The sequence below is a fragment of the Desulfoscipio geothermicus DSM 3669 genome (genome assembly GCF_900115975.1).
GTDB classification, from domain to species: domain Bacteria; phylum Bacillota; class Desulfotomaculia; order Desulfotomaculales; family Desulfallaceae; genus Desulfoscipio; species Desulfoscipio geothermicus.
In genome coordinates this window covers 1-56,966 of sequence record NZ_FOYM01000015.1, presented here as the reverse complement: position 1 = coordinate 56,966, position 56,966 = coordinate 1, and the positions used below count along the sequence as shown (strand labels likewise).

Annotated in this window: 61 protein-coding genes, 3 tRNA genes, 1 pseudogene and 2 riboswitches (1 of these 67 running past the window's edge); of the genes and pseudogenes, 41 read left to right on the top strand and 24 right to left on the bottom strand. The window is 48.8% G+C overall.

Features of this window, described 5'->3' with window-relative positions; genetic code table 11:
- The 9 genes from BM299_RS10400 to BM299_RS10360 form a co-directional block, all read left to right on the top strand.
- Positions 1-312: the 3' portion of a hydroxymethylglutaryl-CoA lyase-like TIM-barrel protein gene (locus BM299_RS10400; RefSeq protein ID WP_092483710.1), read on the top strand. The gene continues 705 nt to the left of window position 1, outside the view; the window shows 312 of its 1,017 coding nt (coding positions 706-1,017); its start codon lies beyond the left edge, outside the window; its stop codon occupies positions 310-312.
- 83 nt (positions 313-395) lie between these two features.
- On the top strand, positions 396-1,286 hold the full coding sequence (locus BM299_RS10395) for a hydroxymethylglutaryl-CoA lyase (protein ID WP_092483708.1): 891 nt from the start codon (positions 396-398) through the stop codon (positions 1,284-1,286).
- A gap of 117 nt (positions 1,287-1,403) precedes the next feature.
- Positions 1,404-1,571: an alpha/beta-type small acid-soluble spore protein gene (locus tag BM299_RS10390; protein WP_092483706.1), complete on the top strand. Its 168-nt coding sequence runs from the start codon at positions 1,404-1,406 to the stop codon at positions 1,569-1,571.
- A 175-nt stretch (positions 1,572-1,746) separates the two neighbouring features.
- Positions 1,747-1,935, top strand: coding sequence for a ferredoxin family protein (locus tag BM299_RS10385; protein WP_092483704.1), 189 nt, complete (start codon positions 1,747-1,749; stop codon positions 1,933-1,935).
- 192 nt (positions 1,936-2,127) lie between these two features.
- Positions 2,128-2,808, top strand: coding sequence for a hypothetical protein (locus BM299_RS10380; RefSeq protein WP_092483702.1), 681 nt, complete (start codon positions 2,128-2,130; stop codon positions 2,806-2,808).
- Positions 2,809-2,884: 76 nt separating this feature from the next.
- A complete protein-coding gene (locus tag BM299_RS10375; RefSeq protein WP_092483700.1) occupies positions 2,885-3,373 on the top strand; it encodes an HIT family protein in 489 nt (162 codons plus the stop codon).
- Positions 3,374-3,492: 119 nt separating this feature from the next.
- Positions 3,493-3,569 (top strand) — tRNA-His (locus BM299_RS10370).
- A gap of 7 nt (positions 3,570-3,576) precedes the next feature.
- Positions 3,577-3,651 (top strand) — tRNA-Gln (locus BM299_RS10365).
- Positions 3,652-3,690: 39 nt separating this feature from the next.
- Positions 3,691-3,766 (top strand) — tRNA-Lys (locus tag BM299_RS10360).
- Positions 3,767-3,935: 169 nt separating this feature from the next.
- Here BM299_RS10360 and BM299_RS19325 read toward each other — a convergent pair.
- From BM299_RS19325 to BM299_RS10345, 4 genes are all read right to left on the bottom strand, one after another.
- Complete coding sequence (locus tag BM299_RS19325; protein ID WP_165608265.1) at positions 3,936-4,112, bottom strand: hypothetical protein; 177 nt, start codon at positions 4,110-4,112, stop codon at positions 3,936-3,938.
- An 87-nt stretch (positions 4,113-4,199) separates the two neighbouring features.
- Positions 4,200-5,294: a nickel pincer cofactor biosynthesis protein LarC gene (larC, locus tag BM299_RS10355; RefSeq protein ID WP_245779727.1), complete on the bottom strand. Its 1,095-nt coding sequence runs from the start codon at positions 5,292-5,294 to the stop codon at positions 4,200-4,202.
- The gene (gene larB / locus BM299_RS10350) at positions 5,291-6,055 is read right to left on the bottom strand and encodes a nickel pincer cofactor biosynthesis protein LarB (protein ID WP_092483698.1); all 765 of its coding nucleotides are present in this window, start codon (positions 6,053-6,055) and stop codon (positions 5,291-5,293) included. Before larB ends, larC begins: the two co-directional genes overlap by 4 nt.
- A 24-nt stretch (positions 6,056-6,079) precedes the next feature.
- A complete protein-coding gene (locus BM299_RS10345; RefSeq protein WP_092483696.1) occupies positions 6,080-6,970 on the bottom strand; it encodes a molybdopterin-binding protein in 891 nt (296 codons plus the stop codon).
- Between the two features lie 677 nt (positions 6,971-7,647).
- Here BM299_RS10345 and BM299_RS20460 point away from each other — a divergent pair.
- From BM299_RS20460 to BM299_RS10255, 17 genes are all read left to right on the top strand, one after another.
- On the top strand, positions 7,648-8,463 hold the full coding sequence (locus tag BM299_RS20460; protein WP_092483692.1) for an IclR family transcriptional regulator: 816 nt from the start codon (positions 7,648-7,650) through the stop codon (positions 8,461-8,463).
- A gap of 244 nt (positions 8,464-8,707) precedes the next feature.
- Positions 8,708-9,322: a 4Fe-4S binding protein gene (locus BM299_RS10330; RefSeq protein ID WP_092483690.1), complete on the top strand. Its 615-nt coding sequence runs from the start codon at positions 8,708-8,710 to the stop codon at positions 9,320-9,322.
- On the top strand, positions 9,322-10,761 hold the full coding sequence (locus BM299_RS10325; RefSeq protein ID WP_092483688.1) for a hypothetical protein: 1,440 nt from the start codon (positions 9,322-9,324) through the stop codon (positions 10,759-10,761). The genes BM299_RS10330 and BM299_RS10325 overlap by 1 nt, the downstream gene beginning before the upstream one ends.
- Before the next feature lie 30 nt (positions 10,762-10,791).
- Positions 10,792-11,613 carry a beta/alpha barrel domain-containing protein gene (locus tag BM299_RS10320; protein ID WP_092483686.1) on the top strand — a complete coding sequence of 274 codons (822 nt, stop codon included), beginning with the start codon at positions 10,792-10,794 and terminating at the stop codon, positions 11,611-11,613.
- 74 nt (positions 11,614-11,687) lie between these two features.
- Positions 11,688-12,470, top strand: coding sequence for a 2-keto-4-pentenoate hydratase (locus BM299_RS10315; protein ID WP_092483782.1), 783 nt, complete (start codon positions 11,688-11,690; stop codon positions 12,468-12,470).
- A 31-nt stretch (positions 12,471-12,501) separates the two neighbouring features.
- The gene (locus BM299_RS10310; RefSeq protein WP_092483684.1) at positions 12,502-13,404 is read left to right on the top strand and encodes an acetaldehyde dehydrogenase (acetylating); all 903 of its coding nucleotides are present in this window, start codon (positions 12,502-12,504) and stop codon (positions 13,402-13,404) included.
- On the top strand, positions 13,382-14,404 hold the full coding sequence (gene dmpG, locus BM299_RS10305; protein ID WP_245779726.1) for a 4-hydroxy-2-oxovalerate aldolase: 1,023 nt from the start codon (positions 13,382-13,384) through the stop codon (positions 14,402-14,404). Before BM299_RS10310 ends, dmpG begins: the two co-directional genes overlap by 23 nt.
- Before the next feature lie 461 nt (positions 14,405-14,865).
- On the top strand, positions 14,866-16,068 hold the full coding sequence (locus BM299_RS10300; protein WP_092483680.1) for an iron-containing alcohol dehydrogenase: 1,203 nt from the start codon (positions 14,866-14,868) through the stop codon (positions 16,066-16,068).
- A 100-nt stretch (positions 16,069-16,168) separates the two neighbouring features.
- Positions 16,169-16,630 carry a 4Fe-4S dicluster domain-containing protein gene (locus BM299_RS10295; RefSeq protein WP_092483678.1) on the top strand — a complete coding sequence of 154 codons (462 nt, stop codon included), beginning with the start codon at positions 16,169-16,171 and terminating at the stop codon, positions 16,628-16,630.
- A 20-nt stretch (positions 16,631-16,650) separates the two neighbouring features.
- On the top strand, positions 16,651-18,531 hold the full coding sequence (locus BM299_RS10290) for an aldehyde ferredoxin oxidoreductase family protein (protein WP_092483676.1): 1,881 nt from the start codon (positions 16,651-16,653) through the stop codon (positions 18,529-18,531).
- 204 nt (positions 18,532-18,735) lie between these two features.
- Positions 18,736-19,923 carry an iron-containing alcohol dehydrogenase gene (locus BM299_RS10285; protein ID WP_092483674.1) on the top strand — a complete coding sequence of 396 codons (1,188 nt, stop codon included), beginning with the start codon at positions 18,736-18,738 and terminating at the stop codon, positions 19,921-19,923.
- 75 nt (positions 19,924-19,998) lie between these two features.
- Positions 19,999-20,859: a DUF7973 family transport facilitator gene (locus tag BM299_RS10280; protein ID WP_092483672.1), complete on the top strand. Its 861-nt coding sequence runs from the start codon at positions 19,999-20,001 to the stop codon at positions 20,857-20,859.
- Between the two features lie 195 nt (positions 20,860-21,054).
- Positions 21,055-21,312, top strand: a complete 258-nt coding sequence (locus tag BM299_RS10275) for a hypothetical protein (protein ID WP_092483670.1) — start codon at positions 21,055-21,057, stop codon at positions 21,310-21,312.
- Between the two features lie 15 nt (positions 21,313-21,327).
- Positions 21,328-23,190, top strand: a complete 1,863-nt coding sequence (locus tag BM299_RS10270) for an aldehyde ferredoxin oxidoreductase family protein (protein WP_342741332.1) — start codon at positions 21,328-21,330, stop codon at positions 23,188-23,190.
- A 29-nt stretch (positions 23,191-23,219) separates the two neighbouring features.
- Positions 23,220-24,383 (top strand): iron-containing alcohol dehydrogenase, encoded by a 1,164-nt coding sequence (locus BM299_RS10265; protein ID WP_092483668.1) that lies wholly within the window; start codon positions 23,220-23,222, stop codon positions 24,381-24,383.
- Positions 24,384-24,406: 23 nt separating this feature from the next.
- Complete coding sequence (locus BM299_RS10260; RefSeq protein ID WP_092483666.1) at positions 24,407-25,753, top strand: UbiD family decarboxylase; 1,347 nt, start codon at positions 24,407-24,409, stop codon at positions 25,751-25,753.
- Positions 25,754-25,824: 71 nt separating this feature from the next.
- Positions 25,825-26,052, top strand: coding sequence for a MoaD/ThiS family protein (locus BM299_RS10255; protein ID WP_245779729.1), 228 nt, complete (start codon positions 25,825-25,827; stop codon positions 26,050-26,052).
- Positions 26,053-26,414: 362 nt separating this feature from the next.
- Here the strand turns inward: BM299_RS10255 and BM299_RS10250 are convergent, their stop codons facing one another.
- Entirely contained in the window at positions 26,415-27,722 is a 1,308-nt protein-coding gene (locus tag BM299_RS10250; RefSeq protein ID WP_092483662.1) for a stalk domain-containing protein, read from the bottom strand.
- Positions 27,723-28,161: 439 nt separating this feature from the next.
- Here BM299_RS10250 and BM299_RS10245 point away from each other — a divergent pair, with 439 nt between their 5' ends.
- The 5 genes from BM299_RS10245 (at position 28,162) to pyrE (ending at position 31,236) form a co-directional block, all read left to right on the top strand.
- The gene (locus BM299_RS10245; protein ID WP_092483660.1) at positions 28,162-28,416 is read left to right on the top strand and encodes an alpha/beta-type small acid-soluble spore protein; all 255 of its coding nucleotides are present in this window, start codon (positions 28,162-28,164) and stop codon (positions 28,414-28,416) included.
- A gap of 156 nt (positions 28,417-28,572) precedes the next feature.
- The gene (locus BM299_RS10240; protein ID WP_092483658.1) at positions 28,573-28,722 is read left to right on the top strand and encodes a DUF1540 domain-containing protein; all 150 of its coding nucleotides are present in this window, start codon (positions 28,573-28,575) and stop codon (positions 28,720-28,722) included.
- Positions 28,723-29,192: 470 nt separating this feature from the next.
- The gene (locus tag BM299_RS10235; RefSeq protein ID WP_092483656.1) at positions 29,193-29,504 is read left to right on the top strand and encodes a hypothetical protein; all 312 of its coding nucleotides are present in this window, start codon (positions 29,193-29,195) and stop codon (positions 29,502-29,504) included.
- 93 nt (positions 29,505-29,597) lie between these two features.
- On the top strand, positions 29,598-30,701 hold the full coding sequence (locus tag BM299_RS10230; RefSeq protein ID WP_425429485.1) for a DUF763 domain-containing protein: 1,104 nt from the start codon (positions 29,598-29,600) through the stop codon (positions 30,699-30,701).
- Positions 30,688-31,236, top strand: coding sequence for an orotate phosphoribosyltransferase (gene pyrE, locus BM299_RS10225; RefSeq protein WP_092483652.1), 549 nt, complete (start codon positions 30,688-30,690; stop codon positions 31,234-31,236). Before BM299_RS10230 ends, pyrE begins: the two co-directional genes overlap by 14 nt.
- Positions 31,237-31,464: 228 nt before the next feature.
- On the opposite strand, the gene BM299_RS10220 is transcribed toward pyrE, so the two are convergent.
- The gene (locus BM299_RS10220; protein WP_092483650.1) at positions 31,465-31,761 is read right to left on the bottom strand and encodes an AMP-binding enzyme; all 297 of its coding nucleotides are present in this window, start codon (positions 31,759-31,761) and stop codon (positions 31,465-31,467) included.
- A 277-nt stretch (positions 31,762-32,038) separates the two neighbouring features.
- Here BM299_RS10220 and BM299_RS10215 point away from each other — a divergent pair, with 277 nt between their 5' ends.
- On the top strand, positions 32,039-33,727 hold the full coding sequence (locus tag BM299_RS10215) for a nucleoside kinase (protein WP_092483778.1): 1,689 nt from the start codon (positions 32,039-32,041) through the stop codon (positions 33,725-33,727).
- Positions 33,728-33,791: 64 nt separating this feature from the next.
- Positions 33,792-34,145 (top strand): hypothetical protein, encoded by a 354-nt coding sequence (locus BM299_RS10210; protein ID WP_092483776.1) that lies wholly within the window; start codon positions 33,792-33,794, stop codon positions 34,143-34,145.
- Positions 34,146-34,199: 54 nt separating this feature from the next.
- Here BM299_RS10210 and BM299_RS10205 read toward each other — a convergent pair whose 3' ends face one another.
- Complete coding sequence (locus BM299_RS10205; RefSeq protein WP_092483648.1) at positions 34,200-34,502, bottom strand: hypothetical protein; 303 nt, start codon at positions 34,500-34,502, stop codon at positions 34,200-34,202.
- 146 nt (positions 34,503-34,648) lie between these two features.
- Positions 34,649-34,813: an FmdB family zinc ribbon protein gene (locus BM299_RS19320; protein WP_165608264.1), complete on the bottom strand. Its 165-nt coding sequence runs from the start codon at positions 34,811-34,813 to the stop codon at positions 34,649-34,651.
- A gap of 125 nt (positions 34,814-34,938) precedes the next feature.
- Here BM299_RS19320 and BM299_RS10200 point away from each other — a divergent pair, with 125 nt between their 5' ends.
- From BM299_RS10200 to BM299_RS10190, 3 genes are all read left to right on the top strand, one after another.
- Positions 34,939-35,175, top strand: a complete 237-nt coding sequence (locus BM299_RS10200; protein ID WP_342741331.1) for a GIY-YIG nuclease family protein — start codon at positions 34,939-34,941, stop codon at positions 35,173-35,175.
- Positions 35,175-35,660, top strand: a complete 486-nt coding sequence (locus tag BM299_RS10195; RefSeq protein WP_092483646.1) for a 2-thiouracil desulfurase family protein — start codon at positions 35,175-35,177, stop codon at positions 35,658-35,660. The genes BM299_RS10200 and BM299_RS10195 overlap by 1 nt, the downstream gene beginning before the upstream one ends.
- Before the next feature lie 142 nt (positions 35,661-35,802).
- Positions 35,803-36,006 carry a hypothetical protein gene (locus BM299_RS10190; protein ID WP_092483644.1) on the top strand — a complete coding sequence of 68 codons (204 nt, stop codon included), beginning with the start codon at positions 35,803-35,805 and terminating at the stop codon, positions 36,004-36,006.
- Here BM299_RS10190 and BM299_RS10185 read toward each other — a convergent pair.
- Positions 36,003-37,457 (bottom strand): amino acid permease, encoded by a 1,455-nt coding sequence (locus tag BM299_RS10185; protein ID WP_092483642.1) that lies wholly within the window; start codon positions 37,455-37,457, stop codon positions 36,003-36,005. The genes BM299_RS10190 and BM299_RS10185 overlap by 4 nt on opposite strands.
- 207 nt (positions 37,458-37,664) lie before the next feature.
- Here BM299_RS10185 and BM299_RS10180 point away from each other — a divergent pair, with 207 nt between their 5' ends.
- Complete coding sequence (locus tag BM299_RS10180) at positions 37,665-37,847, top strand: hypothetical protein (RefSeq protein ID WP_092483640.1); 183 nt, start codon at positions 37,665-37,667, stop codon at positions 37,845-37,847.
- Entirely contained in the window at positions 37,837-38,406 is a 570-nt protein-coding gene (locus BM299_RS10175) for a hypothetical protein (protein ID WP_092483639.1), read from the top strand. Before BM299_RS10180 ends, BM299_RS10175 begins: the two co-directional genes overlap by 11 nt.
- 16 nt (positions 38,407-38,422) lie before the next feature.
- Here the strand turns inward: BM299_RS10175 and BM299_RS10170 are convergent, their stop codons facing one another.
- From BM299_RS10170 to BM299_RS10155, 4 genes are all read right to left on the bottom strand, one after another.
- A complete protein-coding gene (locus BM299_RS10170) occupies positions 38,423-39,115 on the bottom strand; it encodes a superoxide dismutase (RefSeq protein ID WP_092483637.1) in 693 nt (230 codons plus the stop codon).
- A 159-nt stretch (positions 39,116-39,274) separates the two neighbouring features.
- A complete protein-coding gene (gene metA / locus BM299_RS10165; RefSeq protein ID WP_092483636.1) occupies positions 39,275-40,189 on the bottom strand; it encodes a homoserine O-acetyltransferase MetA in 915 nt (304 codons plus the stop codon).
- 71 nt (positions 40,190-40,260) lie between these two features.
- Positions 40,261-41,556 carry a homocysteine synthase gene (locus BM299_RS10160; RefSeq protein WP_207545167.1) on the bottom strand — a complete coding sequence of 432 codons (1,296 nt, stop codon included), beginning with the start codon at positions 41,554-41,556 and terminating at the stop codon, positions 40,261-40,263.
- Positions 41,557-41,637: 81 nt separating this feature from the next.
- A riboswitch (SAM riboswitch) is annotated at positions 41,638-41,750 on the bottom strand.
- A 235-nt stretch (positions 41,751-41,985) separates the two neighbouring features.
- Complete coding sequence (locus tag BM299_RS10155) at positions 41,986-42,405, bottom strand: MarR family winged helix-turn-helix transcriptional regulator (protein WP_092483632.1); 420 nt, start codon at positions 42,403-42,405, stop codon at positions 41,986-41,988.
- 343 nt (positions 42,406-42,748) lie between these two features.
- Between BM299_RS10155 and BM299_RS10150 the strand changes: the two genes are divergently transcribed.
- Together BM299_RS10150 and BM299_RS20215 are read left to right on the top strand one after the other, a co-directional pair.
- A complete protein-coding gene (locus BM299_RS10150; protein WP_092483630.1) occupies positions 42,749-43,096 on the top strand; it encodes an AMP-binding protein in 348 nt (115 codons plus the stop codon).
- Positions 43,092-43,328, top strand: a pseudogene (locus BM299_RS20215) (acyl-CoA dehydrogenase); the annotation flags it as partial. The gene BM299_RS10150 and the pseudogene BM299_RS20215, both read left to right, overlap by 5 nt.
- Positions 43,329-43,544: 216 nt before the next feature.
- On the opposite strand, the gene BM299_RS10140 reads toward BM299_RS20215, so the two are convergent.
- The 9 genes from BM299_RS10140 to BM299_RS10105 form a co-directional block, all read right to left on the bottom strand.
- Positions 43,545-45,647, bottom strand: a complete 2,103-nt coding sequence (locus BM299_RS10140) for a beta-propeller domain-containing protein (RefSeq protein WP_165608263.1) — start codon at positions 45,645-45,647, stop codon at positions 43,545-43,547.
- Between the two features lie 73 nt (positions 45,648-45,720).
- Positions 45,721-48,354: a GAF domain-containing protein gene (locus BM299_RS10135; RefSeq protein WP_092483626.1), complete on the bottom strand. Its 2,634-nt coding sequence runs from the start codon at positions 48,352-48,354 to the stop codon at positions 45,721-45,723.
- A 33-nt stretch (positions 48,355-48,387) separates the two neighbouring features.
- Positions 48,388-48,768 carry a FapA family protein gene (locus BM299_RS10130; RefSeq protein WP_131820634.1) on the bottom strand — a complete coding sequence of 127 codons (381 nt, stop codon included), beginning with the start codon at positions 48,766-48,768 and terminating at the stop codon, positions 48,388-48,390.
- A gap of 56 nt (positions 48,769-48,824) precedes the next feature.
- Positions 48,825-49,130 (bottom strand): hypothetical protein, encoded by a 306-nt coding sequence (locus BM299_RS10125; protein WP_092483622.1) that lies wholly within the window; start codon positions 49,128-49,130, stop codon positions 48,825-48,827.
- 125 nt (positions 49,131-49,255) lie between these two features.
- A riboswitch (cyclic di-GMP riboswitch) is annotated at positions 49,256-49,340 on the bottom strand.
- A gap of 108 nt (positions 49,341-49,448) precedes the next feature.
- A complete protein-coding gene (locus tag BM299_RS20210; RefSeq protein WP_281246366.1) occupies positions 49,449-49,574 on the bottom strand; it encodes a hypothetical protein in 126 nt (41 codons plus the stop codon).
- Positions 49,575-49,588: 14 nt separating this feature from the next.
- Positions 49,589-50,245, bottom strand: coding sequence for a spore coat protein (locus BM299_RS10120; protein ID WP_220427521.1), 657 nt, complete (start codon positions 50,243-50,245; stop codon positions 49,589-49,591).
- A gap of 117 nt (positions 50,246-50,362) precedes the next feature.
- On the bottom strand, positions 50,363-51,118 hold the full coding sequence (locus tag BM299_RS10115) for a fumarate reductase iron-sulfur subunit (RefSeq protein ID WP_092483620.1): 756 nt from the start codon (positions 51,116-51,118) through the stop codon (positions 50,363-50,365).
- Positions 51,111-52,940 carry a fumarate reductase flavoprotein subunit gene (locus BM299_RS10110; RefSeq protein WP_092483618.1) on the bottom strand — a complete coding sequence of 610 codons (1,830 nt, stop codon included), beginning with the start codon at positions 52,938-52,940 and terminating at the stop codon, positions 51,111-51,113. Before BM299_RS10110 ends, BM299_RS10115 begins: the two co-directional genes overlap by 8 nt.
- Positions 52,937-53,572, bottom strand: a complete 636-nt coding sequence (locus BM299_RS10105) for a succinate dehydrogenase/fumarate reductase transmembrane subunit (RefSeq protein ID WP_092483616.1) — start codon at positions 53,570-53,572, stop codon at positions 52,937-52,939. Before BM299_RS10105 ends, BM299_RS10110 begins: the two co-directional genes overlap by 4 nt.
- A gap of 549 nt (positions 53,573-54,121) precedes the next feature.
- Between BM299_RS10105 and spoVT the strand changes: the two genes are divergently transcribed.
- Positions 54,122-54,655: a stage V sporulation protein T gene (spoVT, locus tag BM299_RS10100; RefSeq protein ID WP_092483614.1), complete on the top strand. Its 534-nt coding sequence runs from the start codon at positions 54,122-54,124 to the stop codon at positions 54,653-54,655.
- A 757-nt stretch (positions 54,656-55,412) separates the two neighbouring features.
- On the opposite strand, the gene BM299_RS10095 is transcribed toward spoVT, so the two are convergent.
- The gene (locus tag BM299_RS10095; protein WP_092483612.1) at positions 55,413-56,333 is read right to left on the bottom strand and encodes a selenium metabolism-associated LysR family transcriptional regulator; all 921 of its coding nucleotides are present in this window, start codon (positions 56,331-56,333) and stop codon (positions 55,413-55,415) included.
- Positions 56,330-56,833 (bottom strand): universal stress protein, encoded by a 504-nt coding sequence (locus BM299_RS10090; RefSeq protein WP_092483610.1) that lies wholly within the window; start codon positions 56,831-56,833, stop codon positions 56,330-56,332. The genes BM299_RS10095 and BM299_RS10090 overlap by 4 nt, the downstream gene beginning before the upstream one ends.
- Between the last annotated feature and the right edge of the window lie 133 nt (positions 56,834-56,966).

Here is a 56,966-nt window from a genome sequence, read left to right as displayed (position 1 = left end):
CTGGCGGCATTGCAGGCCGGTATTACCCGGTTCGAAAGCACCATGGGCGGCACCGGCGGCCAGCCCGCCAATTTTGTAGACGGCTGTCCGGTGGCCGGCACCGGCGCCTACTACTACCAGGATCCCAACATTGTGGGGCTGGTATCCACGGAAGATATGGTGGTAATGATGGACGAAATGGGTATTGATACCGGTGTAAACGCAGACCGGGTGCTGGAAATCGGCCGCATGGTGGAAAAAATTCTCGGTCGCCGCCTGCGCAGCGAGTGCATCAGAACCGGTCGTATACCCAAGGAGCCCACAGGTTTTTAAGGCAAAATTGCTTCTGATATAATATTTTTTACCGGATTTTTTACCGGCGACCGGCGACTGAACTAATAAAGGGGGCGGGGAAATTGCACTGGCCCGGCAAGGTATTGGTACGCGAGGTGGGCCTGCGGGATGGGTTGCAAAATGAAAAAACCGTTCTGCCCACAGAAAAGAAAATTGCCCTGATCAGGGAATTAACCGGGGCGGGGATATCAGCTATAGAAGCCACTTCCTTTGTGCACCCGCGGGCGGTGCCCCAACTCGCCGACGCCGAGGCCGTGTTGGCGGGTATTGGCGCCCCCGGTCCCGGTGTGACCATCAGCGCCCTGGTGGGAAATGTCAAAGGCATGCAAAGGGCCCTGGAAATGCTTCATACACCCTTGCGGGAAATCGTGGTGGTGGTTTCGGCCAGCGAGGCGCACAACCGGGCCAACTTAAACCGTTCGGTGGCCGAGTCCTTGGCGGAACTGGTGGAAATCTGCCGCTTGGCGGAAGGTCGTTTGCGGGTGCGCGGTGCGGTGGCCACTGCTTTTGGCTGCCCTTACCAGGGGGCCATCGGTATCTATGCGGTGGCCAGGGTGATTGAGGGCATGGTGGCGGCGGGCATTCGGGAAATTACCCTGGCGGATACGGCGGGAATGGGAAATCCCCGCCAGGTATATGACCTGGCGGGGGAAGTGGGAGAGCGTTACTCCGGGGTTGACTGGGCGCTGCACCTGCATGATACCCGGGGACTGGGCCTGGCCAATGCCCTGGCCGGCGTGCTGGCGGGGGTCACCATTCTGGAGTGTTCGCTGGGCGGCTTGGGCGGCTGCCCGTTTATACCCGGCGCCACCGGCAATGTGGCCACCGGGGATCTGGTGCATATGCTGCATAAAATGGGCGTAGAAACGGGGATGGACCTGCGGCGGGTTTTGCAGTGCACCGCTTCCCTGGAAAGGCTGTTGGGGCGGAACTTGCCGGCCCGGATCAGGTAGGGGGTGAAGTGAAGCAAAATTTTTTAAAAAAATTCATGTAAAAACTGTAGAATGCAACAGATTTTCACCGGTATTTATTCCGTTTCCGGGCAGATAATAAGATCGGAGGGATGAAAAATGGCCAAGTATCTTTCCGACAAAACAAAATACGAATTTGCCAGGGAATTGGGTGTGGCGGATCAGGTAATTCCCGGCGGCAGCCTGTATTTCGGCTATGTTAGTTCAGAAAATTGCGGTAACTTTGTAAAGCTGGCCATTAAAAGAATGGAACAGACCATGGTTTAAATGTTATATCTCCTGCCTTCTGGCAGGTTTTTTTTACGCCAGTGTAATTTTGTAAAATTTACTATAGACGTAACGGTCCGGGTTTTGTACAATAAAAATAACTGGTTAATCAATGATTGACCGGGTCATCGGGGTACAACCCATGTAAATTTAAAGGGAGAGGGAGGCAAAAAATATGTTCACAGTAACTATCGATGTTGACAAGTGTGAAGGTTGCGGCGAATGCACAGAGGGCTGCCCGGCTGACATCCTCGAAATGGATGGCGATAAGGCTGCTGTTTCCGGCGATCCCAGCGACTGCCTGGGCTGTGAAACCTGTGTAACTGTATGCCCCAACGGCGCAATTTCCATTGAAGAATCCTAAAAAGCACAAATCAATACTTTCTGACCCATGTCCATAGGGATATGGGTTTTTATTTTTCGGGTTTCGGCAATTTTCACTTGACAGCGCAAACTATGTCTATGCCGTCGTTAAATGAAGTCACGATGCGACATTATAATCCCGTTGTTGCTTGCGATGAAAACATTTATCATAGGTATTGTGGAGGTGAACAGCTTGTATTACATCGCAGGGGTGACCAAAGACGGCATGGAAATGGGCTGTGATTTTGGTTTTGACATGATTGAAAGGATAACGCTGGACGATATTTTTATGGAGATACCCGAGCGGGTAATGCGCGGTATGGTCGTGTCAAAAAGATTTTCCTATTTCGGGGACAAGCCCGACTTTCCGGTTGCGGAGCTGGTGGGCAAAAAGGCCCGGCGTTTGCAAATGGAAAATAAACTGACCGTTTCCCGGGAGCATTGTCTGGCCGCTGTGGTGGAGCGGGAGAGCCTGCTGGCCATATTGAAGCGAGCTTTGATCAAGGTGGGGAACTTGCCGGGCTGGCAAAGCGGCACGGTCATAACTATGCCTGATTTATTCAGTAATATTGTTATTTTTCACCCCCAACTTTTACGCGGCATGTTGAGCCGGGATAAGTACGGAGAGTGGGATCACGGTCGGGACCGGGAACGCGCACTCCGGGTTTTAAATAAATTTATTGCTTTCCTGCATGAAAATGACAGCCTGCGGCACATTATTATATACAATGAATTGACCTGCCCGCACTGGGATGCGTCGGGTGAAATGCATTTTGACAACAGCGGCAATCTGGTGCAGTTTAAGTATTTCGGACAGGGGAACGGCCAATCATATAAATACTACCCGCAACTGGAAGTATGGCAAAGAAACTAAAACCGGCAGGATTTGCCCCGTTAGCATAGAATTGCTATAAAAGAAATAAAGCAAAACAACAGGGGGCACGAAAATCATGGACAGGCTCTGGGCGCCGTGGCGCGGCGTTTATATCGGTAAAGATCACGGATCAGGCTGTATATTTTGTGAGAAATTAAACGCCGCCGTGGAGAAGGACCGGGAGAATTATGTGCTGTATCGCGGTGAAAAGGTATTTGTTATACTAAATATATACCCATATAACAACGGTCATTTGCTGGTCGCTCCCAGGCGGCATGTGGGTGACATCGAGGACCTGGATGCGGGCGAAATGCAGGAGTTGTTTTCCGTCACGCAGCGCATGGTGAAGCTGATGCGCAGTGCCTTCAATCCCGATGGTTTTAACGTGGGTGTAAACCTGGGCAAAATAGCAGGGGCCGGGATACCGGGACATTTTCACATTCACATTGTGCCCCGGTGGGGCGGCGATACCAACTTTATGCCCGTACTGGGCGACGTTCGGGTAATCTCGGAGGCGTTGGAGGTCACCTACAACAAATTAAAAGAAGCCATGGATCGGGAGTAAAACTCTTGACTGGGACAACCAGGCAGGGTAAAATTACCTTGAAATATTTATTGACTTCAAATGCCGGGTGTGGTAAGATAATTCTTGCGTCGGGGGCCAAAGCCCCTGGCATTGATGTGGTGGATGTAGCTCAGCTGGTTAGAGTACCAGATTGTGGCTCTGGGGGTCGTGGGTTCAAGTCCCATCATCCACCCCACTTACGCTGGGGCGTAGCCAAGCGGTAAGGCAACGGGCTTTGGACTCGTCATGCGTTGGTTCGAATCCAGCCGCCCCAGCCAAACAAATAAATATACGGTCGCACTAAAGCGGCCTAACCTGACCCATTAGCTCAGTTGGTAGAGCACCTGACTTTTAATCAGGGTGTCGATGGTTCGAGTCCATCATGGGTCACCAAAGCAAGCCCCGCAGGATTCTCCTGCGGGGTTTGCAGCGTCTTATAAAGTTGAAATTGGGTAGTGCTAAGGTAATATGTCAAGAAAATATTTTTATGTTTAATCCTTTTCTAAATGAAAATTTTTAGCATATCATGGGGACTGTTTTTTAAAAAAGCGGTCCCTCTTTCTTATACTAGCATGTTCCATAAGTAAACTCCGGCGATACCTCCCAGCACCACCAGCATCAGGTTGAGCCGGAAATAGGCCAGGGCGGCGGATGCAAGCCCGCCGGCCACAGCCGATGCGGTGCTTCCGTTGTTGTTTGCCATGTCATAAACAGTATGTTTTCCGGTGCCGGTCTGCACGGTCGCTACTCCTTTCTCCGGCGGGAAAAAGCTATTTTAACCAGCTCTTTACTTATAAAGGCTAGCTTTTTCGAAATTAGTTGGCAGTTAATATGGCGCGCAAACTGTTTTTGCCGGTTTAAAAAGCTTGTCCCACGTTTCCGGCTCACCAAGGTACTCCTCCTGCTCCGTATCGGCCAGATTCTTATTCTCTTTCAGGCGGGAAACCCAGTCTTTGTAGTTATACAGGTTTTCCGGCGGTAACACGAACAGAGAACCCGGCAATATTTCAGCTACGGCGGTCGCTATGGATTGCCCGGCTGCGTCCGTGTCCACCCAGGTGATACATTTTCCATCTTGTAGGTGTCCGTGTTCATACATATGACCGTGTTTATGCCCTGGGCCATGTTGGACGTGGTTATTGTCATGGCGGGGCCCGTGGTCATGCCTACCGTGGCAGGGAATGGGTCCGGACCTTCTGGACTCATAGGGCTTCCCTATAATTAGCCTCAGAAGGTTGGGGTGCTCCATAACTTTCTTCCCGGCTCCATAACTAATTTTTTCAACGGTCAGCGCCGGAAATTCGGTAAAGGCTTCCGTCAAGGTGGAGATCAGGGCCGCCCCGGTAGGTGTTACCAGTTCTTCTCCAATGTCCGCTCCGTAAATAGGTACGTTTTGTAAAATCTCCAGTGTGGCCGGGGCCGGGGAGGGGATGATGCCGTGCATGCACTGGATAAAGCCCTTCCCCATGGGCAGGGGTGAAGAGTAGACCTTGTCCACACCGAGAAGGTGCAGACCCAGCACGGTACCCACCACGTCCACTATGGCGTCCACCGCCCCTACCTCGTGAAAATGGATGCAGTCCGGGGTAGTATCGTGCACTGCGGCCTCTGCCACAGCCAGGCGGTTGAAGACGGCTTTGCTTTTTTCCTTCACTTCTTCCGGCAAGGTATTGTCGGTGATAATCTGGTAGATATCGGCCAGGTGCCGCTCCGGCTGGCTCACCTCCAACAGGTCCACAAAGACGTTGACTGCGGTGATCCCGTTCCGCTTCACCTTTTCCCGTCGCAGGGCGTAGCCCTTAACGGGCAGTTTCGCCAGTTCTTCCTTTAACTGCTCGAAATCAACCCCGGCGCCAATCAGGGCGCCCAGGCACATATCCCCGCTGATTCCTGAAAAACAATCAAAATAGGCTATCTTCATGCGCTTGCCCTCTCAATCATTTGGGTAATGGCGTTAGCCAGCGCTCCGGCGCCGAAACCATTGTCAATATTAACCACACCTACGCCCGAGGCGCAGCTGTTCAGCATGCAGAGGAGGGCGGAAAGACCGTTGAAGCTGGCCCCGTAACCCACGCTGGTGGGCACCGCGATAATGGGCTGGTCGGCCAGCCCGCCCACCACGCTGGCCAGTGCGCCTTCCATACCTGCCACCACAATGATGACGTGAGCCCAGCGGATCATATCCAGTTTGTCCAGGAGCCTGTGAATCCCCGCTACGCCGACATCATAGCAGCGCCTTATCTCGTTCCCCATTGCCTCGGCGGTAATGGCGGCCTCTTCCGCTACTGGCAGGTCAGCGGTACCGGCGCTCATTACCAGGACCCTGCCCTTTTTGGGCGGCTGCTCGCCCCGGTAAACCACAATAGTCCGAGCCAGTTCATGGTAAACTGCGTCCGGGTAAATCTCCCGTACCGCTTTAAAGGCTTCCCTGGTAGCCCTGGTACCCAGAATACTCCTTTGCCCGCCGCAGAGCTTTTTGAAGATCTGGGCGATCTGTTCCACCGTTTTGCCTTGGCAGAAAATCACTTCGGGGAAACCCTTACGCAGTGCCCGGTGGTGATCCATCAACGCAAAGCCGAGGTCCTCGTAGGGCAAGGTCTTTAGCCTGGTTAGGGCGTCTCCGACGTCAACTTTGTTATTTTTTACATCGTTCAGCAGTTGTCGCAGTTCATCTATAACCATATACTTTCTCTACTCCTTAATAAATCATATCTCCTGATGTATGGCCTTTTGCCATTTTTCACGCAATACTCCGGCCAAGGCCGTGGCCAATTGCTCTTTGCTCCATCCGTCCTCTAATCCTTTCAATAAGATGGGAGCCGCCAGCTGTACCTCGTCATGGGGGCCGGGCAGGGCGACCAGGGTTGTCAAATCTACCTGCCCGACGGCAATTCGCACTCCGTTTTTAACGTGCCGCCCCTGCCCGGCATGGAAATGAAGGTATGTAGGCGTTGCTGCCGTTGGGTCTAAACGGCATATGCTTTCAACAGACCAGTCTTTGTCCTCAGCGCCCACTCCGCCGGTAGTTACTATCAAACCGTAACCGTCACTTACGGTCATCCGCAGGCGTCCGGTAATCATGACCAGGTCGTCAGGCAAAATACCGCCAAAGCTCATGCGGTAACCATGCTGTTCAAATAATTTAATCAGATAAGGAGAGTTTGTATCTTCGATTAAACCTTTCTGAACTTCCCAACCTGATGCAAAAACTATTCCCCGTCGGGCAATGCCAGCCTTTACTTGCTTGGCCAGTTGAGCGGTTTGTTTTAGTAATTCATCCCTCAACTCCGGTTCAGCGGCGATCAGGCCCAGTACACCCTGTGCATGCACCTCAGTTTGGGGCGTAATTATAACTCCAGGTACCTGGGCGAGACCTAAAAGTAACTCTTTTTTTCGTCCCACGATTTGTTCCGCCTGTATCGAACGCCGTAAAATATCCAGCACCACCACCTTGTCCCGCACATCCACCACCAGTAAGGCATCAACAGGTAATCCCAGCACGCGTGCAGCAGCGGCAGCCAATTCATTCAGGTTGACCTCGCGCAGTTCAATATTATTGATCCATAGTTCAGTTTTTTGGAGCAAGTTCAATTCCAAGCTTAGTTACCTCCTTACCCGGTTCATTTAGAGAAAAAATAGGCTGAAAAGGGATCCATTTCTTTAGAGCATTTCTCCTGATTTGCAAAAATGTAAGGTTTTAGAAGGAAAATAATCTTCATTCGTGGTATCAACGAAAAGAGTTTCTGTTTTAGCTTGTAGAACCTATCCTGCCCTATGCCTAACTTTTTAGGATTCACCCCTTTTGTTTCAGCCACTGTGTGTAATAAGAGAAGCCTTCTGCAATAAATGGCCTGAATGGTATTTGGTACAGTACTCTGTTTTATTTTATCAAATGGCATTCGTTTATAATAAATTTATTTTTAGGCTCCCTTAATTCCTTCTTCAAAAAAATTATTCTGAAAAATTTTTTATCTATTTACTAATGAAAATCTAATAAGAGATATACATCTATTGTGCCCTGATCCTGCTTGGCATACCGTGTCCAAGGACAATACCGAGGCTATGGATAGGATTTTTAAAAGATACCAAAGCGCAGGGATGTTCCTTTAAAATGTGGATGTCTGGTCGAAAATTAATTATTCCATATAAACTAGTAGGGTGAACTTTGCATCTGTGGAAAATTTTCGAAACTGGTTGCGACAATGTAAAATAAGATATAAAATTATATCAAATCTAAAAAATAATAATTAGGAGATAAAGGAGTAAATAAATTTATGGGAAGAACTAAAAGTAGGAGCGGAGCCGTGAAGGGAAGTAATACTATTCAATCGTTGGAAAGAGCAATCATGATTCTGGAGTACCTCCGCAAGGGACCAACTTCCCTTTCGGAGCTAAACCGTGAGTTAGGGCTGCATAAAAGCACCATCTTCGGGCTGCTGCAAACTTTAGCCAAGCATAACTATGTGCATCAGGAAGGAAAAACTGGTCATTATTCGTTAGGTTACCGAGTTTTGGCGTTAGGTGGAGCTTTTCTTGAGAATTGTGATCTGCGTCAAGCGGCGGCTCCTTACTTGCAACAACTGGTTGATGAACACAGAGAAACAGTGCACCTTGTGATTATGGAAGACGGCCAGGTGGTTTATGTGGATAAAATTGACAGTTCGCAATCCATCCGCATAGTCTCTCGCATTGGGAGGCGGCTACCCGCCCATTGCACCGGCGTGGGGAAGGCGATCTTAGCCTTTCTTCCCGAGGAAACGGTGAAGCTTATTGTCAAAAAACACGGGTTACCCGGATTTACCGCTAACACTATTACCACCTGGGAGGAATTGGTCACAGAGTTGGCACGTATCCGAGAAGAAGGAGTAGCTTTCGATCGGGAAGAGATTGAAGAAGGGCTCTGCTGCGTAGCGGCGCCCATAGTCGGTTATGGTCATTATCCAGTGGGCGCATTGAGTGTTTCCGGACCGACATTGCGAATGACAGAGGATAAGATGTCATGTGTCGCCAAGTCGCTCAAGGAGGTTGCCAGGGAGATTTCCCGGCAGATGGGCCAAAATGTAAAATTAGATGGTTACGACAGGATTTAGACTTAAAGTTCGATACCCCTACTCTAACACAAACTTGGTAACTTTGTAAGGTTAAGGCGAATATTATATTTCCAACCCAGCAATTTATTCTGGGGAAACCCTTGAGCACCTCTTTTTAAGGGTGTAAATTTTTTTAGCTAAAAAAAATTTTTTTGGGGGAGTAGGAGGATTTTTAAGTAATGGAGCGAAGTATTTCTATAAGCACGAACAGCATTTGGTAATGTCGTACGAAGGAGGTGTGTCAATGCGCACAGTAACCATGTACCCTGTGGTAGATATGGATAAATGCAAGGGCTGTATGCGTTGTGAACGGGTATGCCCGGTGCTGTCCATTAAGATGGAAAGCAAAAAAGCGGTGGTAGACCTGGAAAACTGTATGGGTTGTGCTAATTGTGAGCAGCGCTGTCCGGAAATGGCTATTACTATGGTTCACCGTGAACATTCACGGGTAGTACAAACGAATTTGGAAGGACTGGACAGGGGGGCTGTAATCGATCTCTGCCGGAGGGCGCGTTTGCATCCAGAGCAGATTATTTGCTACTGTACGGCTACTAGAGCCGAGGAAGTAGCAGCGGCGGTTCTTCAAGGGGCAAAATCGCCGGAGGAGGTTTCCCGGCAGACAGGGGTGCGAACCGGGTGCAAGGTGGAGTGTATTCAGCCGGTGCTGCGGTTATTGCATGCGGCGGGAATTGTACCGGAGCGCCCGGCCAGGGGTTACCAGTGGTACGGTCTTACGCCAACGGTTTGGGACATTTCAGAAGAAGTTAAAAAGAAATATGCCCGGCGTGGCTTCTATTTCAATGAAGATCGTAAATTGCTTGATGCTTTGGTAGAAGCCGATGAAAGGAGGAAACGCTAATGTTGCGTGAGCCGATTAAACCTTTACCGCCGCGGCGTTCTCAATATGGTGTTGCCCCCGAGTTGGTGCGCAAGCGGGCCGTGGATTTGCCGGATATGGTTTCCGTTCTGGTACGGGACCTCTTCCCGGATGCTTCTCCGGTGATCTACCCGGGCGAGCGCGGTTTGGAGGGTGTTCGGGAGGCTACCCGGCGTCAGTTGGAAAAAGTAGACCTGGACATGATCAAGCCCGGCGATTCAGTAAACATTCTGGGTTCCCACCACGGGTTTACTTTATTAGGCGGTGCGCCTTATGCAGAAATGCTCAAAGTTATTCGGGACGCGGTGGAGGAGCGTACCGGTTGTAAGGATATCCGCTTACGGGTAGGAGTGGGTTTGCGCTTCCGGGAGAGCGAGGAGTACATTAAATCTTTCGGGTTGGATGAACACTATGCAGGCAAAGCCGCCGGCGTGGCTCCAGTGGACGAGGGAGTGGCCATTGAAACCGAGATCGGTACTCTTTACGGGATCAAGAAGATATACGACGCCCGATGGATCATACACGCCCACAACAGCGATGTGCGCGAAGTGCACTTTCACCGCCAGGTGGACAGGGCCGTTAAACCCTTTGGCATGTCTTATGCCCGGATTGAAACCCGTTCCACTTATCACCAAAACCTGGGGCCGCGGGCAGCCAACTTTGTAGCCCGGTCCATTTTCGACTCACCTTTTGTGCAAGAGAAGTTTGCTTGTGCGGTTTTTCTGACCATGTCACCTAATGGTGTTGTGGGGGTGGACGCGGACAACGATCTGTACGCCCTTAATGACAGGGTTACCTTTTTGGGGTGCCGGGACTACGGCAAGATGATGACCCTTTTAGGAGAGATTGACGAAGCCATCACTGTCCTGGATTTTCCCAGCCCGGTACCGTACGTGTTTGCCGCCGGAGTTATATACGCAAACTTTGTAGGAGCCAACCGCGACCTTTTCGACCTGGACGACCCGTTGCCTCCCTACACCTGGTATACCGAGGCATTTTACGGCGAAGACGGCAAGCCCTTACTTAACGACATTCCTCCGGTTAACCCGGCAATTAAAGTAGTCGTCCATAATTATGCCTGGGGAGGATATCCTAGCGCTTTCTTTACCGAGCAGATACCTACCATTATAGTGGGGGGGGAGCAGGCGGAGTTGTTCAACCGCGATCCGCAAAATCTCAGCTACACCAAACATGCCTTGGTTTCTGAAGACCTGGAAGCGGCGGTTGATTTTGCCAAACGGGTGGCGGGTACCGATAAAATCTTGGCTTTTGACGGAGCTTCCGGTGCCCTGAATGTAAGCCGTTCTTTAGGCGAACACTTACTGCAGAGGGCCCCCGTTGCTTCCCGCAAGGTGAACGAAGAACTACTGCCCAAGTGGCTGAAACAAAGAGGTGTTGACCCGGGTAAGGTCATAAAATAAGAGAAAATTGAAGGAGGGTATAAAGGGACTGTGGAAAAGTGCATTCTCCCTTCTGATGACTTGCGCTGGACTATCTTTCACGGCCTGGAGAAGGCGTTTTGCCGGGCGGAAATTGTGCCGACCCATTCAGTGGTAGCGGCAGGTATGGATGAGGCCCTCCAGGAAGCAGAGAAACTAGAACTTCAGGTACGGGTGATGGTGCAGGAGGGAGAGGTGGTTCTGCCCGGCAGCCCTTTATTGGAACTGGTGGGAACTCCGGTTAGCCTGGCAGTGGCAGAAGACCGGATATCCGGTTGGATTGGGAAGGCATCCGGTGTGGCCACTGCCGCCCACTTCTTCAGCACTGTACTTTCCCCCAGAGTGCAGGTGGTCTGCGGTGGGTGGAAGAAGCTTCCTCTACCCTGGCGCTTCTTATTACGCCGGGCAGCGTCGCTGGGGGGACTCGATACGCGTATTGCGGAACCCCCTTTCATATATCTGGATAAAAACTATGTTCGAATGTTGGGCGGTATCGCGGCCACCCTGAAAGCAGTAGCCGGTATGCCGGGACAGAAGATTATTCAGCTAAAAGGTGAGTGGGGTGAAATTGCTGCCGAGGCTGAGCTGGCCATTGCAGGAGGCGCCCATATCCTGATGGTGGATACCGGAATGGTCGAGGATGTAGTTAAGCTTTCCACTCATCTCAGGAAGGGTGGTTGGCGAGAAAAGGTACGCCTTGCCTTTGCCGGGGGAGTAACGGAGCGCGACCTGCCGTTATTGTTGGAAACGGATTTGGACGTCATTGATGTGGGACGCGCCGTTCTTGATGCTCCTATGGCGGATCTACGGTTTGAGGTGCGCGGGAGAGTTTAAACTCGCCCGCTAAATAAATACGGAGAATTATAAACACCGTTCTATATTATCGAATAGAGGTGAAAAAAATCATAATGGAGAACAGAATTCAGGAGTGGGCTGAACGCCTGCTGCGGGCTGAGGAAACCCGTATTCCCACTAACCCCCTTACTGTGGAATGGCCTGAAGTGGACATTCCCACTGCCTACAACATCCAACTCAAAATGTTAGAACAAAAGCTGGCCCGTGGGCAAAAGGTAGTGGGAATGAAGATTGGATTGACCAGCAAGGCCATGCAACAGATGTTGGGAGTGCACGAGCCGGATTACGGCCACGTTCTGGATTCAATGGTCGTATTCGAAGGGGAACCAGTGAGCCTCTCGCGTTTAATCCAGCCCAGGGTAGAAGCAGAGGTAGCCTTCGTGCTGCGCGAGCGTTTGTGCGGGCCCGGCGTGACTGTGGCAGATGTACTAAGAGCCACTGCCGGGGTGATGCCTTCACTGGAGATTATTGATAGCCGGGTTAAGGACTGGAAGATAAAGATTCAAGATACCATCGCCGACAATGCTTCTTCGGCAGCCATTGTTCTTGGAGGGGCATTGATGCCCGTTGATGGACTGGATTTGCGTTTACTGGGGTTGGCACTGGAAAAAGACGGGCAGGTTGTTGCTACTGGTGCGGGGGCGGCAGTGCTGGGACATCCTGCGGCGGCGGTGGCCTGGTTGGCCAATGCTATCGCCCGTTACAATTTAAGCCTAGAACCTGGAATGGTGGTGCTTTCCGGTTCATTAACCCAGGCAGTTGCAGTTGAACCCGGTACGGTGATTCATGCAACCTTTGATCGTCTTGGATCGGTATCAGCCAGATTCGTGGAATAAACAACGCATGACACTTGAGGAGGGTTTTGTTTTGGAAAAAGTTAAGGCGGCAATCGTTGGGCCGGGCAATATCGGGACTGACTTGATGTATAAGCTGCTGCGCAGTAAATACATAGAAGCGGCTATGATGGTAGGTATTTACCCGGAGTCGGAAGGACTGGCCAGGGCTAAGTCACTAGGGATAAAGGCTTCTCACGAAGGAATCAACGCAGTTTTACAGGAACCGGACATTAAAATAGTCTTCGACTCTACTGGCGCCAAACCTCACCTTAAGCACGCGCCTTTGTTACGGGAAGCGGGCAAAATTGCTATTGACCTGACCCCCGCTGCAGTAGGTCCCTACGTGGTTCCGGCTGTAAATGTCGATGAACATCTGGAAGCCATAAACGTGAACATGGTTACCTGCGGCGGTCAAGCCACCGTGCCCATCGTTGCCGCTATCAACCGGGTAGCAGGTGTGCAGTACGCGGAAATCATTGCGTCTCTTGCCAGCAAGAGTGCCGGGCCGGGAACACGCCAGAACATTGACGAGTTCACCGAAACCACATCCAGGGCCTTGGAAATTGTGGGTGGAGCAAAGAAAGGGAAAGCGATCATCATCCTTAACCCTGCCGATCCTCCAATTATGATGCATAACACCATCTATACCCTGGTTAAAAATCCGGATGAAGAGTTGATTCGGTCTGCAGTGCACGACATTGTAAGGCGAATTCAAGAATATGTGCCCGGTTATCATTTGCGGGTGGAACCTTTTGTTGAAGGGAATAAAGTAACCACTATCATCGAAGTTACCGGCGCAGGAGATTTTTTGCCCACTTACGCGGGCAACCTGGATATAATGACCTCAGCGGCTGTACGGGTGGGAGAATTAATGGCCATGCGTTTGCTGGGCGTCTACAACCGGAAGGAGGTTGGAAGCTGTGCCTCACATTAGAATTATGGATACTACTTTGCGGGATGGCATGCATGCTATGGCTCACCAGTTTACTCCGGAGCAAATGGCTCAGGTGGGGGCAGCCCTGGATGAGGCAGGCGTGGACGTAATCGAGGTTACTCACGGTGATGGGCTTGCCGGATCGTCATTCCAATACGGGTTTGCTGCGGCTACGGACGAAGAGTATCTAAAAGCGGTAGCCGCGACGCTGAAGCGAGCCAAGCTGGCAGCATTGATTTTGCCCGGCATTGGTACCTGTGAAGATATGCGGACGGCCGTAAAAGCAGGTGTAAAAGTTTTTCGCATTGCTACTCACGTTACTGAGGCAGATGTTTCGGAAGAGCATATGGGACTGGCAAAAGAAATGGGTACGGAAGTTGTCGGTTTCCTGATGATGTCCCATACCGTGGGCAAAGAAAAGATCGCCGAACAGGCCAAGTTAATGGAAAGCTACGGCGCAGACGTTGTTTACGTGGTAGATTCCGCCGGGGCTATGATCCCGTCGGAAGTGAAAGAAAAGGTAAGCTACCTGTGCTCTGTGCTTAAGGTTCCTGTGGGATTTCATGCCCACAACAACCTCGGTCTGGCCGTTGGTAACACTCTGGCAGCGGTGGACGCCGGGGCAACAGTGGTGGATGGTACCCTGCGCGGCCTTGGAGCCGGGGCCGGCAACACCTGCACAGAGGTTTTGGTGGCAGCTCTTAAAAAGGCGGGCTACAAGGTAGATATGGATCTTTACAAAATCATGGACGCTGCCACCACGTTGGAGCCCATGATGCGCCGGCCGCAGGTGATTGATAATTCCTCGATAATTTTGGGTTATGCCGGGGTTTATTCCAGTTTCCTCCTGCATACCTACCGGGCGGCGGAAAAGTTTCGATTAGATCCGAGGGATATACTGTTAGAATTGGGGCGTCGTAAGATCGTAGGCGGTCAGGAAGATTATATTCTAGACGTAGCTTACGAAATGGCTCAAAAGAAAAATATTATGGTTGGTTGATAAACTGATTGATATACTGTGCGTTAATGGGGGTTCGGTTTAGAGTTAGAAGCCGGCCCCCTATACCAGATTGTCTTGTTATCACAATAACCGGATAGGTTTAAAATTTTTAAAAAAATGTTTAAAAAGAATGTTAAAAAAGTCCTGCGAGACCATAACGAACCACTACGTTGGCTAGGCTTTTGCGGTGCTCACCTATTACATATACGCTCCGCTCCCCAAGCCTTTGCCGCTTAGAATTTCTTGTTTCTTTCGTGCCCCTTTTAAGGCAGAAGCTTTAAAATTTTTAGAATTATTGTATGATAACCGTAACCATAAAAACAAACACTTTTTGTAAGAATCAAGAAACCAAAGGAGGTGAATTCAGATAGATAAAAGCTAAAAGTAGATTCATTGGTATTTACTTTTGTGGCAGCTGTAGTCTCATGGTGAAAATATTAAGTTAAGGAGGTTGTGTTTTTATGTTCCCAATGCTCAAAGTGGTTCAATACTATACTCCTCAAAAAGTGGTGTTTGGTGTAAATGCCGTAGACAACATTGGCCTGTATGTAAAAGAAATGGGTATAAGCGGAAAGGCTATTATTGTAACCGATCCCGGCGTAGCTCAGGCGGGTATCGCAGATCGGGTAGTTCAGGCCTTCAAGAAAGACGGATTTGAAGCAGCGGTTTTTGACCAGGGTAAACCCGAACCGGATGATGTGGTGTGTGACCAGGCTGCTGATTTTGCTCGTAAGGAAGCCGGTAACTTTGTTATTGGTCTGGGTGGCGGAAGTGCTATTGACATTGCCAAGGTAGTTGCTGAACTCCTGGTGTTGCCGGGTAAAACTAAGGATTATTTGGTTAATACAACTTTCCCCCAAAAGGGTGTACCTATTATTGCCATTCCCACCACGTCCGGAACCGGTACTGAATGTACGATGTATTCTGTTATAACCTTTGCTGAAGACGATATTAAAGGCTTCTTTGCCACGCCGACCATTTTACCCGATATGGCACTGGTGGATCCTACCCTGACCGTAAGTATGCCGCCTAAAGTTACTGCTTCTTCGGGTGCTGATGCTCTGTCGCATGCTATCGAGACGATGATGGCAAGACAGGAAAACCCGCTTACTGATGCAATTGCACTTAAGGCGGTTGAATTGATAGCAGAGGCCCTACCGGTTGCCGTTTACGAAGGGGATAACCTGGAAGCCCGGGTCAAGATGGCCTATGCTTCAATGATGGCCGGCATGGCATTTAATGATCCAGGTATCGTGGAGGGGCATGCTTTGGCGCATACTTTAGGTTCTGTATACCATGTACCGCATGGTGTTGGTTGTGCGATTGCCCTGCCCTACGCGATGGAGTATAACATGGGACATTGCATAGATAAACTGGCTCGCATTGCGACGACTTTAGGTCAGAATACCTCTGGTATGAGCGTTCGCCAGGCCGCTCAGGCTGCTGTATATGCGGTTAAACAGCTGATAGAGGATGTTGGTCTTTCCACTACATGGGCACCTTTAGGAAAAAAGGAAGATATCCCAATGTTAACTGAGATGATGGTAGAGAGCCCATGGATTACAGCCTTTTACGGCTGGTCCAAGCGGTCGATGACCAGGGAAGCGGCTGCAGAACTGCTGACCAGAAGTTATGAAGGACGTCTGGGTGAGAACCTGTATTAGATTAACAAATATTAGAGCTTTTTGGTGGGAGGGAGTACTTTTGTTTTACTGCCTTCCACCTGTAATAAAAAGTAAAGCTACTTTTTGGAGGTGACTGCATGTGTCAAAAGTGTTGACTGTAGACCCGTCTTTGTGCACCGGTTGCCATCGCTGTGAAATGTGGTGTTCGTTGACGAAGTATGGCGAAATCAATCCTTCACGCAGCAATGTGTATGTGATTCGCAGGGAGCCGGCGGTAGATGTGCCGGTAGTATGTGTGCAGTGTGGCTTGTGCATGGACGTTTGTCCAACCGGAGCACTCAATCGAAACGGATCTACTGACGCTGTGGAAGTGGATGTAGATCTTTGCTCAGGCTGCGGCACATGTGTAAAGGTTTGCCCTTACGGTGTGCTAAGAATTGATGAAGTAGCAGATGTAGCGGCCAAGTGTGACTTATGTGGCGGTTCACCGGCGTGTGCCGGGCATTGCCCGCATGACGCCATTAAGTACGAAGATGCGGGCAAAGCTGCAGCCAGGCGCCGGGAGCTTTGGGCTATGGCCCATGCAATTAAGATTGGTTAGAAGGGGGAGGTGGCTAAGTAATGTTGTACGGGTTTGCAGGTAAATTATTGCGGGTTAACCTAAACAGCGGTGAATTAAAGGTAGAAAAGCTGGATGAGAAAGAATTGCGCAAGTATATGGGTTGTACAGGCTATGCAGCCAAACTGCTCTATCAGGAAATGCCCGGCGGCATTGACCCTTTGGCCCCGGAGGCAAAGGTGGTACTTGCTACCGGAGCCGTGAGCGGCACCCTTTGTCCCAGCGGAGGCAGTTATGAGGTTTGTTACAAGGCGCCCTTGACAGGTACCTGGAACGAGGCTCGGTCAGGGGGGGCTTTCGGTGCCAAGCTTAAATACGCGGGGTTTGATTTTGTAGTCATAGAAGGTAAAGCAGCCGATCCCGTTTATTTGCTTATCAAAGACGGCCAGGTAGAAATCAAACCTGCCAAGCACCTGTGGGGTCTGAACGTTGAAGAGACCACAGACACTTTAATAAATGAACTTGACGATCCTGAAATTTCCGTAGCTACTATAGGGCAGTCAGGGGAAAACGGCGTTTTATATGCCGCTTTAATAAATGACAGGGGACGGGCTGCCGGTCGCGGCGGTATTGGCGCAGTATTTGGAAACAAAAATTTGAAGGCAGTTGTTGTAAACGGCAGTGGCGGTATTAAAGTAGCACGCCCGAAGGAATTTGCGGAGGCCATTGAGAAGGCGGAACAATGGTTAAAGAGTTACATCTTTGACGCTATTCCGGCTCTGGGTACAGTCGGCCTGGTATCGTTAAACAACAGCCTGGGAATCCTTCCTGCTAAGAACTTCCAGGAAGCACATTTTGAAAAAGCCGACAAAGTTTCCGGCGAACTAATCAACCAGAAATATCAAATCAAACGGCGGGCCTGTTACGGCTGTAGTTTCGCCTGCGGCCGCTACACCTCGGTGAATAACGGGAAGTATTCCACACCGCCCATGGAAGGTCCGGAATACGAAACAGTCGATATGTTAGGGCCTATTTGTGGAATCGATGACGTTGAAGCCATTATTAAAGGCAATTACCTGTGCAATGTTTACGGCCTGGATACAATCAGTACAGGTATGAGTATTGGTTTTGCCATGGAATGTTATGAAAAAGGATTGCTGACCGATAAGGATACAGATGGAATGCCTTTACGGTGGGGCGATGCCGATGTAATGCTGAAACTGGTAGAAAAGATCGCCTACAAAGAAGGAATTGGCGCCCTGCTGGCCCAGGGTGTTAAACGCATGGCAGAACAACTTGGCCCGGCTGCCGAAGAAGCGGCCATCCATGTAAAGGGCCTTGAATTGCCGGCCCACGAGCCACGCTCCGAATCTAAGTCTTTGGCTATTCAATATGCCGTTTCCCCGCGGGGAGCCTGTCACATGCACCCCAACTGGGCCAGTACCTGGGACTTTCAAATTGACTGCGGTATGAAAGAATTTGGCCTGCCCTCGTGGCCTGAAGGGCCGCAGGAAGAGTCCTCGAAGAGAGGCGTCTCCTACCGGTATGTTGCCTTACAGGGTGAAGTTAGCGAAATCCTGGGGGCGTGTATCTTCCACTCCTGGGGTGTCGAAGGTAATAGCATCACACCGCAGCTCTACGCTGAGATTGTAAAATCCCTCACCGGATGGGACGTAACGGCAGAAGAACTGGTGGCGGCGGCAGAGCGTTCGTGGAACCTTAAACGGTGCTTTAACGCCCGTGAAGGCTTTACCCGCAAGGACGATAAACTTCCCAAGCGATTTGCCCAAGCTATTCCTAATGGGCCATCGGCTGGAGCCAAGGTAGAAAATCTGGATTTAATGCTGGATGTTTATTATGAGGCCATGGGCTGGGACAAACAGACCGGCCTACCCACCCCTGAGAAACTTAAAGAGCTGGACCTTGAGTTTGCGATCCAGTAAAGGGATCATTTTGATGGAAAAACAACCATACTAAAGAAATGATAATGTAGGGTGTTTATTATTGGATAATAACAGAATAACATCCTACATTATCAAAAATAGGGGGGTGGTAATTTACCGTAAAGAATTTTATACAGGACAGCTTTTAAGTGGACGTATGCCAAAAGGAATTGAAAAATTCTAAAAGACAAGGGGGAAGATTTCATGTCAGGTTATTCAAAATGGTTCCGTGTTCCAAGAGATATTGTTTTTGGGTGGGGCAGTCTTGAATATCTTAAAGAGCTGGAAGGTAAGAAGGCAGTAATTGTAACAGATAAAATAATGCAGCAGCTCGGCTTTGTAGAAAAAGTAAAGAGTTATCTGGCTGAAGCTGGGATTGAAAGCGCCGTATTCGATGAAGTAGAACCGGATCCTTCCCGTCAAACGGTGATGAAAGGCGTCAAGGTGATGCAACAATTCCAGCCGGATTTGATCGTAGGTTTAGGTGGCGGATCGGCCCTCGATGCCGGTAAAGCCATGTGGATTTTTTACGAGCATCCCGATGTATCCTGGGAACAAATTTTTGTTCCTTTTACCGGCGTGCCCAAGCTAAGAAATAAGGCCAGGTATGTGGCTATTCCTTCTACAAGTGGTACCGCTACTGAAGTAACACTTGCCGCAGTAATTACCAACCGTGATGTTCAACCTAATGTCAAAGAATTTACCCTCTCCTATGAAGTCACGCCCGACATTGCTATTTGCGATCCTGAATTGCCTTCCACAATGCCACCGGTAGTTACCGCCAATACCGGTTTTGACGTCATCGTTCATGCTGTCGAGGCGTACGTTTCAGTAAACGCTTCTGATGTGACTGACCCCATTGCGTTGAGTTCGGCTGCCATGGCCTATAAGTGGTTACCACTGGCGTTTGCCAATGGCAATAATAAAGAAGCAAGGGAAAAAATGCATACCGCATCCCTGATGGCGGGATTTACCTTCACCAATACTGCCCTGGGACTGGTACACAGTACCGCGCACCAAATCGGAGCGGAGTACGGAGTACCGCACGGCCGGGCTAACGCGATGATGTTACCATATGTGGTTCAGTATAACACACCTGCGGCTGCAGCTCGTTATGCTAATGTTGCCAGGGCATTTGGGTTTGAGTCGACTGATACGTATGAAGGTACGGCTAAATTTATAAAAGCGATCCGGGATCTGCAAAAAGTCCTTGGCATACCTACTTGCCTGAAGGATGCGGGCATTGATGAGGAAGACTTCCTGAAGAAGATAGATATGCTTGCTCAGAATGCCATGAACGATGGCAGTACGCCGACCAATCCGCGAGTGCCGACTCTGGAAGAAATCAAGAAAATCTTCCTTTGCGCCTACTACGGAAATGACGTTCTATAGGATTTTTAATGTAGTACGGGGCTTAAACCCCGTACTACAAAACAACATTTTTTAACTATGGGAGTGATTAACAAAATGGGTATTGAACCTTTAATGGTAATTGGAGCCCTGGGAGGGGGTATACTGGGAGCAGCTATGGGAGCCCTCCCGGCCATTACGTTGTGGGGTGTTGTTTTGATGGTTGCCGGTCTGGCCGGGCTTGTAACTGGTAAACCCGCATTAGTATGGGATATTGCATTTAACCCGCTTTTCGGTGCGCATATTGTGTATGCCGGCGGAGCGGCTGCCGTTGCCTATGCATGGTCAAAAGGGGCTATAGAAAGTGGGTTAGATATACTCAAACCCTTGTCCGGTTTTGGTAGACCAGATATTCTTTTGGTTGGTGGAATATTCGGCGTTATCGGTATGGTTTTGGAACGTGTAGGCACCAGCTTGGCGCTCCCCACTGATACTGTAGCGCTATCTGTGGTCATTACGGGTTGGTTGGCCAGGCTGCTTTTTGATTCGAAATGGCGTACTAATCGTAGGAAAGGTGGAGAAGGTGAAACTTGGTGGCCTAGCAGTAAAGAATTGGGCTTGCTTGTAGTACTTGGGTGTGGAGTCGGATTAGCAGGGGGAGTAGCTGCTGCTAAAATCGGCGATGTGCTGATACCCTTCGGATTGGCGCTGTTGTTTCTGATCTATCTTCAGATGGGATTTAATGGACTGCCGTGGCATCATATCGTCATAGTGGCAGGTTTAGCCGCACTTCAAGGAAACGGAACTGTTAATGCTATTATTTGGGCAGCAGTGCTAGGGGCAGTGACAGCTATTGTAGCGAGTTTGTTTAATAAGTTTTGGATTGTTAGAACTAATTCATATATAGACCCACCAGTTACGAGTATAGCAATAGGTAAAAGTATTATAATTGCCTTAGCTGCGGCTGGATTATTGTGATTTTAATGATGAGTAAATGATTTGTCCTACTGGGGCCCCTGTCGGGTATGGTTTGTTACTTTATGTATCATAAAGGGATTAATCCCCTTTATTCTGCTTACTATGATCCTGAGCAGTCTTGGTTATCAGTTGGATATTGGCCGGACTGAGGGTAAACCTAGTATTTTAATCAGCCTAAAATAAGGATGTTGAAAAGTGAAATTTTTTTTAGAGTTATACCCTCCACTAAAGCTTAAAAATGGGGAAAAAACAAGATGTGTAGAAGTAGACTACAAGGAAATTAACGTCGATTGGATATTGAGAGAAGTTTTAGATGAAGTAAATAGCAATAATAAATTCGAATATAGGCCGGAAGACTTGCTTGTAATAATAAATGATAGGGTTGTTGGGATGGATTGTATAGTTGGAAACAGGCAGGCCGTAAAGATAATGCTTCTTGCTATGGGTGGCTGATTTATGCAGAATTAGATGAAGCAAAATAGAGGTGATAAAATGTCTGGCTTCGAGTACAAGATATTATGGTTAGATCTAGAGCACAGGAAAGAGCGGGTAGAAAAAATAGAAGGGAAGGAATTATTAAATTGGATTGGTGGAAGCGGCTTGGGGGCCAGAGTCGTATACGAGAATGTTTCCCCTTGGGTGGAGCCTTTGGGTCGACAAAACAATTTAGGTTTCTTTACGGGACCGCTTACAGGAACAATGGTTCCTTCATCCGGGAGGCACAGCGTTGTTTCTAAGTCGCCCTTAACCGGTATTTGGGGAGAAGCCAGCATTGGAGGAAGATGGGGCCGGATGCTGAGGAAGTCCGGCTATGATGCCCTTGTCCTGCAGGGTAATGCGGAAAAACCTGTTTATATATGGATAAACGAAGGAAAGGTGGAAATAAAAGAGGCTTCTTCCTTGTGGGGTTTAAACACTTATGAATGTTCAACGGCTCTAAAACAACTGACCAGTCAAAAGGCCGAGGTATGTACTATCGGACCCGCCGGTGAACGGATGGTTAAAATATCCGGCATTTTTACTGACGGGGAAGAAGGGCGGACTGCGGCCCGGTGTGGTTTAGGAGCCGTTATGGGGGCCAAACGGGTTAAAGCTATCGCAGTATATGGGCAGCGAGAACTGCCAGTTAGTGATCCCGCCGGCTTAAGAGAAGATTTGAAGCCTGTTTTGAAAAGAATTCAAGAAAAGACAAGGGTCCTTGGACTGTTTGGCACGGCAGGTCTGGTTATTCCCTGTGAGCAGACGGGGGATCTTCCCATTCGCAATTGGACCGGGGGCAAGTGGGAGGAAGGTGCTTTAAAAATTTCGGGCCAGAAGATGGCCGACACTTTGCTTACTGGAAGATATCATTGCGCCGGTTGCCCTGTCGGCTGCGGCCGTAGAGTAAATATTAAAGAAGGCCCCTATGCGGGAGTAAAAGGAGGGGGGCCGGAATATGAAACCTTGGGATTAATGGGTGGAAGTTGTTTGGTAGATGACTTGGAAGCGATAAGTTATGCAAACGAATTATGCAACAAGTATGGTATTGACACCATTGATACCGGTAACCTGATTGCTTTTGCTATAGAGGCTTTTGAAAGGGGATTTATCAATGAGGAATTCACCGGCGGTCTAAAGTTGCGTTGGGGAGATCCGCAAGTCCTCATAGAGATGATCCATTGTATTGCGAATCAAGAGGGTAAACTTGGCTCCCTATTGGCGGAAGGATTCCCGGCAATTAGACGTTTCTTTGGCAAAGAGGTTGCTGAGTTTGCAATAGAGGCAAAAGGGTTAGGATTTCCTGCTCATGACCCAAGGGCTTATAACAGCATAGCTTTAGGGTACGCTACCGCTAATCGTGGGGCATGCCACCTGGAGGCATTTAGTCATATTTTCGAGCGGAATATGACAATGCCTGAAATAGGTATAAGCGCGGTTGAAGACCGGTTTGCCGTTGAAGGTAAAGGAGAGCTGGTGGCAAAGTCGCAAAACCTGATGGCAGTAATGGATTCCCTTGCAGTTTGTAAGTTCTTATTGTTCGGAGGAGTTAACTTGACCGAGATTACCGGCTGGTTGAACAAGGTAACTGGTTTAAGTTATTCGGTGGATGAGCTGCTTCGCTGCGGCGAACGTATTTTTAACCTTAAGAGGCTTTTTAATATTTCTTGCGGTGTAAATCGAAAAGATGACATATTGCCGGAAAGAATTCTCAGGCAAAATCGGGGCGCAGGAGGAGCGGCTGAAAACCTTCCCCCATTAGAAGCTATGCTTGCGGAGTATTATGCTTACCGGGGCTGGAGTGAGGAAGGGATACCGTTACCTTCTAAAATAAAAGAACTTGGTTTAGATTAAACTTACACTATTTGGGGAGGGTTATTGCAATGCTTGACTTTAATTTTTCTTTTGCCGTAAAAACAAAGGTCCTTTTTGGAAACGGTGTAGTTTCTCAGCATCTTCCCGGTGCAATTAGGGATATGGGTTGCGCAAGGGTGTTGCTGGTTACCGACCCCGGAATTGTGAAGTCGGGTTTGGTCGATAAAGTAAAAAGTTTACTAACAGGAAGTGGCTTAACGTTTGAGGTTTTCAGTGAGGTGGAGCCGGATCCGGGATTAGAGACTGTACACAAAGCTGCTGATTTTATGAGCCGCTTCAAGCCCGATTGTTTGGTTGCCCTGGGTGGAGGAAGTTCGATTGACATTGCAAAAGCGATAAGGGTGCTTCACGACAATAGAGGGAAGATTGGCGACTATGCGGGAGTAAATAAAGTAAAGGTCAAGCCCACTGTACCGCTTTTAGCCATACCCACAACGGCAGGCACGGGCAGCGAGGTAACTGTTTTTGCGGTGCTTTCGGACTGGGAACAAAATATAAAAGTGACTATTACCAGTGAATATCTGGCTCCGGACGTCGCTTTTGTGGACCCGCTGATGATGATATCCGCCCCTTCAGGGATAACGGCGGCCAGTGGTATAGACGCCCTTTCCCATGCGGTAGAAGCATACGTTTCTACAATTGCATCGCCTGTTTCAAGCATCCTGGCATTAAGAGCCGTAGAGTTAATAAGCGCTTCTCTGAGGCCCGCGGTGGCCAATGGCAACGACCTTGTGGCCAGAACCAATGTTGCTTTGGGAAGTTTGCTGGCAGGGATGGCTTTTAACAATGCTTTCTTAGGGTTAACCCACTCCATAGGAGCAGCTTTGAGCGGACATGTACACGTCAGTCACGGAGTAGCAATCGGCTTGTTGTTACCCTATGTTATGAAATACAATTCGATGGCAAAACCCGACAAATTTACAGATTTAGCTCGCGCTATGGGAGAGCATATTGAAGGTAAATCTTTGCATAAAGCCGCTTCATTAGCCCCACGGGCGATTAAAACACTGGTAAAAAATATTGGATTACCAACTCAGTTAAAAGAGATTGGAATTTCAGAAGATTCGCTTGCCGCAATAGCCGAAACAGCTTTGAAGCACGGAATGATAAAATTTAATCCCCGTGTGCCAACCCGGGAAGATATTTTGGGGATTCTTAAAAATGCATATTAATTATACAGACGGGAGGGTAAAAGGTGGCTTATTCACTGCGGGATTGGCTGGCATTTTTGGACAGGGAAGGCAAGTTAAAGCGGATAAAAAAAGAAGTAGATCCTGTGTTTGAAATTGCTGCACTGGGCAAACAAGCAGATGGCATATATTCGTTGCTTTTTGAACGGGTAAAAGGATATGAAATGCCGGTAGTTACGGGGTTGGTCGGGGAAAGAGGGCTTTTCGCAGTCGCGATGTCTACCACTGTCGAGGGGATGCTGGATAAGTTTGCAGCTGCTGTAGAAAACCCTGTTCCTTGTCGGTTGGTTTCTTCAAATAGTGCTCCGGTAAAAGAATGTATTGTTAACAAGGATATAGATTTATTTAAAATGTTTCCTATTCCAACGCATCATGCTAAGGATGCCGGACCCTATATTACGGCAGCTATATTAATCGCTAAAGACCCGGACACGGGAGTGCGAAATATCTCTATTCACAGGCTGCAAATATCCGGTCCCAATAAACTGGGGATATTGATTTTACCTCGTCATTTGTGGCATTTCTTTTCAAAAGCCGAGCAGAAAGGTCGGCCTCTGGAAATAGCCCTTGCTATTGGAGTTCACCCATTAGTGTTATTGGCTTCTCAGGCGACCACCAGAATAGGGGTGGACGAACTGGAAATTGCCAGCGCCCTCTTACCGCAGCCTTTAGAGTTGGTAAAATGCGAAACGGTAGACCTTGAGGTACCGGCCGGGGCGGAAATTGTAATAGAAGGAAGGCTTCTACCCGGGGTCCGGGAAGTTGAAGGGCCTTTCGGGGAATATCCAAAATACTATGGCCCGGCCAGTCCCAGGCCGGTGGTGGAAGTAATGGCGGTTACGCACCGCCGGCAGCCAATTTACCATACAATTATTCCCGCCACGCGCGAGCATGTTCTTGTAGGAGGAATTGCCCGGGAAGCCGTTCTACTACAAATAGTCCGGCAGGCGGTACCTACCGTTAAAAATGTGCATTTAACATTAGGTGGTAGCTGCCGTTATCACGCGGTAATCTCTATTGAAAAAAAACATGAAGGTGAAGCTAAAAACGCAATTTTTGCTGCCTTAGCCAGCTGCAGTGAAGTAAAGCATGTGGTGGTGGTGGACCACGACGTCAATATTTTTGATCCGGAAGACGTGGAATGGGCGATTGCAACCCGCTGCCAGGCGGGACGTGACGTTTTTATAGTCACTGGAGCTATGGGAAACAAGTTAGATCCTTCCAGTAATGATGGGATAAGCGATAAAATGGGGATTGATGCTACCATCCCGTTAGAGTTGCCTGCAGAAAGATTTGAAAAAATTAGCATTCCCGAATATAACGATATAAAGTTGGATGACTATCTTGACTGAAATTGGATTAATTTTATATGCTTAGTCGTCAATACACTAAAGTAAAAAAGGAGGTATCAACGAAGTTGCAGGTGAGAGTTAAGTTGTTGGGGATCCTTTCTTTTAATTATCCCGCTTTTAGTAAATTTCGTCCTGTTGAACTGAATGAGGGAGAGACAATTGAAGATTTACGTAAACGTTTAGCAGTACCGGCGAATAAAGTTCATTTTGTTTCAGTGAATGGGAAAATGGTGGGGGAAGAGTATAACTTAATTGACGGAGACGAGGTTATTTTCTTTCCGGCGGCTAGCGGAGGGTGAGGGATCTTTCTTGCAAGCCTGGATGGATTTTGCAAAAAACCATATTTTTACCGTGATTGTTAAAGGGGGATATGCAGCTAAAATAGCTCAAAATCGGCCAAAATACCCAGACAAATCCTGTCCTTGCAAGACAAAATCCTAATAATAGAGATATAAGGTAATCCTTGCCCAAATCTCCAAAATAAGGAGAGAAAAATGCAGGACAAGGGCACCACGAAATCACATTTGATTAACTATTTTAACCAATTAACAACATAATTTATTTCCAAAAACTTACTGACTTGGAGGTCGATAAATACTTACATTTAGGACATTTGTCCGGTTGAAAAGCAAAAAAGTTTCTGAGGTTTGATTAAAAATATTTAATTTTTTGAGTCTAACGAATTTACATTGAGAACCGTCCTCGGAGTTGAACTTTGTTTGATTATTTTCCACATTTCGTCGGTTAAAAGGCCCAGGCGCCACAGGGCTATGCCGTTTAAGTTGTAGCGTTTGGCTATACCGATCTTGATCAGCAGGCTTTCCGGCGTTTCGCTGGGTATGGATATGCCCAGCACCAGCTTTTCAGACGGGACAACGGACCGGGCCCTTTCTACGGCCTCAACGACCAGGTCAACGGGCTCGGGTTTGGTGCCGTAGTCGTAGGCCATGATGATAATCCGGTCAGCCTGCTTCCCCAGGGCCTGGTAATCGTAGCCTTGATAAGCGCTGTTGGGGGCATGCAGCGTTAAAGTCAAATTGTGGTTGTCTTTTTTTAATTCATTGGCTAGCAAAGTAACGAATTGACTGAAGTTGTTTTTAACCGTAATCAGTTTATCGTCGTCATCCCGCCAGCCCAGGCCTTCAAAGTCCAGGTTCACGCCATGGTAAAGCATGGCTTCCTTTTTAATGGCGTTTACGGCCCCGGTTACTGCTGTACGGTTGTTTAACAGGTTGTAGATCGTACTGTCCTTATCGGTCAAATGCACCATCATTTCGCTGTTGAGGCGGTACCTCCCGGCGACTTGAAGGACTTTTTCCCAGCCCTCCGGCCTTTGCCAGCCTGTTTTGCTTTGGGTCAGCAGATTTCCCTGTTCGTCCAGGCTGTACCAGCCCAGCGCCAGACCGCTGAGCGCGCCGGTATTTCCTTCGCTTGTATCCGGGTAATTCCTGGTAAATAAGTCCCGCCAACTGCTGGTTTCGCTGTCGCCCAGGGCATAGAAGCCGATTACCGCCATAGTCTTTGGCGGGGAAGTTATATTTATTTCGTATGCAGTGTTGTCCCATTTTACTTTGCAGCCGAATGATTCACTGAAAAACCGCAGGGGGATTAATGTTCTGCCACCGGATATTGCCGGCGGCACATCAAGGGTTACGGCTAAATTATTACGATAAGCACGGGGGTTGCCGATTTGCAGTTTAATATAGGTATTATCGAATTTTGCACGGACTGTTTGCGTGGCAGCGTCCCAGGTAACATTAACATTCAAGGCTTCGGCCAGAGCACGGAAAGGAACCATGGTGCGCCCGTCCCGGATGGCTGGTTGTGTGTCAAATGAAACCGGTAAGCCATCGATGTTTACGGAAATACTTTTATGGTGTTCCAGGGCTGCAACCGGCCCCGGGGTGCCAAATATCAACAATACGTGTAATAGTAAAGCAGCTATTCCGGCAATGACAGGCTTGTTCATGTGCTTACCCCCTACTATCTAAAAATAATGTTCCTAATTATAAAATACGACACAAATCTGCAAGAACCTTCCATTTAGTAAAAATGATAACTAAATGAGCATAGCAACGGCGCACGGCAGTATTACCACGGATTTGAGCAGCAGGTGCTAATTCAGGAGCAAGCGAATATTAACCAAGAGAATTCAGGATAAATAACAAAAAAACTAAAGCTACCATAATTAAATTTAAGCCGTGCCATAAAATAGTGCCCCCATGATTTAGGGGGCATTATTTTTGAAAAAAATCGGGTGTAGAAAAAAAAGCGGGCCTGGTTATTTTGGGCCTTTTCGCTACTATTTAAAACCGGCGCTAAAAAGTGTCACTCATACTCCATGTAATCGGGGGCATCATAATACTGCAAGATAAAATAACAAAACAACAAAAGGAGGTTTTATTTAAATGGCAGAAGGACAAAGAACCAACAGAAAACTGATCCCCCAGGCTGCACAAGCAATGGAGCAATTCAAATATGAAACCGCTGCCGAGCTGGGTATTCAAAACTACCAGGGCTATCTCGGCGATTTGCCTTCAAGATTGAACGGAGCGGTGGGCGGTAACATGGTCAAGAAAATGATTGCCGCTTACGAGCAAAGCCTTGCTCAAGGGCAACAGCCCGCCACTCCGCAGGTAACAAACCAGCAGCCGACTCCTTAGCGAAATTGCCGGCCTATATCTGGGCCGGTAATTTAATTTATACTATTATTTTCTGCTTTTTGGCTTTAATTATCCATATTAAAACAAATTTATAAACTTGTAAAATTTGCATATTATTTTTAAACCTGGGCATTATAAAACGCGGAGGTGATTTAAATGCCCAGTATTAAGTGTTCGGTAACCGAATGCGATTATAACAAAGCTGTGGAGTGCCATGCCCCGATGATCCAGGTGGACAGGAACAACTCCAGTTCCGCCAGTAATTCGGATCAGACAAAATGTGAAACTTTCAAACCAAAGATGTAATGCGAAAGACCGGCGCAAGTGCCGGTCTTTCGTGTATCGTGTTTGTTTTTACTTCTTAAACTGCATATGATACCATAATATTAATAATATAAGGAGGTGAAAGTAATGTTAAGGAAGCAATACATGCTTCGTCCCGTAGCTCACTGTAAAGGGGGATGCACGAGGTTGTCCCGGGTATGACGTTAAACTGCCCATTAAGTTGAGATAAATTTATTGATATATAATGTATTTTACATGGTATGTGTGTGGCTTTTTTTCATATGTTAAGTGAAAATAAATTGTTCAACAAAAGATCCTGTTATACGGCAGGATTTTATTTTTTTAACTTGATTTTTCATTGATAGATTTATAAAATGTGTTTAGTTATTCTTTCAAATGATAATAATTTATATAGATATAAATTAAACTTTTGCTCAGAAATAAAATGAGGAAACAGAATTACTATTTATTAATTCAAGGAGGGGTTGTAATTGGGTTTTGAAGTTTACAGGCCGAGATCATCCAGGGAAAATGTCGTTGCTCTCACTAAACATCATATTAGGTTGGGCAGAAAGTTGGCGGATAAGCTGAATACTGATCGCGTTGAGGTGGCTTATGACAAAGATACCAAGCAATTGCGCGTCAAGGGAGTCAAAGAAGGAGGCATGATGCTAAATAAGAACAAAATAGGCGCCAGGGGTATATTCAAATATTTTAACATTGAAGACAAGAAAGGAAATTTTGCTGCGGAATATAATGAAAAAGAAAATGCTATTTATGTTAATCTTAAGGAAGTAAAATAGTTGAAAAATGCCTTGACAGTCTGACCGGAACGGGTTAGAATTAGCCAAACTCATGTTTGGGGAGGCAAGGTAATGCGAACCGGCATAGCTAATTTGCCCCTGCACGGGCATCATTGCCCCCGCTGGCTTTTTGACAGAATGGTACGCTTGAGCGCGGCCATCGTGGAAGCCGTCGTGGAGGAGTTCGGGCCGCGGGAAGTGTTGCGGCGTATGGCAGACCCGTTCTGGTTTCAAGCCATGGGCTGTGTGGTTGGTTTTGACTGGCATTCTTCCGGTTTAACTACGGTTTTGTGCGGCGCCCTAAAGCAGGGGACGAAAGGCAGACAGCGGGAATTGGGCGTCTTTTTTGCCGGTGGAAAGGCCATGACTTCACGTAAGACGCCACTGGAAATTGAGACATATACCGAAAGGTATGGCCTACCTGACCATGTGGCGGCACTGCAATACGCCAGCCGGATGTGCGCCAAGGTGGATTCGGCTGCCGTGCAGGACGGTTATCAAATCTACCATCATTTTTTCATATTTACGGGTGATGGAAACTGGGCGGTGGTGCAGCAAGGCATGAACGGTGAAAATGGTTGGGCCAGGCGCTACCACTGGTTAAGTGATAACCTGCATAATTACGTTGAGGAGCCACATGCAGCGGTTTGCGGCGCCCGCGGGCCGCAGGTGCTTAACATGGTGGCCCGGGAAAGCAGCGGCGCCCGTGATGTTTCTGTTTACTTGACCGGTGAGCGCCCCGAAAAAATAACTGGCCACTTGAAAAAGCTGGCCGCGCTGCCCCGGGAAAAATTGGCCACCTTGCACTTGCCCGCCGGTCACCCGGTGCCGCAGGCCGGTAGAATAGAAAAAACGCTGCGCCGGCTTTACGACCTGGCGCCGGGTGATTACGAGCAAATACTGGCTACCGGGGGAGTCGGCCCCGCTACCGTACGGGCCCTGGCCCTGGTGGGTGAAGTTGTGTACGGGGTGCAGGCCAGCTATAAGGACCCGGTGCGTTATTCATTCGCCCACGGCGGCAAAGACGGGCACCCTTACCCGGTGGACCGGAAGAATTACGACCATTCCATTACTGTGCTGGAAACGGCTCTGCGGCGGGCCCGGGCCGGGGACAGGGAGAAAATGGACGCCCTGTGCCGCCTGGCTTCCTTGCAGAAAGGCCATCGCCATATAGCGGAGGTGTATGAACATAGATAATCGTGAAGAGCTGAAAAAACTGTTGGATGCGCAGGCTTTCGAACGGAGGCAGGTGGTGCTTTCCTCCGGTAAGACCAGCAATTATTATTTTGACGGCAGGAAGGTTTCGCTCAATCCCATGGGGGCGTACCTGATAGCCAACATCATATGTGACATGATTAAAGACGATGAAGTGGACGCGGTGGGCGGGTTAACCCTGGGGGCCGACCCTATTGTGGGAGCCCTTGGCGTGGCGGCCTACCAGCGGAACATGCCCCTTACTCTGTTTATTGTGCGCAAAGAGCCCAAGAAGCACGGTACCATGCGCCAGATAGAGGGGCCTCCCTTGAAGCCGGGACAGCGGGTGGTGGTGGTGGACGACGTAATCACCACCGGAGGTTCAATAATCAAGGCAGTGCAAGCGGTTCGGAAAGTGGGCTGCGAGGTGGTTAAGGCAATTGCCCTGGTGGACAGGCAGGAGGGGGGCGCCGAAGCCCTGGAAAAAATGGGGGTTAAGGTGCAGCCGGTTTTTACGGCAGCGGAATTTGGTCTTTAATATTAAGTGCCCGCCGAAATTTCGGCGGGCATTCCCGGTGTGACGTAGCGCTTGGGGTTTACTGCACTTTTTAAGAGGTTGTTCGAAAAGTCCGCGCGAAATCCACGTCGAATTTCTACGTTGGCTCGGCTTTTACGGTGCTCACGTATTATATATACGCTCTGCTCCTCAAAGCCTTCGCCGCCTTGAAATTCTCGTATCTATCGTGCTCCTTTTCGAACACACACTTTAAGAATCCAACAACTGTTGTCTGATAACCTTGCCGGATGGCGTGCGGGGGATACTCTTGAATATTATGTCAACAGGTACCTGTATGTCGGGCCAGTCGTTTTTAAAATGGGCCAGAATGCTTTCTGCCGACGGCGGAGGGTCTGCCGGTTCCACAAAAGCCCTTATTCTCTGTTCACCCGCCGGCGAATGCTGCGGTATGACTACCGCGTCAGCCACGTTGGGATGGGTTATTAAGGCTTTTTCCATTTTCCGCACCTGCAGGACCAGAGTGTTTGGTGAAAGCGTATCAGTCATGAGTTTTCACTCCTTGAGTATCAAAAATGCATCTGCTATTGAAATAAAGACAGAATATTTATAATATTTATACAATTAAATTGGTTTATTTGCAATATTTATTCGTTAAGTGGTCGTTTAATTGTGGTGAACGGTAAAAAAGCCTGACTAAAAAGCAGCAGCAGGGCCAGGCTGTTGATTTGTGAAACATAAAAACAAGGATTATAGCCTGTTATGTGGAATTAAATATATAATTAAATCATATAAATGGCCCAAATATAATTGCGGAGTGTTGCTTATGGCTCAAAATATAAAAGCTGCTGAAAATAAAACCGGTATAGTAAGGGTGATTTTGGCGGGTGGCGGGACCAGAGAGGTGCCCCGGGGCACCCCGCTTCTGGAAGTACTGTCGCACGACAAGACACCCCGCAGGTCCCCCGTGGTGGCGGCACTGGTTAACAATGTGTTAAAGGGTCTGCGTTCGGTGCTGGATAAGGACAGCACCGTGGAGTTTGTTGACCTGGAAAGTGAACACGGCATGCGGGTGTACACGCGCAGCCTGGTAATGTTGCTGGTGCGGGCCGCCAGTGAGGTGCTGCCGGGCAGCGAGGTCCGGGTGGAACACACCCTGGGAAATGGTTTATATGGCGAAATTAATTACCGGCGCCCGCTGCGCAGCGCCGATATAGCGGCCATTGAAAAGCGGATGTTTGAAATTGTGCAGGCCGATGAACCCATCATTTCCCGGTGGGTTGAAAAAGAGGAACTGGAGAGCCTGTTGCGTGCCTCCGGTCAACTGGATAAGCTGGATTTGCTGCGCTACCGCAAATCTTCCACCATTAAAATTCACACCTGCGGGTGGTTTCATGATTTCACCTACGGTAATATGGCACCCGGCACCGGCTGCCTGAAAGTTTTTCGCCTGCGGTTTTATATGCCCGGGTTTATCCTGGAATTACCCCGCCGGGGGAATCCCCTGGTGGTTCCCGATTACGTTGAGCAGGGCAAGCTGGCCAACATTTACTATGAATCGGAAAAATGGGGCAGAATTCTCGAGGTGCGCAATGTGGTGCAACTCAATAAAGCGCTGGAAGAGGACAGGGGCAGCAACCTTATTCGGGTGGCCGAGGCGTTTCACGAAAAGAAAATTGGGGAAATAGCCGACCGGATTGCCCGGGACGTTGACAGGATAAGGATAGTGCTTATTGCCGGACCTTCCTCGTCGGGAAAAACCACCTTTGCGCAGCGCCTGGGGGTGCAGCTGCGCATTCACGGCATTCGGCCGGTACCCATCTCCCTGGATGACTATTTTGTGGACCGGGAACTTACGCCCAAGGACGAAAATGGCGAATACGACTTTGAATCCCTTGATGCCATAGAGAGGGGACTGTTTAACGAACACCTGATCAGCTTGGTTCAGGGAGAAGAGATAGAACTGCCCGTTTATGATTTTAAGGCCGGCAGAAGAAAAAACAGCGGCCGGTTCTTAAAGCTGGAGGACCGTGATTTGCTGATTGTTGAGGGGATTCACGGGCTGAATGATGAACTCACCTCTTCCATTCCCAAAGGGCGCAAGTTTAAAATCTATGTAAGCGCGCTGACCCAGTTGAATTTGGATAACCACAACCGGATTCCCACCACCGACCTGCGCATTTTGCGGCGCATCGTACGGGATTACAATTTCCGCGGTTATTCCGCCCTGGAAACCATGCGTCGCTGGCCTTCGGTGCGGCGGGGGGAGGAGCGGCATATTTTCCCGTTCCAGGAAAGCGCGGATGTTATGTTTAATTCGGCGCTGGTTTATGAACTGGCGGTTTTAAAGGGCTACGCCGAGCCCGTGCTGGACATGGTCGGCCCGGAAAACCGCGAATATGCCGTGGCGCGACGGTTGCGCCGGTTTCTGAGTTATTTCGTACCCATATCATGTGAAGAAGTGCCGTCAAATTCCATCATCAGGGAGTTTATCGGCGGTAGTTGTTTTGTTTGAAATACAGCAGGATATTACGCATCCCGCTGGTAAATATTTTATGGGTTTCAAGGGGGGTGATTGCGTGTTTGAAGAAATAGCGGATTTGTTAACTGATGATAATGAACTGGCAGGTAAGATAAATTTTCAATTAACCGAGGGGCAAATCTTTGATCGTGATGTCAAGGATGTGACAGTGTTTTATAAGCTGGTGGGGGATTCCCGTTTTAAATTCTTTCGCAGCAACGGCTTTGAATTGGTGTTTGTGCATCTTACAGAAGACTGGATGCGGCAGGCCAGGGTGGATTTAGGCAGTATCAATTATGCCGGCGGGGTTGATGTGCAACTGGCCTGGAACGATAAGGAGGACATTCTTTCGGTAAAGGGTATTGGGGATACCGACTATGTTACCGTAAAAGCCATGCAGATAGACAACTAAAATCAGCCGCCCCGGCAAATGTCGGGGCGGCTGTGCAGGTGCCGCCGGAAACCCTTACTTGAGTGGTATTTTAATTTTTTTTATTATTTGGGGTTCGGGGTCGTTGATTAACACTTCCACTACGAAATAGCTGTAATATTTTTGTATTGCGGTGGACATGCCGAAAGACCTCAGCCCGTATTTATCCAGTATTTGGATTAGACTGCCGTATATTTTGGCCTCCAGCATCAACCTGTCGTTCAAATCCGCATGTTTAATGCCTGACAGAGTTTCCCGTACATGCTCTGCAAATTCATTCAGGGCGGGGATGAGGGGTGAAGTATCAAAGCTGACATACTCTTCCACCAGGTCAATCAATGGGACCACTCTCCTCATATGGTATATGTAATATATTACCATATATAGGAATTATTATCTATATATAATTTAAAACCCCTGTAGTATTTTACTAACAGGGGGTTTTCCGATCGGAAGCACCGCTTCCGTGCTTTTATAAATTAGCCTCAGGTAAACCTCGACCCGCCGCCGCAGCCGCACCCGGCATTCTTGTTTTCCTGCACATTGGCGCTGCCGCATTGGGGGCATTTTACCTCTCCGGGTTTAATCAGTATGTACTTAACCAAAAAGTCCGCTGAACAATTAGAGCACTTGTATTTAACTTGCGGCAATGTATATCCCTCCTTTTATTTATATATTAATATATAGTAAATAGGAGGTCAATAGGTTTTATCTTATTTTACTTGTCAACTGTCGCTATCATCTGGAGTAAGAAATCGGAGGTCGTATGTTTTTCGTGTACATTTTAAAGTGCTGCGACGGTACACTTTATACCGGTTATGCCGCCGATCCGGCAAACAGGTTGGAAAAGCACAACCGCGGCCTGGCCAGTAAATACACCAGGTCGCGGCTACCGGTGGAGTTGGTTTACCTTGAACTTGCCGGACAAAAAGAGCGCCATGCGGCGGGAATCAGCCATAAAAAAGATGCGCCGGCGGCAGAAATTGAACCTGATTTATGGGGGTGGATTTGATGATTATTATCAGCGCTTGTCTGGCCGGTGAAAAATGCCGGTATTCCGGTGACGGGTTTGATTACCCCGAACTGCGTAAACTGGTGGAAGAAGGCAAGGCCGTGCCCGTCTGTCCGGAAGTACTGGGCGGGGCGCCTGTGCCCCGGGACCCCAATGAAATTGTCGGGGGTGACGGGTTTGATGTCCTGGACGGCAGGGCCAGGGTGATCACCAATCGGGGTGAGGATAAAACAGACGTTTTTGTGCGGGGCGCCCGGGAAGTGCTGGCCATTGCCCGGAAAAACAACGCGCAGGTGGCACTGTTAAAAGAACGCAGCCCGTCATGCGGAAGCAATATGATTTACGACGGCACTTTTTCCGGTAAAAAAATCCCCGGTTGCGGGTGCACGGCGGCCCTACTGATAAGGGAGGGTTTACAGGTGTTTTCCGAAGAAAACTACTCCGGTAAAATAAACGCACGCGCATTCGGCGATCAGGGCAATTAATACCAATACCCAACCACAAACACACAAAAAATGTTTGCAAAAAAAAATATATTGACGAAAGACATGCCCCGGGCTATAATAAAACAAACACGCGTTCCATAATAGGGTGGCTGTTATTTTACGGGGGAAGGCGGTGCCGAACATGCAGACTGATGCGGCGGTTTTAAATCAAGTAACCCCGCAATCTCCGGCCCGGGAGCAGGTCAGGCATCAACCGGGGTTTATTGACAGGGTAACAAACAACCTGGAACGGGAAGATACCGTAGTGGAATACTTGATGGGTTACGGGGTTTGCGCAATAACAATGCTATACTTGCTGGGAAATCTCGTTCGGATGCTGTTTTAAACCTTTTTTCCATCTTCCGGCTTGCGGGCCGGTTCGGGCATTGCCCGGCTTGCATATACTTCTTGGGATTCACGTGCCAGTTTGCTTTTCCGGTATCCATACAACCAATATACAACCAGGCCAATGGCAACCCAGGCGATAAAACGCACCCAGGTTAGCGGCGGCAGATTTATGGCCAGGTAACCGGCTGAAATGATGGTCAATACCGGTATGGCCGGCATCCAGGGTAGGCGGAACGGGCGGCGCAAATCCGGATTGGTGCGGCGCAGGATAATCGCCCCCGTGGATACAGCGATAAATGCTGTAAGAGTACCGATATTGGCCAGTTCCGCCACCAGCCCGATGGGTAGAAAAGCGCCGATCAGGGCCACCAACACCCCGATGATGATACTGTCCCAGACGGGCGTGCGCAGGCGGGGATGCAGCCAGTCAAAAATGGGGGGCAACAGATCGTCCCGGGCCATGGCGAAAAATATCCGGCTTTGCCCGTACATGGCCACCAGCAACACGCTGGTAAGGCCGGCCAGGGCACCCACGGAAACCAGGGCAGAGGCCCAGGGAATGCCCGCCCGGAGCAATGCGGTTGCCACCGGCGAGGCGGTGTTCAGGTTGGTATATTTGACCATGCCCGTCAATATGCCGGCTACGACTATGTAAAGCAGGGTTGAAATGACCAGCGTCCAGATGATGCCGCGCGGCAAATCGCGCTGCGGGTTTTTAACTTCCTCCGACGCCGTGGCTACGGCGTCAAAGCCGATGTAAGCAAAAAAGACTATTGCGGCGCCGTGGAACACCCCGGAAATGCCATAAGGCAATACCGGGCGCCAGTTGGCGGGATTGATGTGCTGCACCCCAAGAGCGATAAACAGCGCTATGGCGGCCAACTTGGCCACCACGATAATTTTGTTGGCCGTTGTGCTGTGCTGCGTGCCCGTGATAATCAGCCCGGTAATCACCAGTACGATCAGTGCTGCCGGCAGGTTTACAATTCCGCCGTCGAAGGGGGAGGATGTAAAGGCGGCAGGCAAAGTAATGCCGACGGATTGCAGCAAGTCGCCCATGTATGAACTCCACCCGATGGAAACGGCGCCGGCCGCCACCAGGTACTCCAGAATCAGGTTCCAGCCCACCAGCCAGGCAATAATTTCTCCCAGGGAAACATAAGAGAAGGTGTAGGCGCTGCCGGCGGATGGTATGGCTGCGCCCAGTTCGGCATAAACCATGGCTGCCAGAGTGGCGGCGATACCCGAAAGAATAAAGGAGAACACTACCCCGGGGCCGGCATAATTGGCTGCCGCTACCCCGGTAAGTACGAAAATGCCGGTGCCGATGACGGCGCCGACACCCAGGGCCGTAAGGTCCGCCACCCCCAGGGTGGGTACCAGCCCGCGTTTATTTTTCTTTTTATCTGCCAATACCTGTTCCACGGGTTTTTTACGCCATACGCTCATTTTACAAGCCCCTTTCCGAAGATATTATCCCCAAGACAAGCACTTGTATGCGCCGGTCCGGGGTACTTTTCGGCGGGGCTAAAACGGCGTTGCTTGTGAAAAAAATTGGGCGCGGGTCCATTGACATCCTGCGTACGGCTATATTATTTTGGAAAAAAAATCGGTTATTTGGCGGTTGATAAATAAAATAAAGGGGAAATTGTTGCGATGTGCCGGAACGAAAACTTTGCACTTGAAAAATTGCCGGATGAACATGCAATAGCGGAACAACCCTGGTTGGCCAAGCAATTGGCCGGCCTTGCCGAGGCTCCGGGTCCGGTGGCTGAGCGGGCCGACCTCCTGCTGTTGCTGGCCCGCCTGTCGCTAAAAAAAGCAGGCCGTGGCCCTTAGCCGGTGCGCCGGCCGGGATGACCTGGTACAAGTTTTACTGGATCGCAGTGAATACGGTGCACTGTTGAACCTGTTGCAAAGCGACCTGGCCCGCTGGCTGCCGGATACCGGTGCATTTGCCGATTTAAAGTGGCTATTGGAAACGCTTCTGGCGGTTAAAAAGCAGGCCGCCGGGAAAAAGGCCCGGGTGGTGTGGCATACCCCGGCCGGGCCGCAAGTACGGGAAAGCGCGGCCATGCTGGAGGCACTGCTGGAAGAGACTTTGGCGGCCGCCGCCGGTGCGTGGGTGCGCTGCTTGGGTGGGCCCGGGGGGGACCACCGGATCTGGGAAATGCCCCGGGCGCTGGCGGACTTTGAACTGGCGGAAGCTGTTTTTGTTGAGCTGACGCGGGAACCACGGGCGCTGGCTTTACTGCTGGAGGATGTCCCGCGTGAACTGGGCGATACCGCCCTGGGTTCGGAGGAGTTGTTGGAACTGTTGCAGCGGGGAGCCAAAGCCGCTGAATTTTGTCATAAAACAATCATTGAGGGAATAGAAAAAGTTAAAGCCCTGGTTTAGAGCCAAGGCTTTTTTATTAGGGCAGGCTTTCTAACCCCAAAATATTATACAAAGTTAGCTGTAGTTGGGCTTGCATGGCCAGTTGCAGCCGTCTTTCCACTTCTCCCCAGTTTACAAGCTGCCACCACGCTTTTACATAATCACTGCGTTTATTCCTGTAATCCAGGTAGTAGGCGTGTTCCCAAACATCCAGCACCAGAATGGGTATACCGCCCCACTGGGTCAAGTTTTGGTGTTTTTCGGCGGTCAGTATTTCCAGACGTCCCCAGGCCGGCTGCCAAATCAGCACCGCCCAGCCCGATCCTTCCACATTTATGGCGGCTTGGCTGAACTGGTCCATAAATATATAGATGTTCTCAAAATAATTAATTATCTGATGCTGTATTTGATAACCGGGTTGCCCGCCACCTTCCGGGGTCATTATCGTCCAGTAGATACTGTGCAATATGTGGCCCGAGCCATGAAAGGCCAATTCGCGTTCCCAGTGTTTAACCAGTTCAAAGTTGCCCTGTCGCCGTGCTTCCACAAGCTTGAGTTCCGCTTTGTTCAACCCTTCAACATAGGATAAATGGTGATTATCGTGATGAATGCGCAGGGTGGTGGCGCTGATTACCGGTTCCAGGGCGTTGTAGGGGTAAGGCAGCGGTGGCAGTTTGTGCCCGCCCGGCGGCACATAGTTGTACGGCAGCCAAACTTTATGCGTGCTCATAATACACCCCCCTGTTACAAGGAAACTGTTGGTAAATAATTTATGCCGCCCGGCATAAAAAAGTGCCCCGGTTAAAAAAAATCAGTAACCGGGCAAAAATCCAGTAATAATATCGAAATAAAGAATTGGTGTTCCGGTGGGCGGGAAAATGTATTTTTATTATATTTCATTTAAATTGTATGGTGTTTCTTGATAGACATAATAGTTTAACCAGTTGGAAAATAATAAATGGGCATGTCCTCTCCATTTAGCTATCGGAGTATTTTTCGGGTCGTCATTAGGGAAATAATTTTGAGGCACCGAAATTTTAATTCCTTTTTGTATATCCCTTTCGTATTCTTTTTTTAAAGTCAGGGGGTCATATTCAGAATGCCCTGTTACAAAAAACATCCGGCGGTTTTTTGTGGCTACCAGGTAAATACCTGCTTTATCAGATTCCGAAAGTATTTCCAGTTCAGGAACTTGTTCAATATCTTCCCGGCGTATTTCCGAGTAACGTGAATGCGGAACATAGAATTCATCATCAAAACCCCGGAGAAGCTTGACATTTTTTTTATTGACATGATGTTTGAACACGCCAAATAGCTTTTGTGTCAATTTATGTTTGGGAATGCCAAAGTGATAATAAAGTCCGGCTTGGGCCGCCCAACATATATGAAACGTTGAGGTTGCATTATGCTTTGACCATTCCATTATTTCTTTCAGCTCATCCCAATAATCCACCTGGTGAAATTCAAAGTGTTCGACCGGTGCGCCTGTTATAATAAAGCCATCAAACTTTTCCCTTTTTATTTCATCAAAAGTCTTGTAAAAAACTGCCAAGTGTTCCCCGGGAGTATTTTTAGAATCGTGTGTTTTGGTTCGCAAAAGCTCTATTTCAACTTGCAGGGGAGAGTTGCCGAGCAATCGCAACAATTGTGTTTCTGTAATTATTTTAGTTGGCATTAAGTTTAATATTAAAATTCTTAGCGGCCGAATGTCCTGGTGAACTGCACGGGTTTCGGTCATTACGAATATATTTTCTCCGTTAAGAATTTCCACTGCAGGAAGATTATCCGGTATTTTAATTGGCATAAGAACATCCCCTTATGTCGGTATTAAACTGGTATTTCCTGTACTTTCGTTCAAGGATCATTTTTGGAAAATTACTTTTGCGAATTCCAGGTTCCAAGAGCTTGGTCAAGGTCTTCCAATAAATCTTCGATGCTTTCCAGGCCAATGGAGAGACGAACCATGTCCGGAGAGACGCCGGCCTTTAATAGCTCTTCTTCAGATAGTTGACTGTGGGTCGTTGAAGCCGGGTGTATTACCAGGGATTTTGCATCACCCACATTGGCTAGATGGGAGAAAATCCGTAAGTTTTCTATAAATCTTTTGCCGGCCTCCAAACCGCCTTTAATGCCGAATGTCATTATCGCTCCGGCGCCTCTGGACAAATATTTTTTAGTCAATGCATGGGACGGGTGACTGCTGAGTCCCGGATAAGACACCCAGTTAACTTGGGGGTGATTTTCTAAAAAGTTGGCCACTTGTTGTGCATTGCTGACATGTCGTTCCATTCTTAAAGAAAGGGTTTCCGTACCCTGAAGTATCAAAAAGGCATTAAAGGGGCTCAGACAAGCACCTATATCCCTCAGAAGCTGCGCTCTGGCCTTACCGACGAATGCCGCCGGGCCTAAGTCTTTTGTATATGAAATTCCATGGTAACTGGGGTCAGGGTTGGTTAATCCCGGAAATTTATCGTTTTGTGCCCAATCAAATTTTCCTGAATCAATTATGATGCCGCCCATACTTGTACCATGCCCGCCAATAAATTTAGTCATGGAATGAACAACAATATCAGCGCCGAATTCAAACGGGCGGCATAAAAACGGAGTTGTAAAAGTACTGTCGACAATGAGCGGTATGCCGGCTTCATGGGCCACCTCACTAGCCCCTTGAATATCCAGTACATCACACCTGGGATTGCCGATAATTTCCCCGAAGACGGCTTTTGTCTTGTCAGAGACAGCCTTGCGGAAGTTTTCGGGCCGTCCGGGATCCACGAAGTGAACTTTAATACCCAGGCGGGGGAGGGTATGGGTAAATAAATTAAACGTTCCGCCGTAAAGGCTGCTTGAGGATACAATCTCGTCACCGGCCGATGCAATATTCAATATTGTGGTATATATGGCGGCATGACCGGAGGAAAGGGCGAGAGCTCCTACGCCTCCTTCCAGTGCGGCTAAGCGCTTTTCCAGTACTTCAACTGTTGGATTTCCAATTCGGCTGTAGATGTTACCCGTTTCCTTTAAAGCAAATAAATTTGCAGCGTGTTCTGAATCCCGAAAAACATATGATGTGGTTTGATAAACAGGTACTGCCCGGGAAAGTGTTTCGCAGTCCGGTTGGTAACCGGCGTGCAGCGCTACAGTCTCAAAACCCCATTTCTTTTCTGTCATTATTGTCCTCCTTGTGATGAGATAATATATTTAAAAAAATTAACCCTTCACAGATGGAAAGGGTTAATTAACATTAACGACCTCTCATCTGCCAGGACAAACTTGTCCTGAAGGAATTAGCACCATGTCCGGTTCAGTGCCGGACGGGTTGCCGGGTTTCATAGGGCCTTTCCCTCCACCACTCTTGATAAGAGCTGCCTGAATAAGATTTTTAGTTTTTATTGGATCTTGTATTAATGTTGATTAATAAGGAACGATTGCACTTGGTTAATGCTATTTTCTATAATAACATACTAATGTTACAAAACTGTTACATTCATTTAACATTTTCATAACATAAATCAATAAAAGCGGCTGTCGATGATAACAGCCGTGCCTCAAACAGGTTATTAAGTGCTGTTGAGGTGTACTGCCTGTAGGGGAACAGTTCTAGTCCAGGCTTTTTGATATCGTTTTCAATGCTTTAATTAAATTGTCTTCTGAGCCTTCCAGGTTATTCTTAAGACGCCGGTTGAATTTCAGTCCCGCGGCAAAAACCTCTTCCGCCAGCCTCCGGCCGTTATCCGTAAGAAACAGCCTGGTTACCCTGCGGTTTTGTGCATCCATCCTTCTTTCCACAAGTCCTTCTTTTTCCAATTTATCCACCATGGTTGTCAGAGAAGAATTTTCGATTTGAGCGCGGCTGCCTATCTCGGACAGGGTGGACCCTTCTCTTTCCAGCAAACAGAATAGAATCAAAGATTGAGGGAAGTTAATGCCGAATTCCTTCAGATGACTCGTTATATATTTCTCAACTTTTCTCATTGTCATTTTGAGCTGGTAACAAATAAATGTTGTAAAATCCTGCATTTTAGTCCCCTTTCATACTATAAAAATATTACACTTGATATTTAGATTGAGTTTAAACCGTTATGTTTTTCTTTGTCAACTTGCATTATTACGTACCACATGCACTTTGGGCGGCAATAAAGTCAGGATGTGATAATAATTGAATTTTTAAATAAAAAATTCGAATCGAATATTTCGAATCGAAAGGAATGCCCGTATTAGTGTCGAATAATTTACACTATTATAAAAATTGGCTAATTATAAAAATGGTTGATAACCCTTAAGGAGTAAACGGTAAAAACATCTTGAATTAAATCTGCCGAAAAACAACAGGAATCATTTTTAAGAAAGTGTGGGATGACTAATGCGGGAAGACCGTCTGCCAACTTTAAGTGAGTGCTTTTATACCACCTGCCGCAGGTTTTCAGTTCGAAAGGCACAACTATTTAACTCTGAATTGTATCATAATGACAACAATGGCTCCTTTACATACCGGGAAATGCAGGAAAGGGTGGAAAGCATAGCTTGTGGGTTGCTGGCCCTTGGTTTTGAAAAAAAAGAGCGGGCAGCGATAATGGCGCATAACAGTCCATACTGGACCCAGGCGGACTTTGCCATAATCAATGGCGGTGGTGTGACCGTCACCATTTACCCAACATTATCTTTAAAAGAAGCATCTTACATCATCAATGATGCCCGGTGCAGAGGGTGATATAACCACCAAGGCTTACCCGACAGATACTCCGGGCGTTTATAAAATTAAGGGAACCAAATGCTTTATCACCGGCGGTGACCACAACCTGACAGAAAACATTATTCATTTGTTGTTGGCCCGCATTGAAGGGGCGGCACCGGGTACCAAGGGGATATCTCTCTTCGTGGTTCCCAAGAACAGGGTAAACGAAAATGGAGAAATAACCGATAAACGTATTGTTTATGTGATTAACTGTAATGATCACACAGTTCGTTCCTGCTTTTTATGGAAAGTATATATAAAAAGGGGACTGGATCCGGTAAAAGGGGGACAGGCACCGGTTCACAATACGAATCGGAGCCAGTCCTCTTTTACGGTGCCAGTCCCCCTTTTATTCTCGGTGCAAAAAACAAAAAGGAACACCCTGAAAGTGTTCCTTCTGCTGAAATTGAGCAGGCAGCATGCTTTACTGCAAATTAATTGTCTTCAGTTCCCGCAGGTTTTCCAGGTCGTTCATTTTCAACTGCTGCTGAGAAATTGTGTAAAGTACGTCGCCGATATACAGGGATCGTTCAACTGCGTTGTAGTTGTAATACCTGTCAGCGGACGGGTTGCCCGGGTGTTCCACTTTGCCCTTCAGCTTGATGCCCTTTTCCGGGGATATTGTAAATGCAAACACACCCTGCCACCGGGGGTAGCCGGGCCAGATTTCCGGTTCGACCATGATCCTGTAAGGCGACCCGTAGCTGACGGGGATGGCCAGCAGGTTCTTTTCCCGGCTGAACAATACCGCCCGGTGGTCCCGCAGAGCCGGGGAATCGGAGTCGGCCCGGTCAACCACGTACTTGGCCACTTCCTTGGGCGCCGCCGGGTTGGACACGTCGAACAGGGCGATTTTTATCCCCAGTTCCCGCGCCGGCGGGGGCAAAATCCTTGGCTGCGCCGACGGCGAATCGGGTGCGGGGGCGACGGACACCTCCCTGCCGATGCCGATCAGGTGATTTTCATCATACGGGTGCAGGTAATCCGAGTAGCCCGGGATTTTCAGCTTGCCCAGCACTTTGGGGTTGTGCGGGTCCTGCAGGTCGATGACGAACAGCGGATCAATGCGCCGGAAGGTAACCAGGTAGGCCCGGTCACCCATAAACCGGGCGGAATAAATTCTTTCCGTGGGAGCCAGACCCAAAACCGAACCGGTTACTTGCAGGTTCTCATCCAGTACGTATAGGTTGTTTCGGGTAGCGGGCAGGTCGGTAAAGAGAAAGCCCTCCGAGGTGGTGGCAATACGAAAATAACCGTTGTGTTCATCCATGGAAAACTGGTTCAGAACATGCCCGCCGACCTCGCCCCGGCACAGGTACTCCACGCCGCCGTTCTTTACGGCCAGCTTGTGGATTACGGTTTTGTTGCGTTCCCGGGCCATATCCCGCTGCCACTTGTCCCGGTACTCCCCTATTTTTTCTTCCAGGGCCGGCGCCTTCTCGTAATCCAGGCTGTTCAGGTACCGGTCCAGTATTTCCTCCACCTGCTGCAGCTTTTCACTGTAGTTTTGCCCCGAGCTCTGCACGGTTTTTATTTGGGCGGCGACATGGTCGGGCACCGCCTCAGCCAGGCCGTTCAGCAATTTTTCAGTGTAAAGCGCACAATCGGGTGTTTTGATGCCGGTCAGGTACAGGTTTTCAGCCGAAGCAAATATATGCTGGGATGTGCCGGTCAGGAAAGTTTTGCTTTGTAAACTTGTTGTGCCCTTTGTGTCGATGGCCAGTATTGTCGTGTACCGGTAAGCATAGTCCGGGTAATTGAAATAATGTATTTCCCCCGGTGGGATGACCCGCACCTTGCCGTTGGTAGTGATTCTTGGCAGCACGACTTCTTCTTTTTCGGCTTTTGCGGGTTCATAGCTGTTTACCGGGGTATTGACCACCGCGTACACGTAGTTGTCAATCATCCGTGATGTTACGTAATATCCGTCACAGGTCGTATCCTGAATAAGTTGCGGCTTTTTCTGATCGGTAACATTATATTGGTGCACAAACATCCGGTCCGGTTCCGGTCCGTTGCCGAAAACCACCAGGGTATCCCCGTTGATAAAAGCTTCCACGGGCTGTCCGGAAAATTTTATTTCCGCTGTTTTTTTCGCTTCAGCCGGCGGATAGGCCCGGATGATGGACAACTTGCGGTCGCCGGTGATATACAGGTAACTGCCGTCCGTTTTTACCATGTCCGCTTCATCCACACCCTGTACCTGGTTGTTGGTCGAGGAATAATCCGGCGGGGCGGTGTTGGCCCCGGTATCCTGCGCCGCTGCTTCGGACTTCATCATCCTGGCCCCGGACAGAGCCTTTACTTCCGGCATCCCGCCCGGCATCATGTCGCGCCCGTACCATATGCCGAACTGCCGGGCCTGTTCGGTGCTTTTTTCTATGTAACTTGCCAGTTCAGTGTATGATGAGAAAGTGGCCGGTTCACCGGCGGTTGATGTTTCAGGCTTTACCGATATGCCCGCCAGCAGGGCTATGGTTACCAGCAACCCGATCACTAATCCATACAGCGTGTTCCGTGTAAACATATCCATGCCCCCCCATTTTCAGGTTTTAATATTGCTGACGCGGGGGCGAGGTGGAAAGTTCCCTTGTTGGGTATTAATATTGAGCGAGTAACGCTTGGGGAGGATCAATTGCCAGGTTGGCTTCATCTAAAAGCTGATGCCAGTCGATTTCAAAAAACATTTGAACCACCCCGGGATCGAAATGTTTCCCGGCCTGCTCGCGGATGTATGCATATACCTTGTTTTCGGGCAGGGCGGGGCGATAGGGGCGGTCTGAACGCAAAGCATCCCATACATCGATTACAGCAAAAATCCGTGCCGAGAGTGGAATTTGTTCGCCTCTCAACCCGCGCGGGTAGCCGGTGCCGTCCCACTTTTCATGATGGCAATAGGGGATGTCCAGGGCTGGGCGCAGGTATTCGATAGGCGATAACATCTCGTATGCATTAACCGGGTGGCGACGCATGATTTCCCACTCTTCGTCGGACAGGGGGCCGGGCTTGAGCAGGATGTGGTCGGGGATGCCCATTTTGCCGATGTCGTGGAGCAGAGCCCCGCGGTGAACATGCACCAGTTCGGCTTCGTGGACCCCCATGGCGCGCGACAGGTGTACCGTCGCCCGGGCGACGCGCTGGCTATGCCCTTCGGTTTCTTTATCCCGCATATCTAAAATGCGGGCCCAACTTTCGATAGTGGCATCATAGGCCAGCCGGAGTTCCTGGTTGGTGTGCTGAATGTTTTCAAGTAATGCGGTATTTTCTATGGCTATGGCCGCCTGTCCCGCCAGGGTTTCCATGAAGTCCAGTCCATCCCGGTCGGGATAAAGGGGCTCGCGGTGAAAAACTTCCAGCAGACCTTTTATTTGGCCTTTAATAATAAGCGGAATACTGAAATATGCCTTAAAGTTTTCGTTCGCCAGCAGCGGGGCGCGCAAAAAGGCGGTTCCCATTTCAGGTAGATTTGAAATGTGAATGGAGCGCTTATCCAATAAGGCCTGTCCAACGTATCCTTCGCCAAGACGCAGGCGGGAACCTTCCGCGGTTGTGGAGCGGAACCCCAGGCCGGCGGCATATTCCAAAACTTGAGCGTGTTGATTTAACACCAGTATGTCGGCGGCGTGAACGCCCAAGTGTTCAATAAGCTGGTCCAGAATTACGTTGAAGGTGACGTACAGGTCCGGTTTGGTATTAATGGTCTTGTCTACGCGGCGTAGGGCATGTAAATATTTGAGTCGGCGTTCCGTCTCTTCAAGCAGCCGGGCTTTTTCCAGCGCGATGGCTGCCTGGTGTGCGTATGTCTGTATAAGTTCGACTTGTTCCGGGGTGAAGAAGCCGGAGCGGTCGCTGTAGAGGTTTAAAGAACCCAATGTTACGTTTTGGCTGATAAGCGGAAAGGCGGCACTGCTGCAAAAACCTTCCGCAAGCTGGGCCGTACGCCACGGGGTGTTGTTCGCGGCGCTGGCGATATCATCTGAAACGACCGGGGAACCGCAGCGGATGGCGCGCCCGGTGGGACCCCGGCCTTGGGGCGAATCATCCCAGCGCAAGGTGAGCTTTTGGGGATATTTGCTATCTAATGGGTAATGTGCAAGCAATCGCACGCTTTTATCTTCCTCGGCCCTGCCCAGCCAAGCCAGTCTTACACCGAAAACTTCCACGCAGGTGCGGGTAATCTCTTCGGCCAGTTCCCGCTGGTTCAGGTTTTGCGCCAGCCTTTGGGCACTGGCGTACAGCGCGGTAATGGTTTGCATTTGGCGCAGGTTGTCGCTATATAGCTGTGCGTTTATGCTGGCCAGAGCCTTCGCGTGGGTGACGCTTTGGCAAATGGTATCTTCAGCTCGCTTGCGTTCAATGGCATTTCCCAATATCTCGGAACACACGCGAAGGAGAGATAAGTTATGGTTGCTCCACTCCCCTGTTGTGGAAACATTATCAAGCCCAATAAATCCGGCCAGTGTTCCTTTTATAACTACAGGCATCACCAGAAGCGATTTAATGTCCTGGTTCTGTAATATTTCCTGTTCAGCTTTTGATTCTGCCGGCATCTTGGAAACATCAGAAATGTGAATAAATTCTCCCTTACGCAGCTTGGACATCCACCACGGAAACATATCCGCAGGAAGGTTTTGCAGATTATGTATTTGCGGGCTTACGCCCTCGGCGCACCATTCATGGGTATTATCCATGACGGTTCCCCCTTGCCGTATGAGAAAGAGATAGGCTCTGTCCGCGCCGCTTACAGTACCCATATCGGCAAGAGAATCGTTAATGGAAACGTCGATATCCGATTTGCTGACAAAACGGGATGAAATTTGCGCTATGGTTTTTTCATATCTCAACATGTGCCGGATTTCCATTTCGGCCTGCTTGCGTTCGGTAATGTTAAGAATTATTCCCGCCAACCCGGCCACGGTGCCGTCGGGGTTTAAGTAGGCAGTCTTGTTGAAGATGACATCATGCCTGGTGCCGTCCGCGTAAAGGACCGAAGCTTCATAAACCTGTACACCCGGTTTCCGAAGCAATGCCGCTTCCATCTCGTGGTACTTTTCAGCTAAATCTTTTGGGGCAATATCGTAAACTGTTTTACCGATAATTTCTTCTTTGCTTAAACCGGTAAATGCTTCGAAAGCCTTGTTGCAACCCTGGTACAAACCCCGGGCGTTTTTATAAAAAATCGGGCTTGGTATGGCATCAATCAATTGTTGTAAAAAAAACAGGTGATTTGGCAAACCGTTTATCTTAATTACCCCCCTTATTCTTGTTTATAAATATTTTATCTGCACTTGTTCGCCGTCATCGTTACTAAAAATTACGGGACCCATGGTGCCTGTAATTTTTAGTAGGCGGTTGTTTATATAAACAACTACCCCGTCATATATCTTATTAAAAATTTTTATTTTACCGGAAGAAGTTTGTAGAATTGTTTTGGATCCTGTTTCGGAGCCCGCTTCTTTTACTAAAATGTTTCCTTTGGCGTTAACCTCTCCGCCCCGGATTATACCGTTGATATAGATGTTTCCACCCGCGGTAATTTTACTGTTGAAACATCCTTTGTCGGCAATATATACATTATTAGTGGCGGCGATAATGCTGTTGAAAGAGTAATCTACGTAAACGTCAGCCGAAACATTCTGCAGTTGCAAAAAAAACTCCTGGGCTAATTTAATATGTTCCATTAATAATTGTATTTTTTCGACAGTCAGGTTCCTGGGTGGAATATGTTTTGGCCCGGCAGACCCTGAACGTGGATTTCATTGTTTTTTACCCATACCAGGCCGGGGGGGAGCTGTTTTGCCGATTCAGCATTATATTTATCGGAGTATTTATTATTGAAAAAATTTTTGCTTAACCGGTTATTCATTTTTGCTTCGATATTATCATTTATTGACGGGCTTTCTGCTGTTGTTGCCGGTAAACTATTATCATCTGTTCTTTTATATTTTGTCCCCATATACTCTTCAAGTAATTCATCGATTAGTTTGGCTAATTTTTTTTCGCTGGTCATGTAAGTATCCCTCCTCCCCAAAAAGTTTTTCCAGTCCTTATGGATAAAAAAACACTGCGCAGTTGAAAAAAGGCCACGGGGTATGTCCCGGTGGCCGGCTGAAAAACGGCATAGCTGCACGTTATTTCAGCAGCCAGGCGACCTTAGCTTAATAACCTTAGGCCCATAGCTTTGCGTCCCGATCTTTCGAACGGTTTGCCCGGTTTGTTGTTATTGCTCAAATTATATAATAATTAGAAACACAATGTCAAAAAAATGTCTAAATTTCTTAATTATTTTTTAAATTTAAATAATTTATTCTCTTTCTTATTATTGCAGTTAACGAAGTACCTGTTTGATTTTGTTGACCGAAGCGGTCAGTTCCTGTATGGAAGCGGAAATTTGCTGGGTGGATGCCGTCTGGTGATTAATTATTTGCTTGATGAGGTGGTATAATTTGACCAAAATAAAACCCCCCCTTATTGAGGGGGGTATTGCTGCTGGGTGGGTGAGTGGGTGACAAAGTTTTGCGGGGTGGTGGGCAACTGGTACCAGCCCCGCTGGGACATGTAATTGTATAGTTCGTAGGACATTTCTATGCAGTTGCGGGCCATGTTAGTCAGGGCGTTTCTGATGTGCGGCTCGGAACTTTCCAGGGCGGCCCTGGTATTGATCTCCGCACCGGATTTGTGGAAAAGCAGCGCGCCCTCGGAAATAGTCCGGTCGTTAAATGTGGGTGCCTGGGTTCCGGGCTGTCCGGCGGTCATCTGGGTGCCCACGGCCGGACTGCCGGCGGTGTACTGCGCTGAGTAGGACGTGGTTCCGGTTTGCTGGCCGTACTGCCGGCCGGTCCACTGAGTGCCGTACTGGGCCGCGCCGGTGGTGGTTTGTGCGCCGCCCGCAGTGACGGACATGGTGGTGGGCAGCGGAATGTTACTGGTGTCCAGACCGTGGCTTTGCATCATTTGAATCAGCCTCTGAAAACTGTCCAGGGTATGTCTTTGCTGGCGGTCCAGGATGGTTCGCAGTTGCTGGTCCTGGCAGCCGGTCATATAGAGGTTGTAATGGTCGATCATGCAGGCGTTGCTCCGCAATACTTCACTGAGCACCATTGCTTCGCGGGTTCCTGTTTTCATGGTATTCCTCCCTTGTATAATTTATTTACCCCGTTTATTATTCAGGGATTTACCGGAAATTATACAAGGAAGGGATATTTTTTGCCGATCACTGACCACCGGCGACCGGCCACCGACTTACGCCAGTTTGACGCCTTTTTTCTCCTTGACGCCCAGCCCGATTTTGGCAATTTTGCGGCGTACAAAGGCCAGCTGCATCTGCAGCGGCAGTTCCATGGGGCAGTTGTCGTCGCAGGCCATCAGGCCCATGCAGCCAAAAGCGCCTTCCTCGGAACCCACCACCTCAAAATATTGTTCCGGGGTGCGTTCGTCCCGGGGGTCGACCATGAAGCGGGCCACCCGGTTGATGCCCGCGGCGCCCAGGAAATCTTCCCGGATGTTGGCGGTGGCACAGCCGGCAATACAGCAGCCGCACTCGATGCAGCGCTCGGCCTCGTATATTTCCAGCGCCGTTTTGTTGTCCATGCGTTCTTCCTGGGCCTTGGGGTCGAATGTTTTGCTGGTGTGAATCCAGCTTTCGGTTTTCAGGGACAGGTGCCTGAACCAGGTGCCGGTATCCACGGACAGGTCGCCGATCAGTTTAAACACCGGCAGCGGGAACAGTTTGATTTTGGCCGGCAGCGTCTTGGTCAGGGTTTTGCAAGCCAGCCGGGGCCGCCCGTTGATGATCATGGCGCAGGAACCGCAGATGGCGGCCCGGCACACGAAATCGAACATCAGGGACGGGTCCTGTTCCTCGCGAATCATGTTCAGGGCCACAAATACGGTCATGCCCGTGGTTTCTTTCAGCTTGTAGGTCTGGAGGTATGGTTTTGTTTCGGGCTTTTGCGGGTTATAGCGAAATATTTCAAAGGTTAATTCACGATCAGCCATTTTTGCCTCCTTGTGATTCAGCCGAGGATTCGCCGTAACCGCGGTCTCCCGGCGGCAGTTCGGTGATCTTCACCGGTTCGTATTTCAATTCGGGCAGGTCCGCGCCCTCCGGCCAGTAAGCCAGGGTGCGCTTGAGCCAGTTGGTGTCGTCCCGCTTGGGGTAGTCTTCCCGGGCGTGACTGCCGCGGCTTTCGGTACGCATCAACGCGCCGTAAGCTATGCACAGCGCCAGCCGGACCATGCCGGGCATGCGCAGCGCCTGGGCCAACTCGGGGTTAGGTCCTTCGCCGTTGGAACGCAGGCCGATCTTCAGCGAGCGATGGTAAACTTCCCGCAGGTTGTCTACAGCCTTTTGCAAATCTTTGCCGTTGCGGAAAATGCCCACGTAATCCATCAGGTTCTTTTCCATCTCGTTGCGGATTTCGTATACGTTTTCCTTGCCGTGCCAGCCGTTGACCAGGGCCTTGATGCGGTTTTCCTGTTCCTTGACGGCATCGTCGACCAGCTGGTAGTTATAATTAATCGTGGCATCTTTGGTATACTCGGCCACTTTCTTACCGATGATCCGGCCGGCGGTGATGGTTTCAGCCAGGGAGTTGCCGCCCAGGCGGTTGAAACCGTGCAGGTCCCAGCAGGCCGCTTCGCCGGCGGCAAACAGGCCGCGCAGCCCGTAAGCCGCGCCGTCCTTGTTGGTGCGCACCCCGCCCATGCTGTAGTGCTGGGTGGGTCGAACCGGGATTAAATCCTTTACCGGGTCGACGCCGGCAAAATTGCGGGCGATGTTGGCGATTTCCCGCAGGTTGGTATTGATATGTTCAGCTCCCAGGTGCCTGATGTCCAGCCACAGGTGCGGGCCGTAGGGACTGTCCACGCCCAGGCCTTTACGCATGTGCTGGGTCATACGGCGGGAAACCACGTCCCGGGAGGCCAGTTCTTTTTTCTTGGGTTCGTAGTCGGGCATGAAACGGTCCAGGTTTTTATCCAGCAAGTAACCGCCGTCACCCCGGGCACCTTCCGTAATCAGAATCCATACCGGCACCATGCCCGTGGGGTGGAATTGCACGGCTTCCATGTTGCCCAGGGGGACCACGCCGGTATTGAGGGCGACAAACATGCCGTTCCCCTCGTTGATCACCGCGTTGGTGGAAGCGCTGTACAACCTGCCGTAGCCACCGGTGCAAATTACCGTTGTCTTGGCGATATACACCCGCAAGTCGCCGGTGCGCAGGCAGCGGGCCACTACGCCGATGCATTGTTCTCCGTCGTGAATCAGGGAAATGGCCTCGGTGCGGTCGTGGACCGTGATGCCCATCTTAATGACCATACTGTCCATGGTGTACTGCAGGGTATGACCTGTTCCGTCCGCGGTGTAACAGGTGCGCCACTTGGCGGTACCGCCGAAGTCCCGGGCGGTGATCAGCCCTTCTTTTTCCTTTTTCTCCTCAATTACCCGGCCGTCGGGGAGGGTCCTTTGACCGGCCACCACACGGCTCCAGGGGACGCCCCAGACAGCCATCTCCCGCACCGCTACGGGGGCGGTTTCTACGAAAAGCCTGGCCACCTCCTGGTCACAGCCCCAGTCGGAGCCTTTGACGGTATCGGCAAAGTGCACGTCAGGATTGTCTCCCTCGCCCATGGCGCAGTTGCCCAGTGAAGCCTGCATGCCGCCCTGGGCCGCTGTGCTGTGGGAACGACGGGGGGGAACCAGGCTCAAAATTATAACATCCTGTCCCTGCGAAGCCGCTTCCACGGCGATTCTTTCGCCGGCCAGTCCCGCGCCTACAACCAGTACGTCTGTCATGTGTGTTTGGTATATGCTCATAGGGTACCTCCTAACTGGACAAAGACAACCATTGCTGCCAGCCCCAGGACAAGAATAATGGCGGTTATGACCTTGGAAATGTAGCCGATGGGCTTACGGGGGAACCATCCCCACTTGACAAACTGGCGATAAATGCCGAAACCGGCGTGATACTCACCCACAATCAGCAGTACCAGGTAGAACCACCAGAAGGACTCCATGCGCTCGGCGCTGTTTATGGCGCGGATGGGCCACCCCGTGGTAATCATCCACACGTGGATGCCGCCCAGCACCAGAATGGCCATGCCCGTGATGGTCTGGAAAACCCAGGTCCAGGTATCGGTATGGCGCAGCATTTTGGCGTGCCGCCAGACAATGCGCTGCTCCTGTATCCGGGTGGGAATTCTGCGGCCGGCAATGACAAAATGAAAAAGAGCAATGACAATGATAAATGGAATACCGATGTAAGAAAGATAATATGTGTCAAGAAATTCAGATAATTTGTTAAAGGTGTCCTGGGAGATCAAGATGGTGGCTACAAATAGCATGTGTGTCCACAAGAATCCCACCAGGAGAAGCCCGCTGGTCAGTTCGACCAAATCCAGATACAGGTCGGTTTTGTTGCTTTTGCTAAGGGTTTTTTGTAGCAACATTTCTTCTCCTTTCTTGTTCAAGGTTCCGGGTTTTACATCTGCTTGTCACGTTCAGCCGAACGCTTTAAAAGAATGAATGCAGTGTTTGCTGATAAGCTATCCCTCCTTTAAAGATTGATTTATGTATTTTAATTAAAAAATTAATTATTAGGAAATTAAAGAAAATGCATCTAAATTTTTTAAATTTATTACAATATAAAAATTAGACACCAGGGTGAGAAGTTCCTTTGCCTGTAACAAATATATGTTGATATAGATTTGCGGTGCGAGTTGTGGTGCAATAAGCGCCGTGAAAAATTAAAACCTGCCGCAAGGCGGGTTTTTTATTAATTTTATCATACTTTACTGCAATTTTCATGCCTTTGATATTTCCAGGTTTTATTGGGTCAAAGTGCGGCCATGGTTTTTAAATTTTATTAATTAGAAATTGTTTTTATAAGTTTGGCTTTTGGCAGGGGTTATTTTTTTTTGCAATGGTTTCCTGTAATGGTTTGGTCAAAATTAGGATATTACTAAAACAAGATTTAATAAAGGAGGTTTAAAGCTCTCATGAAAGCTACCGGCATTGTTAGAAGGATAGACGACCTTGGTCGAGTTGTGATACCGAAAGAAATCAGGCGTACCATGCGTATTCGTGAAGGCGAGCCCCTGGAAATATACGTGGATCGTGAGGGGGAGGTAATTTTAAAGAAATATTCGCCCATTAACGAGCTGGGGGAATTTGCCAAGGAATATGCCGACTCGCTGCATGAGGCCCTGGGGCACGTGGTATGTATCGCCGACCGCGATGAGGTAATCGCCGTGTCCGGCGGTTATAAAAAAGATTTATTGAAAAAGCCCATCGGGGGCATGCTGGAAGAAATAATCAACAACCGGCAGACCCAGATTATCGAAGAGGAACACAGTTTTACCGCTGATGAGCGGGTGATGTTTAAGAACAGCGTTATTTCCCCGATCGTGGCCAACGGCGACGCCATCGGGGCTGTGATCATCACTTCCAATGAGGACACCAAAATGGGTGACCTGGAAAGAAAACTTTCGGAAACGGCGGCTTCTTTCCTGGCCAAGCAGATGGAGGAATAACGCCTCTCAAGAGGGGCGTTTTTTTTCTTTAGCGTACACCCGGCTTTATTTAGCATAAAATTTCTAATAATTGGCAGTTATAATTTTGTTTAGACCGGGCACTATATAAATGCAAGGTTCGTAATGGCCGAGCCAAGATTGTTACAGGGTCATAAAGGCTCTGTAACAGTCGGCCAAAGGTTAATATCGGATCAGCGTTGGTTCGATATTAGCCGGCGGGCAGATCAGTAAATGTTCCGGCAGGCTGTATGGCAGTCCGAAGGATTGTCATATGGTCACAAGGGATGTTTACCGGTCGAGCTAAGATTATTATGGGTGCCGAAAAATTTTACAATTTAACATGTTAAAGTGTTGTTGTCGAGTTTTGTTTGGGTTTGCAGCAGTCGAGAGATTGCTGCAGGCTCATCAGGTATCCATAATAGTCGAGCAAAGATCATTATGGGTATCGTAATGGTCTGCGGTAGTCGAAAGATTGTCGTGGGCTACGCAGATACTCATAGTGGTTGTAGCGTAGGTCATTACGGGCTTTACAAGAAATCCCCTTTCTCACATGAGAAAGGGGATTTCGCCTTTAATCAAAGATTTCTTCCATTAACCGCTCGGGAATAGAGACGAACAACTAAGCTTTGCCGATATGGACAATCGGCAAGAGCGAATTCCTAAAAACTCTTTTTACTATCGAGTCAGACAGAAGGTAGAAGGTAATCTTGACGATGAACAATTCGCGCCTTTAAAAATAGACCTTTTGACCAAGTTCCTAGGCAAGTTTTTCGACTGAATTTTCCTGAAAGCAAAATGAACTCAGAAAAGATATGAATTCCTTCACTACCGGTGTTTGGAACTTGTTTTTATTATAAATTACATAAAACTTTCGTACTAAAGAAACCTCCTTGACTTTAACCGAAACGAGAGTACCCAACTTCAATTCTTTTTGTACTGCCCATTTAGAAATAATTGTTGCACCAAACCCGGCTTCCACAGCCTCCTTTACTGCTTCGGTACTTCCTAATTCCATAACCACGTTTAATTCAGATAGATTTATACCTGCTTCCTTTAATCTATCTTCGGTTATCTTCCTTGTACCCGACCCTTGTTCTCTTAAGATAAAAGGCAACGCCACAAGTTCATCAATTAAGATAAACTTCTTACCAGCCAAGGGATGGTCGACGGGAAGTAAAACAACCAGTTCGTCTTTCATAAAAGGTTTTACAATCAATTCAAAGTTATCCACGCGACTTTCCACAAGCCCTAAGTCCAGCGCCTGCTTTAACACCAGCTTAACTATTTGTTCTGTGTTGGTCACTTTTAGTAAAGCCCTTACCTGGGGATGTTGTTTTTTAAAGCACCCCAAAACTTGCGGAATCACGTATTCGCCCAAGGTAAAACTTGCTCCTACCGATAAGGTGCCTCGTATACAGCCGGTAAGAGCGGAAATATCTTTTTCTGCTTCATCCAGCAATGACAAGATCTTTTCCACATATTCATATAGAATACGACCAGCTTCTGTGATAGTTACTTGTTGGGTGTTACGATCAAACAATCTTGTACCAAAATGGTCTTCCAGAGATTTAATATGCATACTGACTGCCGGCTGAGAGATAAAAAGGGCTTGTGCAGCCCCGGAAAAACTCTTTTTATCAGCCACTGTTTTAAAAATATGAAACTGGTATAAATTCACAATATTTTCCTCCCTTTAACAACTAGAACAGGAACGTCAGATGCTTCAACTACAGCTTCAGCTATGCTTCCTAAAGCTATTCTTTTAATTCCTGTTAAGCCGGTATCTCCTGTAATGATTAAGTCAGCTCCTTCTTTTTCAGCAACGTTAATGATTTGCTTCACGGGATTGCCGCTTAAAAGAAGCAATTTCACATTTATACAGTATGCTTTACCGTATTTATGGGCAAGCTTTAAGCCTGCTAATCCATAGCGAACTCGCTTAGTCTTTTTAGCCAGCAGCTCCCATTCATTTTCTGGGATGACTGCGTCTTCTCCATCTGGATCGACAAATATAGCAATTATTTCTGAGCTGTTCCGTTTAGCTAAACCAATTGCATATTTAGTTGCTTCAATAGCCGGAGCAGAACCGTCCACTGCCAGGATAATTCTGTCAATGGATGTATTCACAGCCTCCAGTTGATTTTTGGCCAACAGCTCTTCTGCTAACTTGCTCAGCATTTTAAAACCTCCCAACCTTAAAAATGTAGGGTACGAATAGCTAATAAGCCGGCAACTGAAATAACCAGGGAGCCAATAAATCCGATAAACAGCGACTTTATTCCCATGCGCTTGACTATAACAAGATCTACGC

What these genes read in the sequence shown, in the direction of transcription:
- BM299_RS10115 (WP_092483620.1), bottom strand. Translation starts at nt 51,118, where the DNA reads ATGGCTGATCGTGAATTAACCTTTGAAATATTTCGCTATAACCCGCAA.
- BM299_RS10105 (WP_092483616.1), bottom strand. Translation starts at nt 53,572, where the DNA reads ATGTTGCTACAAAAAACCCTTAGCAAAAGCAACAAAACCGACCTGTAT.
- pyrE (WP_092483652.1), top strand. Translation starts at nt 30,688, where the DNA reads ATGAACATAGATAATCGTGAAGAGCTGAAAAAACTGTTGGATGCGCAG.
- BM299_RS10190 (WP_092483644.1), top strand. Translation starts at nt 35,803, where the DNA reads ATGCAGACTGATGCGGCGGTTTTAAATCAAGTAACCCCGCAATCTCCG.
- metA (WP_092483636.1), bottom strand. Translation starts at nt 40,189, where the DNA reads ATGCCAATTAAAATACCGGATAATCTTCCTGCAGTGGAAATTCTTAAC.
- BM299_RS10090 (WP_092483610.1), bottom strand. Translation starts at nt 56,833, where the DNA reads ATGCTGAGCAAGTTAGCAGAAGAGCTGTTGGCCAAAAATCAACTGGAG.
- BM299_RS20460 (WP_092483692.1), top strand. Translation starts at nt 7,648, where the DNA reads ATGGGAAGAACTAAAAGTAGGAGCGGAGCCGTGAAGGGAAGTAATACT.
- BM299_RS10215 (WP_092483778.1), top strand. Translation starts at nt 32,039, where the DNA reads ATGGCTCAAAATATAAAAGCTGCTGAAAATAAAACCGGTATAGTAAGG.
- BM299_RS10270 (WP_342741332.1), top strand. Translation starts at nt 21,328, where the DNA reads ATGAAGCAAAATAGAGGTGATAAAATGTCTGGCTTCGAGTACAAGATA.
- BM299_RS10185 (WP_092483642.1), bottom strand. Translation starts at nt 37,457, where the DNA reads ATGAGCGTATGGCGTAAAAAACCCGTGGAACAGGTATTGGCAGATAAA.
- larB (WP_092483698.1), bottom strand. Translation starts at nt 6,055, where the DNA reads ATGGTTATAGATGAACTGCGACAACTGCTGAACGATGTAAAAAATAAC.
- BM299_RS10150 (WP_092483630.1), top strand. Translation starts at nt 42,749, where the DNA reads ATGCGGGAAGACCGTCTGCCAACTTTAAGTGAGTGCTTTTATACCACC.
- BM299_RS10245 (WP_092483660.1), top strand. Translation starts at nt 28,162, where the DNA reads ATGGCAGAAGGACAAAGAACCAACAGAAAACTGATCCCCCAGGCTGCA.
- BM299_RS10240 (WP_092483658.1), top strand. Translation starts at nt 28,573, where the DNA reads ATGCCCAGTATTAAGTGTTCGGTAACCGAATGCGATTATAACAAAGCT.
- BM299_RS10265 (WP_092483668.1), top strand. Translation starts at nt 23,220, where the DNA reads ATGCTTGACTTTAATTTTTCTTTTGCCGTAAAAACAAAGGTCCTTTTT.
- BM299_RS10125 (WP_092483622.1), bottom strand. Translation starts at nt 49,130, where the DNA reads ATGACCAGCGAAAAAAAATTAGCCAAACTAATCGATGAATTACTTGAA.
- BM299_RS10140 (WP_165608263.1), bottom strand. Translation starts at nt 45,647, where the DNA reads ATGTTTACACGGAACACGCTGTATGGATTAGTGATCGGGTTGCTGGTA.
- BM299_RS10120 (WP_220427521.1), bottom strand. Translation starts at nt 50,245, where the DNA reads ATGAAAACAGGAACCCGCGAAGCAATGGTGCTCAGTGAAGTATTGCGG.
- BM299_RS10170 (WP_092483637.1), bottom strand. Translation starts at nt 39,115, where the DNA reads ATGAGCACGCATAAAGTTTGGCTGCCGTACAACTATGTGCCGCCGGGC.
- BM299_RS10220 (WP_092483650.1), bottom strand. Translation starts at nt 31,761, where the DNA reads ATGACTGATACGCTTTCACCAAACACTCTGGTCCTGCAGGTGCGGAAA.
- BM299_RS10160 (WP_207545167.1), bottom strand. Translation starts at nt 41,556, where the DNA reads ATGACAGAAAAGAAATGGGGTTTTGAGACTGTAGCGCTGCACGCCGGT.
- BM299_RS10195 (WP_092483646.1), top strand. Translation starts at nt 35,175, where the DNA reads ATGATTATTATCAGCGCTTGTCTGGCCGGTGAAAAATGCCGGTATTCC.
- BM299_RS10250 (WP_092483662.1), bottom strand. Translation starts at nt 27,722, where the DNA reads ATGAACAAGCCTGTCATTGCCGGAATAGCTGCTTTACTATTACACGTA.
- BM299_RS10385 (WP_092483704.1), top strand. Translation starts at nt 1,747, where the DNA reads ATGTTCACAGTAACTATCGATGTTGACAAGTGTGAAGGTTGCGGCGAA.
- BM299_RS10280 (WP_092483672.1), top strand. Translation starts at nt 19,999, where the DNA reads ATGGGTATTGAACCTTTAATGGTAATTGGAGCCCTGGGAGGGGGTATA.
- BM299_RS10325 (WP_092483688.1), top strand. Translation starts at nt 9,322, where the DNA reads ATGTTGCGTGAGCCGATTAAACCTTTACCGCCGCGGCGTTCTCAATAT.
- BM299_RS10110 (WP_092483618.1), bottom strand. Translation starts at nt 52,940, where the DNA reads ATGAGCATATACCAAACACACATGACAGACGTACTGGTTGTAGGCGCG.
- BM299_RS10390 (WP_092483706.1), top strand. Translation starts at nt 1,404, where the DNA reads ATGGCCAAGTATCTTTCCGACAAAACAAAATACGAATTTGCCAGGGAA.
- spoVT (WP_092483614.1), top strand. Translation starts at nt 54,122, where the DNA reads ATGAAAGCTACCGGCATTGTTAGAAGGATAGACGACCTTGGTCGAGTT.
- BM299_RS10285 (WP_092483674.1), top strand. Translation starts at nt 18,736, where the DNA reads ATGTCAGGTTATTCAAAATGGTTCCGTGTTCCAAGAGATATTGTTTTT.
- BM299_RS10315 (WP_092483782.1), top strand. Translation starts at nt 11,688, where the DNA reads ATGGAGAACAGAATTCAGGAGTGGGCTGAACGCCTGCTGCGGGCTGAG.
- BM299_RS10155 (WP_092483632.1), bottom strand. Translation starts at nt 42,405, where the DNA reads ATGCAGGATTTTACAACATTTATTTGTTACCAGCTCAAAATGACAATG.
- larC (WP_245779727.1), bottom strand. Translation starts at nt 5,294, where the DNA reads ATGAAGATAGCCTATTTTGATTGTTTTTCAGGAATCAGCGGGGATATG.
- BM299_RS10300 (WP_092483680.1), top strand. Translation starts at nt 14,866, where the DNA reads ATGTTCCCAATGCTCAAAGTGGTTCAATACTATACTCCTCAAAAAGTG.
- BM299_RS10180 (WP_092483640.1), top strand. Translation starts at nt 37,665, where the DNA reads ATGTGCCGGAACGAAAACTTTGCACTTGAAAAATTGCCGGATGAACAT.
- BM299_RS10375 (WP_092483700.1), top strand. Translation starts at nt 2,885, where the DNA reads ATGGACAGGCTCTGGGCGCCGTGGCGCGGCGTTTATATCGGTAAAGAT.
- BM299_RS10330 (WP_092483690.1), top strand. Translation starts at nt 8,708, where the DNA reads ATGCGCACAGTAACCATGTACCCTGTGGTAGATATGGATAAATGCAAG.
- BM299_RS10290 (WP_092483676.1), top strand. Translation starts at nt 16,651, where the DNA reads ATGTTGTACGGGTTTGCAGGTAAATTATTGCGGGTTAACCTAAACAGC.